The sequence below is a fragment of the Pseudomonas sp. BN102 genome (genome assembly GCF_029871245.1).
In the GTDB taxonomy this organism is placed as follows: Bacteria; Pseudomonadota; Gammaproteobacteria; order Pseudomonadales; family Pseudomonadaceae; genus Metapseudomonas.
Genome location: NZ_SSON01000080.1, coordinates 1 through 57,671, shown reverse-complemented (window position 1 = coordinate 57,671; position 57,671 = coordinate 1). Strand labels below are relative to the sequence as shown.

Genomic DNA, 57,671 nt, shown 5'->3' with positions numbered 1-57,671 from the left:
GCCAGCGGTTCGTCGGCGCTGTACCTGGCCAACCAGGCTATCAGCAGCGGCATGGTGGACATCGTCCTGGCCTTCGGCTTCGAGCAGATGATCCCCGGTGCCATCAACAGCGCCTTCGCCGACCGTCCCAGCCCGCTGGAGCTATTCCTGGAGCAGTGCAACGAAGCGATTCCCGGCGCCGTCGAGATTCCCGCCGCCCTGCGCATTTTCGGCAGCGCCGGCGTCGAGCACATGAAGCGTTTCGGCACCCCGCTGGAAACTTTCGCCAAGATCCGCGCCAAGGCCAGCCGCCATGCGGCGAACAACCCGAAGGCCGTGTTCCGCAAAGTGGTCACCACCGAGGAAGTGATGGCCGACCAGGTGGTCTGGCCTGAGGTCATGACCCGGCTGATGGCCTGCCCGCCCACCTGCGGCGCCGCCGCCGTGGTGCTGTGCAGCGAGGCCTATGCGCAGAAGCACGGCCTGGATCGCAGCGTGTCTATTGCCGGCCAGGCACTGACCACCGATGGCGCGGAAACCTTCAAGTCCGGCGACATGCGTGATGTGGCGGGCTTCTCCATGTCCCGCGCGGCCGCTCGCCAGGTTTACGAAATGGCCGGCATTGGTGCCGATGAAGTGGACGTGGTCGAACTGCACGACTGCTTCGCCCAGAATGAACTGCTGACCTACGAATCCCTGGGCCTGTGCCCGGAGGGCGGCGCACAGAAGTTCGTCGACGACGGCGACAACACCTACGGTGGCCGCTATGTGGTCAACCCGTCCGGTGGCCTGCTGTCCAAGGGACATCCCATCGGCGCCACGGGCCTGGCCCAGTGCACCGAGCTGGTCCAGCAGCTGCGCGGCCAGGCCGAGCAGCGCCAGGTAGAGGGCGCGCGCATCGCCCTGCAGCACAACATCGGTATCGGTGGCGCCTGCGTGGTGACCATGTACCGCAAGGACTGACAGGGGAAACCTGATGGATTTTCAACCTGACGCCAGCCTCGCGGTTTTCCGCGAGGAGGTCCGGCAGTTCATTCGGGAGGTCCCGGATGAGCTGAAAGGCCAGCAGCGCTGCACCCGCTCGCCGCGCGAGCAGATCATGCGCTGGCAGAAACTGCTCAACGAACGTGGCTGGGGCGCGCCCTACTGGGCGAAGGAACACGGCGGCACCGGCTGGTCGGTGCCGCAGATCCTGGTGTTCGACGACGAGTGCAGCGCGGCTGGTACGCCGACCCAGGACGCCTTCGTGCACAAGATGCTCGGGCCGGTCCTCAACGCCTTCGCCACGCCGGAACAGAAGGCCGAGCATCTGCCGGCCGTCTTCAACGGCGAGCGCCTGTGGTGCCAGGGCTTCTCCGAGCCGGGCGCCGGTTCCGACCTGGCCTCCCTGCGCACCCGTGCCGTGCGTGACGGCGACCACTATGTGGTGAACGGCCAGAAGACCTGGACCAGCTACGCCCACCATGCCGACTGGATCTTCCTGCTGGCGCGCACCGACACCGAAGTGAAGAAGCAGGCCGGTATCAGCTTCCTGCTGGTGGACATGAAGACGCCCGGCGTCACCGTGCGCCCGATCCGCAGCATCGACGACGCCCACCACCTGAACGAAACCTTCTTCGACAACGTGCGGGTGCCGGTGAAGAACCTGATCGGCGTCGAAGGGCAGGGCTGGAGCATCACCAAGTTCCTGCTCAACAACGAGCACGCCACCACCGCCGACCTGCCCGAGCTCAAGCGTTACATGCGCGAGCTGCGGCTGATCGCCGCCACGTTGCACGTGGGCGACCAACTGCTCTGCGAGCGTCCGGAGTTCGCCTTGAAGCTGGCGCGGCTGGATGCCGAGCTGCAGGCCATGGAAATGCTGGTGCAGCGCGTGGCGCGCCTGGAACAGCAGCACAACCCGGCCTCCCACGGTCTCGGTTCGATGCTGAAGGTCCGCGCTACGGAGCTGCAGCAACGCATCACCGAGACGCAGATCGAGGCCCTGGGGGACTACGGCGCCATCGCCTATCCGCATCCACACGAGGCGGACCCGGAGCAGCCATATCCGCTGCAACGGCTGGCGCGCGGCATTTCGAACGACATGTTCCTGCGCCGGGCTTCCACCATCTACGGCGGAACCAGCGAAGTGCAGCGCGGCATCATCGCCAAGTTGCTGTTCCAACTCTGATAGCAGGACACCGGCATGGATTTCGAACTCACTTCGGAACAGCAGCTGTTACAGGACAGCGTGCGCCGCTACATCGACAAGGCTTACAGCTTCGAGGCGCGCAATGCCTTGCTGAAGGCCGGGAAGAACGGCAGCGCCGACAACTGGGGCCTGTTCGCCGCCAACGGTTGGCTGATGGCCGCGCTGCCCGAGGAACACGGCGGACTCGGCGGCTCGTCGCTGGAAACCGCGATCATCGCCCAGGAGCTGGGCCGCGGCCTGGTGCTGGAACCTTACCTGGGCTGCGCGGTACTGGCCGCCCAGACCCTGGCGGCTGCCGGCAGCGCCGAACAGCAGGCGCGCTGGCTGCCACAACTGGCGGACGGCACTTGCCGCATTGCCCTGGCCTACAGCGAGCCCGGTTCGCGTGGCATGTCCGAGCCGGTGACGCTGCGCGCCGAACGCAGTGGCGATGGTTTCATTCTGCATGGCCTCAAGAGTCTGGTGCTGGGCGCACCCGATGCCCAGGCTTTCATCGTGTCCGCACGGATCTCCGGTATGGCGGGCGTCAGCCTGCTGCTGGTGGACGCCGACGCTGCGGGATTGGAGCGCCAGGCGCTGCCGCTGCATGACGGTACCTGGGTGGAAGAACTCAATTTCGATGGCGTCGAGGTGACGGCGGACCGTTTGTTGGGCGAAGCGGGGCAAGGCTTGCCGGCGCTGCGTGAAGGCCTGGCCCACGGTATCGTTGCGATTTGTGCCGAACTGATCGGCGGCATGGAAAAGACCCTCGAAGTCACTGCCGGCTACCTCAAGGTCCGCAAGCAGTTCGGTGTGCCCATCGGTTCGTTCCAGGCCCTGCAGCACCGCATGGCCGACATGGCCGCAGAGCTGGAACTGGCCCGTTCGATGCTGCATGTGGCGTTGGCGTCCATGACCAACGACGACGAGCCGACCCGGCGCAAGACCCTGTCCGGCGCCAAGATGCTGATCGGTCGCGCGGCGAAGTTCGTCTGTGGCCAGGGCATCCAGTTGCACGGCGGTATCGGCATGACCGAGGAATACCTGGTAGGGCACTACTACAAGCGTGCCGTGGTCGCCGACCTGTTGCTGGGCAGCAGTGACAGCCACGAAGCGGCCTGTGCCACCGCCCTGCAGGCTGAGCTGCGCGCCTGACCAAGCCATTTCGACCATCTGGAGAACACAATGAAAAGCTACGAAACACTGGCCGAACTTCAGGGCCTGGTGGGTGAAGTCGTGGGCACCAGCGACTGGGTGACCATCGACCAGAACCGTATCAACACCTTCGCCGAAGCCACCGGCGATCACCAGTGGATCCACGTCGACCCCGAGCGCGCCGCCAAGGGCCCCTTCGGCAAGCCGATCGCCCATGGCTTCCTGACCCTCAGCCTGCTGCCGGCCTTCATGACCAATGCCTTCGAGCTGCGCAACGTGAAGATGGGCGTGAACTACGGTCTGAACAAGGTGCGCTTCGTCCAGCCGGTACCGGTAGATAGCCGCCTGCGCGGGCACTTCAAGGTGCAATCCTGGGAGCCGCTGGAAGGCAATGGCGCGCAGATCACCTACGAGATGACCGTGGAGATCGAAGGTGCGGCCAAGCCGGCCTGCGTGGCCGAGACCATCCTTCGGGTATTCGCCTGAACCGCATCACCACCCTCTGAGGGAGACAGGGCGCAACCCCGTTTCCCCTGTCTGGAAACGCCACGCCGTGCCTTCGGACACCGCGTGGCGCTTTTGCATTCTGTGCCTTGCTCCTGGCGTATCCGACCGGCCGTCCATCCCCCCCCTCCGCGCGCCAATAAGGGGGGGGCGAGGGGAGGGGGAGGTTGGTTAAAAAAACGCTGCCAGGAAGAAAAACACCTCCCGCAATAACCCCTTGCCTTGAGGCCCCGGGGGCAATTCCAGGGGGTGCCCCTGGACCTGTACGGCAAGTCCGCATTGACCTGAGGCGGGCCGACGACACACCTGCGTCGACCGTCGTTCCAACTGGTAACGGCCTGTTCCTCAAGAGGCGTGGCACGCTTTACGAGACGTTCAAAACCACAATCTCAGAGGGTGGAGACATGACTAGACTGACAAGAACCCTGATCGCAGCCAGCCTGCTGGCCGCGCATGCAGGCGTGCTCCATGCAGCAGTGACAGCGGAAGAAGCCAAGCAACTGGGTACTTCCCTGACCCCGGTCGGTGCCGAAATGGCCGGCAACGCCGACGGAACCATTCCTGCGTACACAGGAGGCCTGAACACAGCGCCGCCCGGATTCGACAAGAGCAAGGGCATTCGCCCGGACCCCTTCGCCAGTGAGAAGCCGCAGTTCTCGATCGATGCCAGCAACGTCGATACCTACGGCGAAAAACTCACCGAAGGCACCAAGGCACTGCTCAAGAAACTGCCCGGCTACCGCCTCGACGTCTATCCGACACACCGCACCGTGGGCTATCCGCAGTTCGTGCTGGACAACACGCTGAAGAACGCCACCAGCGCGACCTTGACCAACAACGACGAGACCCTCCAGGGCGCCCATGCCGGCGTTCCGTTCCCGATTCCCAAGCGCGGTATCGAGGTGATGTTCAACCATCTGGCGCGCTACCAGGGCCTGTCCTGGGTCGCACCCAAGTACGGTGCCTACAACGTCGACGCGGCAGGCAAGCTGGTGACCTCCACCCAGGGTCGATGGACCTACGAGATGCCGTACTACGACGCCTCCAAGAGCGGCGATGACATCCTGCTCACCCGTGCCCGCGCCAACTACACCGGTCCCGCGCGTCGTGCCGGTGAAGCGGTGATGACCTTCGACTACACCGCTACCGAGCGGGGACGCAAGGCCTACCAGTACCTGCCCGGCCAACGCCGCGTGCGCCTGGCCCCGGACCTGGCCTACGACACCCCGAACGCCAGCACCTCGGGCATGTCCACCATCGACGACATCAACCTGTTCAACGGCCGGATGGACCGCTTCGAGTGGAAGCTCGTAGGCAAGAAGGAGATGTACGTTCCGTACAACACTTACCGCTTCACCTACGCCGAGAATCCCGAAGAGGTGTTCGGTCCCAAGTTCATCAATCCGGATCTGGTGCGCTGGGAGCGGCACCGCGTCTGGGTGGTCGAGGCGACGCTCAAGCCAGGTATGCGTCACGTCTACTCCAAGCGCACCTACTACATCGACGAAGACAGCTGGACCGCCCTGGCGGTGGACCAGTACGACGGTCGCGGTCAGCTGTGGCGGCCTGGATTCAGCTACCTCACGCAGATGTATGACGTGGGCGGCACCAACAGCACCGCCGGTCACTACGACCTGATTGCCGGGACCTATTACATCAACGTCTGGCCGGGTAAAGCCGGTGTGGTGGTGGCGGACAAGCTGACATCTGACAAAGGCTGGACCTCCGATAGCCTGGCGGGGGCCGGTATTCGTTAACTCCGGACGGGGAGTGTTGGGCGGAACCGAGCTGGTCGGTTCCGCCTTTTTTTGTTTGGGGTGGAAGGTGAGCGGAGGTCGTAGCTTGAGTAAGCAGTTGGTTGCTAACTTTCAGACCGCGAGTGGTTCCAGCATTGATTGTCCCTAGCAGGCGCGAGTCACCCCTCTCCCGCTAGCGGGAGAGGGGTGACTCGCGCCTGCAATGGCCAAACCATCCTGAAACCCCCAGAAAAAAGCCCCGGCATCGAACCGGGGCTTCACCACAGCCAGGCGTCGATCAGGACACCCGTCGCGCCTGATCCTTCCAATAGCGCTCCCGCACCTGCCGACGCAATACCTTACCCACGGCGCTCACCGGTAACGCATCGACGAACGTTACCGACTTAGGCGCCTTGAACCGGCCCAGGCGTTCCTTGACCCATTCGATCAGTTCCTCCTCCGCGATCACCACGCCGGGCTTCAGCACCACCTCGGCATGCACGGCCTCGCCCCATTTGTCATGGGGCACGCCGACCACGGCGGACATGGATACGGCCGGATGGGCGTTGAGGGTCGCTTCCACTTCCACCGCATAGACATTGAAGCCGCCGGTGATGATCACGTCCTTCTTGCGGTCGACGATGAACAGGTAGCCGGCCTCATCCAGGTAGCCCAGGTCGCCGGACTTCCAGAAGCCGTTGTGGAACTCGGCGGCGGTGCCTTCCGGGTTGTTGTGGTAGCCGGAGATCGTGCCGCGTCCACGCAGCCAGATCTCGCCGGTGGTCCCGCGCGGGACCGGTTTGCCATTGTCGTCCACGACCGCCAGCTCGATGCCGATGGTAGGGCGCCCGGCGGAGGCCAGGCGGCCGGTCTGGATGGCGGTCAGGTGATCGGCCTTGGTCAGGGTGCAGACCGCCTGGGCGCATTCGGTGGAACCGTAGAGCTGGAAGAAGATGTTGCCGAAGCGTTGCTGGGCCTGCTCCAGCTTGGCCGGGCTCATGGGCGCGGCGCCGTAGTAGAGGGTTTGCAGGCTGGACAGGTCGTACTGGGTGGCTTCCGGAAGTTCCACCAGCCAGCCCACCAGGGTCGGCACCATCAGCGCGGTGGTGATGCGTTCCGCCTCAACGTTGCGGCACCAGGCCCTGAGGTCGGCGGCGTTCTGGGTGACGGTGCAGCCGCCACGGAACAGGGTTGGCAGCAGCGAGAGGCCCGAACCGTGGCTGATGGGTGCGATGTGCAGGTAACGGGTCCGCTCATTGAAAGCCTGGCCCTGCTCGCTGTCGGCGTACATGGAGTCCCGCGCCGCCAGCCAGTTGTCGATGGTGTAGCGGGCGCATTTGCTGCGGCCGGTGGTCCCCCCGGTGAAGCGGTAGATCAGCACATCCTGGTGCGCATCCGATTCGACATCGGGCTCTTCCTCCGAGACCCCTTCGAGCAGGTCCCAGAAGTAGCGGGCATAGGCATGCCGCGCGGGCGGAACGTCCATGCCTACCACCCGCGTTCCGCGCTGGCGCAGCATTTCGCCGTAGCGGTCCAGGAGCTCGGTCTCGATAAAGACCACCTTGGGCCGGATGAACTCCACCTGCCAGCGGTGTTCTTCGAGGGAGTCGCGGATATTGGTGTGGGCGATGGCCGCTTCGCCCTTGAACGCGGTCCAGGCATGCAGCAGCGACAGGTTGTCGTTCTCCAGGATGCACAGGGCTGTATCGCCTCGTTGCAGGTCCAGACGGCTGCGCATCATGTTGACGATGCGGTTGGTCAACCGGTGCAGTTCATCGAAGCCGTAGCGCCGGTTGCGCTCGATGTTCACCAGGGCTTCCTGGTCGGCGAAGCGCAGGGCGGTCTGGCCCATGACGCGGGAGAAGTTCATCTTCATCGAGGTCTCCGTTTGTTGTTCTGGTTGGTGGAAATCGCATTCTAGGAGTGCCCCTGGGCTGCAACCCCTCCCGTCTGGGGAGGGGAGCGCGCGGAACGGATGACCTCTTGCACGCCCACTCCTAAGTGGGGGGGACTGTCTCCGGTGATCCCTCTAAGGTGCATTTCCCACCTTTCCGAACAATTCGCGAGGCGTCCCATGCGCACCCTGGCGTTCAACACGACCAAATCCATCCTCATCGAATGCGGTGCTTCGCGCCGCATCGCGGCCCCTGTGCGAAGCATGGGCTGCCAATCGGTACTCATCGTCACCGACCCTGGTGTCCTGAAAGCGGGCCTGCTGGACTCTGTGCTGCCCGAACTGGAGCGCGACGGCCTTCGGGTGGCGGTGTTTTCCGATGTCCAGGCCGATCCGCCTGAATCGGTGATCCTCGCAGCGGTGGAGGCGGCCAAGGCCAGCTCGGCGGACTGCGTGATCGGCTTCGGCGGCGGCAGCTCCCTGGATGCCGCCAAGCTGACCGCCTTGCTTGCCCGCAGCGGTGAATCCCTGGCCGGGTCCTATGGCATCAACGTGGCCAAGGGGCCGCGCCTGCCGCTGATCCTGGTGCCGACCACGGCAGGCACGGGGTCCGAGGTCACGGCGGTGTCGGTGGTGACCACTGGCGCTGGCGAGAAGAATGTGGTGATTTCGCCGCTGCTCCTGCCGGACCTGGCCGTGCTTGATGCCGAACTGACCCTCGGCCTGCCGGCAGCCGTCACCGCCGCCACCGGTATCGATGCGATGGTGCATGCCATCGAGTCCTATACCAGCCGGCACCTGAAGAACCCAATCTCCGATTGCCTGGCCCGCGAGGCCCTGCGCCTACTCGCGACCAACCTGCATGAGGCCTGCCGCAACGGTGCCAACCTGGAGGCGCGGGAAAACATGTTGCTGGGAGCCTGCCTCGCCGGCATGGCATTCGCCAATGCGCCCGTGGCGGCGGTCCATGCGTTGGCCTATCCGCTGGGCGCGCGCTTCCACATTCCCCATGGGCTGTCGAATTCCCTGGTGCTGGAGCCGGTGGTCCGCTTCAACCTGGAAGTGGCCGCGCCGCTATATGCGGAGCTGGCGGATATCGTTCTGCCCGGTCTCGGCGGCGATGCGTCGGCGAAGGCCAATGCCCTGGCCGACTACCTGGGTGGCGTGGCCGGCGAGCTGAGCTTGCCCACGCGCCTGCGGGAACTGGGCATCGGCCAGACCGATATCGAAGACCTGACCCGCGATGCCACCCGACAGACCCGCCTGCTCGGCAACAACCCTCGGGAGCTGGGCATCGATGACATCCGCGCCATCTACGAGAAGGTCCTATGAGTCACGCACGTCCTACCCGCAGCCAGTTTTCCCACTTCACCAGCATGCCCAGCCGTTGGGGCGACCATGACTCCTATGGGCACGTCAACAATGTGGTCTACCACTCCTACTACGAGTCCGCCGTCAGCCTTTTCCTGGTGGAGCAGGGGACGCTGGACATCGCCAGCAGCCCGGTCATCGGTCTGATCGTCGAGAACAGCTGCACCTACTTCTCGTCGATCAGCTTCCCGGACCGCATCACCATCGGCATGCGCATCGCGAAACTGGGCAACAGCAGCGCCCGCTACGAGCTGGCGCTGTTCCGCAACGATGAGCAGGAAGCCTCCGCGGCGGGCTACATTGTCTACGTCTATGTCGACCGCGCCACCAACCAGTCGACGGCCATTCCCGAACACGTGCGAGCTGCGTTGCTCACGTTGGTGGATTAGTTCGGATCGGTCCCGTGGCGTCCTGCCATACACGCCTACGTGCCTGGTGATACAACCCTCTCCCCTGACCCCTCTCCCGCAGGCGGGAGAGGGGTGACGCTCGGCCCCGCCTCGACGCAATCCTGCCCGTTTCTGTAGGAGCGAATTTATTCGCGAAATGGCTATGCACGGAGCCGGCCTGAACCTTCCCTCACCCCCAGCCCCTCTCCCAGAGGGCGAGGGGTGACTCGCGCCGGCGAGGTCAGAACAAACCTGATGCCACCAGCGGCCTGAAATTTGGAACGGAGGCGCGTATCAGCGCGCCTTCTTCTGTCCCTGCAGGAAATCCTGCACCAGGTTCGAGCGGTCGAAAGACTTGGCGGTCTGCACCGGCGGATACTCGGCCAGGGTCTTCAGGTGCGCGCCGATCAGCTCGCCCATAGGTCCTGAAATCCACGACGACTTCTGGATCATGTGGCCGTAGGAGTCCTTGCTGTCGTAGCTCTCGAACGGGTCGCTGCGCAGGTTGAACATCAGCGGCGCGAAGCGTGGCACGATCTGCGCGTAGTAATCCTCCTTGGTGGAGAAGTGCAATTTCCACGGGCCCATGCGCACGGCGGTCAGCTTGCTTTCGATGTAGTACAGAAGGCTGTTGCGCTTGCTCTCCGGCGACTTGCCGGTCCAGTAGTCGCGGTTGTCGATGCCGTCGATGTACTGCTTCTTTTCCTGCTTCATGCGTTCGACGACGTCCGGCACGCCGGCTGCGGCCGCAAGGCTGGTGAACATGTCCTGGTGCGCCTGGATGCCGTTGAGAATCTGCCCCGGCTTCACCACGCCTGGCCAGCGCAGCATCGACGGCACGCGCACGCCGCCTTCGTAGGTGGTCATCTTCTCGCCACGGAAAGGCGTCGTCGCGCCATGGGGCCAGGAGGAATGCTCAGGACCGTTGTCGGTGGAGTACCAGACGATGGTGTTGTCCTCCAGACCGTTCTCCTTGAGGAAGGCAAGCACCTGGCCGATGTCGTGGTCGTGCTGCAGCATGCCACTGCCCTGCGTGTCGTCCTCGTGGGTGTACTTCGCGGCGGCGTGGCGCCACGTGTCGTTGAGGTGGGTGTACAAGTGCATGCGGCTGGTGTTGAGCCAGACGAAGAAGGGCTTGTCTTCCTTGTGCGCCTTGCGCATGAAATCCAGCGCCATGGGAATCACTTCGGCGCCGTCGAAGTCTTCCATGCGTTGGGTCGTCAGCGGCCCGGTGTCTTCGATCGTCTGCTTGCCGACCGGTCCGAAGCGCGGGTCCATCGTCGGGTCGTCCCTGTCGCTGGCGAAGGTATGCAGCACGCCTCTGGTCTGGAACTTCTTCGCGAACGTTTCCGGGCCGCCAGGGTAAGCGTTGGCGAAGTTCTGGTAGTCGACGTACTCGCGCTGTTCCTCGGTGTTGAGGTGGTACAGGTTGCCGAAGAACTCGTCGAACCCATGCACGGTCGGCAGGTTGGCGTTGTTGTCTCCCAGGTGGTTCTTGCCGAATTGACCGGTGCGGTATCCGACAGATTTCAGCACTTCGGCGAGGCTCGGCGAGGCGGCCTGCAGGCCGAGCTTGTCGCCCGGCAGGCCCACCGTGGTCATGCCCGAGCGGATCGGGTATTGGCCGGTGATGAAGGCCGCGCGGCCTGCAGTGCAGGACGGCTGGCCGTAGTGGTCCGTGAAACGGATGCCCTGCATGCCGATGCTGTCGATGCTGGGCGTGGTGTAACCCATGGTGCCCATGCCGTAGGCGCTGACGTTCTGCCAGCCGATGTCGTCGCCCCAGATCACCAGGATGTTGGGTTTTTCCGTCCTGGCCTGCACCAGGGGCGCGGCGAGCAACGTACAGGCTAGGCCCGCAAGTGCCAGGCGCTTGATGCGTTGGATCATGAATTCATCTCCTCTAGGTTGAGCCTGATGACCGGTGCAAGTGCTTCAGCCGCGTAGCGCCGCGACCAGCCCTGCGCGCAGTTCGGGGTAGTCGGCGTAGGGATCGGGTGGGTTGCGCTGCTCGACCATGGCCTCGAAGCGCTCGCGTACCGATCCCATCGCCTGGGGATGCGAATAGATGTAGAAGCGCCACTGGCGGATCGCCTCGAAGGTCAGTTCGGCGATTTGTTCGGCACTGATCCTGGCGGAGCCGGTGGCCTTCTGGTTCTGGGCCAGAGCCATCGTCTGCGAGCGCGTCGGGACAGAGGAATTGGCAAGTTCACCTGGTCGATTCCGTGCGGACTGGCTGATACCGGTCGGCACAAAGTAGGGGCACAGTACCGAGCAATGCACCTGCTCGGAAACCAGCGCGAGATCGTGGTAGAGCGTTTCGCTGACTGACACCACGGCGTGCTTGGACAGGTTGTATGCGCCCAGGGTCGGTGCGTTCAGCAACCCGGCCATCGAGGCGGTGTTGATGATGTGCCCCTCGTAGTCCGGGTCGGCCGAGGCGGCTTCGAGCATGATCGGCGTGAAGATGCGCACGCCGTGGACCACGCTGCGCACATTCACGCCCAGCACCCAGTCCCAGTCCTTCTCGCTGTTTTCCCACACCAGCCCGCCGGCGAGCACGCCGGCGTTGTTGAACAGCAGATGCACGGCGCCGAACTCGGCCAGCGCCGCATTGGCCAGGGCCTGCACCTGCCCGGCCTGGGAGACGTCGGTACGCAGGCCGATCACCGCAGCGCCGCGGGCACGCAGATCGGCCACGGCGGCCTCGAGCGCCTCGGCCTGGATGTCGGCCAGAACCAGCTTCATGCCGAGCGCGGCGCCTCTCTCGGCAAATGCCTTGCCGAAACCCGAGGCCGCACCGGTGATCACCGCCACGCGATTCTGAAAGTCCTTCATGACGCCACCGCGATGCGTTCCAGGGCGTGGCGCAGTTCAGCCGGCAGCGGCAGCGGGCGGCGTGTCTCCCGGTCGACGTAGACGTGCAGGAAGTGACCCTGGGCGGATGCCACCTCGTTGTCGTTGGCGAACAGGCCGACTTCGTAGCGCACGCTGGAATTGCCCAGATGCGCCACGCGCAAGCCTGCGCGCACGATGTCGGGGAAGGCGATGGACGAGAAGTAGCTGCAGCCGGTTTCCACCACCAGGCCGACCGTAGGGCTCTCGGCGAAATCCAGCACCTTCTGCTCCAGCAGCCAGGCGTTGACTACTGTGTCGAACCAGCTGTAGTAGACGACGTTGTTGACGTGGGCGTAGACGTCGTTGTCCATCCAGCGCGTGGTGATGTCACGGAAGTAGCGATAGGCACTGCGGCTTTCTGCAAGGGGTTTGCTCATGGCTCAGCCCTCCACCTTCATGCGGCGCACGCGGATGTCCGCCTGCTCCTTGTGTCCGGACATGTGCTCGTAGCCGCACAGGCGCGAGCAGTATTCGCCCACCAGCACGCTCGCCTCATCGGTCAGCACGCGCTGGTAGGTGTGGGTCTTGATGAACTTGCCGACCCACAGCCCGCCCGTGTAACGACCCGCGCCCATGGTGGGCAACGTGTGGTTGGTGCCGATCACCTTGTCGCCATAGCTGACGTTGGTGCGATGGCCGAGGAACAGGGCGCCGTAGCAGGTCATGCGGTCGTGGTACCAGCTCGGGTCTTTCGTCATCACCTGCACATGCTCGGAGCACAGGCGCTCGGCCACTTCCAGAGCTTCTTCGTCGGTGTCGCACAGGTGGATTTCGCCGAAGTCGCGCCAGGCGGCGCTGGCGACCGGAGCGGTGTCCAGACGGGCGAGCACGCGCTTGATGGCGGCCGGAAGTTCCTCGGCAATCTTCTGGCTGGTGGTCACGCAGTAGGCGGGGGAGGTGGGGCCGTGCTCGGCCTGGCCCAGCAGATCGACGGCCACCAGCTCGGCGTCCACCGTGTCGTCGCAGATCACCATCGTCTCGGTGGGGCCGGCGAACAGGTCAATGCCGACGCGGCCGAAGAGCTGCCGCTTGGCTTCGGCCACGTAGGCGTTGCCAGGGCCGACGATCATGTCCACGCCCTTGATGCTCTCGGTGCCGATGGCCATCGCCGCCACCGCCTGGACGCCGCCGAGGCAGTAGATTTCATCGGCGCCCGCGAGGTGCATGGCGGCCACGATCTCGGGGCAGGGCTTGCCTTCGAAGGGCGGCGCACTGGCGATCACGCGTTTGACGCCGGCCACCTTGGCGGTGAGCACGCTCATGTGCGCGCTGGCGATCAGCGGATACTTGCCTCCGGGGATGTAGCAGCCCACCGAATTGGCCGGAATATTGCGATGGCCGAGCACCACGCCCGGCAGCGTCTCCACCTCGACGTCGTGCATGGAGTCTTTCTGGATCTGGGCGAAACGGCGGATCTGCGCCTGGGCGAAGCGGATGTCGTCTAGCGTCTGTTGCGGCAGGCTGGCGATGCAGGCGTCGATCTGCTCCTGGCTGAGGCGGAAGCATTCCGGTGCCCACTGGTCGAACTTCGCTGAGTACTCGCGCACCGCGGCATCACCGCGTTGTTCGATGTCGGCGAGGATGCCTTCGACGGTAGCGCGCACCTGCGCCTGGTTGCTGGCCTTGGCCTGGGCCGACTGGCCTTTCTTGAGTTGTTGGATCATGGGCTACTTCCTATGGACTCCAGGGGATGCCGCCTCAGGCGGCTTGAAGAATGGGTTCCTTCGGCCGGGCGGCCGCGAGCACGATGAATGCAGCCAGCAGGTACAGGCTCATCACGAAGTACAGGCTGTAGGCGGTGCCGCCACTGCTAGCTTGGAGCGCACTGGTGACCGGGGGGCTGATCGCACCACCGAGGTTGCCGATGCTGCTGACCAGGGCGATGCCGACCGCCACCGATGCGCGGGGCAGGTATTCGGAGGTCAACGCGAAGAACACCGGCGGCACCGAGGCAATGCCCAGCATGGCCAGGCATAGTCCGGCCAGCGAGACGCCGAGCTGCCCCTGGCCCAGGGCGATGATCGCCAGGCCACTGGCGGCCGTCAGTGCGCCGGCGGTGAAATGCCAGCGGCGTTCGCGGCGGCGATCCGAGCTGCGGCTGAGCAGGATCACCCCGGCTGCCGCGAACAGCTGTGGCAGGGTGGCGTAGAGGCCGATTTCCAGTACGTCGGAGACGCCCCAACCCCTGATCAGGGTCGGTGTCCAGAACGCGATCGTGTAGGTGCCCGCGACCATCAGCACATACACCAGTGACAACACCCAGACCTTGGAATCGCTCAGCAGGTCGCGCAGCGAACCATGACTGGCCTTGGTCGCCGATTGGTCCTCTGCGTCGAACTGCTGGCGCAGCCGGAGTTTTTCCTCGGCGCTTAGCCAGCCCGCCTGCTCGGGCCGGTCGACCAGCACGAACCAGGCCAGCAGGCCCAGCAGCGGTGCAGGCAGCCCCTGTACCAGGAACAGCCACTGCCAGCCGTGCCAGCCATTGAGGCCGTCGAAGTACTTCATGATGGCGCCCGACAGCGGCCCGGCAATCAGGCAGGCGAAGATGGCGCCGAGCAGGAACACGGCGATCATCCGCGCACGCCGCGCTGGCGAGTACCAGTAGGTCAGGTAGAACAGGGCACCGGGGGTAAACCCGGCCTCGAATACGCCGAGCAGGAAGCGCAGCACGTAGAACTGCGTTGGCGTCTGCACGAACATCATCGCCATGGCGACGATGCCCCAGCAGACCATGATGCGCAGCAGCGTATTGCGCACGCCGATCTTCTCCAGCATCAGGTTGCTCGGCACTTCGAATAGCAGGTAGCCGATGAAGAAGATGCCCGCACCCAGGGCATAGACGGCATCGCTGAAGGCCAGCGTCTCTTTCATCTGCAACTGCGCGTAGCCCACGTTGATGCGATCGAGGAAGGCCACCACGTAGGCCGTGAGCAGCAGCGGCATAATGCGCCAGCTGATCTTTCGATACATGGCGCGTTCATTCGTGGACTCTGTAGGTGTCATGCCTGTCTCCTGGTTGTCGTTGTTGTTGTGATTGGCGTGCAGGGCTTGGTCTAGGACGTGGAGCGCAGCACCAGTCGTCCTGGCAGTTCGCGCAGCGCCCCGGCGACGCTGCCGCCCGGGCGGCCTTCGTCGAGCAGCCGGATCGCGCAATCGATCATTTCGTTCAGCGGCTGGCGCACGGTGGTCAGGTCATTCTCCGGGTAGGCGGCGGCGCGGATATCGTCGAAGCCGATCACGGCCACGTCCTCGGGCACGCGCAGGGTGGTGTTCATGCGCAAGTGGCTGAGCACGCCGAGGGCCATCAGGTCGTTGGCGCAGAACACCGCATCAATGGCGGGTTGGCCTGCTGCGAACAGCCGCGCCGCCGCGTCACGTGCGCCTTCGTAGCTGTATCCACCCAGCTCACAGGCGACCAAGCGCTGGCCGTGCGCGGCCAGGCCGCGTTCGAAGCCGAGCAGGCGATCAGCGGTGGTAGAAACGCTCGGGTCGCCGGATACGAAGGCGCAGGCGCGGCGCTTCGTGCTCATCAGGTAATCGGCCACCGCCGCTCCCATGCGCTGGTTGTCGCAGCACACCGACCAGACTGTGGGGTCGTCGACGCGGCGGTTCATGAACACCAGCGGTACACCTTGGCGTCCACACAGGTCCGACATGTGCGATGACAGCCGCGCGGCGGTCACCACGATGGCGTCGACCTGATACTGCAGCAGCTGCGGCATCAGCTCGTCCGCGTCGCCACCCGGCGGTACCACGAAGAGCAGCAGTTGCCGGCCGCTTTGCCGCAGCCGCAGGGAGAACTCTTCCAGCGCGGCGGGGTAGAAGGGGTTGGTCATGTCGCCCATCACCAGCGCCACGATGCCGGTGCGCCGCCGGTTCAGCGACCGCGCGATGGCGTTGGGCCGGTAGCCCGCTTCGTCGGCCATGGCGAGGATGCGCTGGCGCACCTCGGCAGAGATGCGTGAATGCGGGTCGAAGGCGCGGGTGACCGTGGACGTGGCCACGCCGATACGTTTCGCCAGGTCCCTGGCCGTGATGCGCCCGCCTGCTGGAACAGCATGCTGGACGGGGGGCTCTGGAGATGAAGTGTTGCGCGCCATCGGGATGCCTCAGCTGTTGTGCAATCGTTTGCACATGTGGGCTGAATGCTGCCTTCGCGGGCTGAAGACAGCCCCTCCCCAATGGAGGGGGGCGCTTGAAATGGACGACGGGATTCAGTCGTAGGATGGGTCACGCTTCATCGACCCACCGGCGAAGCTGGATGGGGCATCGGATGGTGGATGTGAAGAGCGACATCCACCCTACGCGGCCGAGCGGGCTTTTATGTAGGGTGCGCCGCGCACACCGACTGATTCGCCGGTTTTCCCTGGGCCACCTCCAGCCGCCGATCCGGTGCGCATGGCCCACCCTACGGGAGCATCGCGAATGAATTCGCTTCTACAAAAGCGGGCAGGACTGCGTCCTGCTTGGCGAATGAATTCGCCCCTACAGGGGATGTGTGTCCAGGGAGTCACGGAGGTGGGCCGGGAGTCACCCCTCTCCACTTCAGGGAGAGGGGCCGGGGGAAAGGGTGGCCCCCTTACAAACTCCCCACCAATTGCCCGCCATCCACCGCCAGCACCGCACCGGACATATAGGCACCGGCTTCGCTGGCCAGCAGCAGGAAGGGCCCGTCCAGCTCCTCCAGCCGGCCGAGGCGGCGCATGGGCACGGCGTCGCGGATGTAGGCCTGGCCTTTCTCGCTGTCGAAATAACCGTCGGTCATCTCGGTGGTGAAGTAGCCCGGCGCGATGGCATTGACCCGTATCCCGTAGCGCGCCAGTTCCAGCGCCAGGGATTTGGTCAGCTGGACCACTCCGGCCTTGGCCGTGCAGTAGTGGCTGTAGCCGGTGCCGACCCGCAGGCCGAGCATGGAGGCGATGTTAACGATGCTCCCCGGTCGCTCGGCGCGTGCCAGGCGTTGTGCCGCGCATTGAGCGACGCGCCAGACGCCGTCCAGGTTGGTCGCGAGCATGGCGCGCCAGTCTTCTTCGCTGATTTCCAGCACGCGCAGACCGCTGCCGATGCCGGCGTTGTTGAGCACCACATCCACCGGTCCGAAGGCTGTCTCGGCGGCATCGAAGGCGGCTTCGACGCTGGCGCGGTCGGTGACGTCCATGGCCACTGGCAGCGCCTGGCCGCCGTCACGCCGGATGGTGTCGGCCAGCTGTTGCAGACGCTCCACGCGACGCGCCGCGAGGACCACGCGGGCGCCGGCTTGGCCGGCGACGCGGGCCAGGTGGGCGCCAATACCACTGGAGGCGCCGGTGACCAGCACGGTGCGGCTGGCCAGGGAGAAGGGGGCGAAGACACTCATCAGAACACCTCGAACAGGCCAGCGGCACCCATGCCGCCGCCTACACACATGGTTACCACGACGTACTTCACGCCGCGACGCTTGCCCTCCAGCAGGGCGTGGCCGACCATCCGTGCGCCGCTCATGCCGTAGGGGTGGCCGATGGCGATGGCGCCGCCATTGACGTTGTAACGCGCGTTGTCGATGCCCAGCTTGTCGCGGCAATAGATCGCCTGGCAGGCGAAGGCTTCGTTGAGTTCCCACAGGCCGATGTCGTCGACCTTCAGGCCGTGCTGCTTGAGCAGACGGGGCACGGCCATCACCGGGCCGATGCCCATTTCTTCCGGCGCAAGGCCCACCACCGCCATGCCGCGATAGGCACCCAGCGGTTCCAGGTTGCGCTGCTCGGCCAGGCGACCGTCCATCAGCACGCAGGCGCTGGCGCCGTCGGACAGCTGGCTGGCGTTGCCGGCGGTGATGCAGCCGCCGGCGATCACCGGCTTGAGCCGGGCAAGGTCGTCGAGTGCGGTCTGCGGACGGTTGCCTTCGTCCTGGGCGAGGGTCACTTCTTCGAAGCTGATGGCGCCGCTGGCCTTGTCGACGATCTGGCGGGTGACCGTGACCGGGACGATCTCGCCCTCGAACAGGCCGGCGCCCTGGGCCGCCGCGGTGCGCTGCTGGGATTGCAGGGAGTAGGCGTCCTGGGCCTCGCGGCTGATGCCGTAGCGCTCGGCCACCAGTTCGGCGGTCTGCAGCATCGGCATGTAGGCGTGGGGCACATGGTTGATGACCTGGGTGTCGTGGTACTCGCCCACCCATTCCATGTGGCGGTTCTGCACCAGGCTGATGTGCTCCTGGCCGGCGCCGATGGTCAAGGCCATGCCGTCTACCACGATCTGCTTGGCGGCGGTGGCGATGGCCATCAGGCCCGAGGCGCACTGGCGGTCGAGGGTCTGGCCACCGACGGTAATCGGCAGGCCTGTGGCCAGCACGCTCATGCGGCCGAGGTTCCAGCCGGCGGTGCCGGCCGGCATGCTGGTGCCCATCACCAGATCTTCGATTTCTGCTGCATCGATACCCGCGCGCTCGACGGCGGCGCGAATGGCGAAGGCGGACAGGGTCGGGGCGGTGGTCGCGTTGAAGGCACCGCGAAACGCCTTGCCGATGGGCGTGCGTGCGGTGGAGAGGATGACGGCTTCTTTCATGGTCTTGTCCTATAGGAGGTATCTGCAGGCACCGCTGAGACCGGTGCCTGCCAGGTGCAATCAGATGCGTTCGATGCGGGTCTTGCCGGCGGCCACCAGGCGCTCCAATAGCGGCGCCGGCTGGAACCACATCTCACCGTATTCGCCGAGGGACTGGCGGTACTGGTCGATGCCGGCCAGCACCCTGTCCAGGCCGAGCTGCTCCGCGTAGTGCATCGGGCCGCCGAGGTGGGCCGGGAAGCCGTAGCCGTTGATCCATACGAGGTCGATGTCGCTGGCGCGCAGGGCGATGCCTTCGTCCAGCAGCTGGATGCCCTCGTTGATCAGCATGAACAGGCAACGGTCGTGGATTTCCTGCGCGCTGATGGGACGACGCGAGACGTGCAGCTCGCCGGCCAGGCGTTCGGCCAGCGCCACGACCTCGTAGTCGTCCTGGCGATTGCGCCCTTCGTAGGCATAGAAGCCGCGACCGGTCTTCTGGCCGTAGCGGCCCTGGGCATAGAGCTCGTCGCCGAGGCGGCAGTAGCTCTCGTCATGGGCGAAGGCGGCGCGGTTGGAGTCGCGCACCAGGAAGTTCACGTCGACGCCGGCCAGGTCGAGCATGCTGAACACGCCCATGTTCAGGTCGAGTCCGGTGAGCACTCCGTCCACCTGCGCTGGGGTCGCGCCTTCCAGTACCAGGCGATGGGCTTCGCGGGCGTAGGGTTCGAGCATGCGGTTGCCGATGAAGCCGAAGCAGACGCCGGATACCACCGGCATCTTGCCAATGGTGCGGCCCATCTTCAGGGTGGTGGCCAGCACGTCCGCTGCGGTTTCGCGCCCACGCACTACTTCCAGCAGACGCATGACGTTGGCTGGGCTGAAGAAGTGCAGACCGATCACATCCTGCGGACGGGAAGTCACGGCGGCGATCTGGTCGACGTCCAGCGACGAGGTGTTGGTGGCGAGGATGGCGCCGGGCTTGCACACCCGATCCAGGGTGCGGAAGACCTCCTGCTTGATCTCCATCTTCTCGAACACCGCTTCGATCACCAGGTCGGCGTCAGCCAGGTCGGCATAATCGAGCGTGCCGCCGAGCAGGGCCATGCGTTGCTCCAGCTTGGCCTCGGTCAGCTTGCCGCGCTTGACGCTGATGTCGTAGTTCTTGCGGATCTGCGCCAGGCCGCGATCCAGGGCCTCGCCCTGGCGCTCCAGCAGGGTCACCGGGATGCCGACATTGGCGAAGTTCATGGCGATGCCACCGCCCATGGTACCGGCGCCAATCACCGCGACCTTACGAATCGGGCGGAGCAGGATGTCGCTATCGATGCCCGGAATCCGGCCGGCCTCGCGCTCGGCGAAGAACACATGGCGCAACGCCTGGGACTGGACCGAGGCTTCGGCCTGCTTGAACAGCGCCACTTCGCGGGCCAGGCCTTCTTCCAGCGGCAGCAGACAGGCGGCTTCCACTGCGGACAGCACCAGGCGGGGGGCCAGGCGGCTCTTCCAGCGCGGCTCGTTGTCCTGCCGGAAGCGCGCGAAGAAGTCCTCGGGCAGCCCTTGGGCGGGTGCAGGGAAGGGGGCGGCGGGGCGCGCGGGTGCCTGGCTGGCGACCAGCTCACGGGCATAGGCGCGGGCCTCGTCGAGCAAGGCTTCGGCGCTGGCCGACAGCCTGTCGAGGATGCCCAGGTTGCGAGCGCTTTCGGCACCGACCGGGGCGCCCGAGAGCATCATGTCGAGTGCCGCCTCGGCACCGATCAGGCGCGGCAGGCGCTGGGTGCCACCGGCACCGGGAAGCAGGCCGAGGTTGATTTCCGGCAGCCCGACGCGGGTTGCCGGTTCGCCAATGCGGTAGCCGCAGGCCAGAGCCAGTTCCAGGCCGCCGCCGAGGGCGAGTTTGCCGATGGCGGCCACCAGTGGCTTGTCCAGTTGCGTGAGGCGCAGGAGCAGGGAGGGCAGGTCGGGCGCGGCGAAGGACGCATCACTGCCGAATTCGCTGATGTCGGCACCGGCGCTGAACAGACCGTTGGCGCCATGGAGGACGAGCGCCTTCACCGAAGGATCGTCCGCCGCGCGCTGGCAGGCTTCGAGAACAGCTGCGCGCAGGGGTTGGCCAACGGCATTGACCGGAGGACGGGCGAGGCCGATCAGGGCCAGGTTGTCTTCAACCTGATAGGTAACCAGGGCGTTCATGGTGGCTCCTTGTAGAGGGTTGGAAGTCGGCAGGCGGGTCAGAACCACGCGTCCTGCATGTCAAAGCTGCTGCGGTTGCCGGATGCCAGCAGGCGCGCCTGGGCCTCGATGGTTGCCAGCTCCCAGTCGATGAAGTACTGGGCCGCTTGCAGCTTGCCGAGGTAGAAGTCAGCCTCGCTGCCCGTCGCGCCGGCGTCGAGGGCACGGCTCGCGACCAGCGCCATGCGCAGCCACAGCCAGCCCACCAGCACGCGGCCGAACAGGTCGAGATAGGTGGTGGCGTTGGCCAGGCCGAGATTGGCGTCGGCGGCCACCTGGTCGAGCAGGCTTTCGGTGACTTCCTGCAGGTGGTCCAGGGCGCCGGCCAGCACGAAGGCGAGCGGGGCGCAGCGGCCGTCGTGCCCGGCCTCCTTCAGGGTGCCGCGCACGCGCGACAGGAACATGCGATAGCCGGCGCCGCCGTTCTGTTGCAGCTTGCGACCGAGCAGATCGATACCGTGGATGCCTTCGGTGCCTTCGTGGATGGGGTTCAGGCGGTTGTCCCGGTAGTACTGCTCCAGCGGGTACTCGCGGATGTAACCCGAACCGCCTAGCACCTGGATGCCGATGTCCGAGGCCATCACGCAGTACCTGGACGGGTAGGACTTGACCATGGGAATCAGCAGGTCCAGCAATTCCCCGGCTTCGCGCCGCTGGGTGTCTTCGGGTGCAGTGTGGGCATCCTCGAACAGGCTGCTCGCGTACAGGCACAGCGCGAGGCTGCCTTCGGCGTAGACCTTCTGCTGCAGCAGCATGCGGCGCACGTCGGCGTGCTCGACGATACGCACCTGCGGCGCCAGCGGGTCCTTGGCGCCCGGCAGGCGGCCCTGCGGCCTTTCGCGGGCGTAGTCCAGGGCGTGAATGAAGCTCTGGTAGGCCAGCGCTGAGGCGCCGAGGGCCACGCCGATGCGCGCCTCGTTCATCATCTGGAACATGTACGACAGGCCCTTGTTGGCCTCGCCCACCAGATAGCCGACGGCACCGTCCTTCTCACCGAAGCTGAGCACGGTGGAGGTGGTATTGCGGTAGCCGTGCTTGTGCAGCAGGCCGGCCAGGGCGACGTCGTTGCGCGCGCCCAGGCTGCCGTCCTGGTTGACCAGGAACTTCGGCACGAGGAACAGGGAAATGCCACGGGTGCCTGCCGGCGCACCTTCTATGCGGGCCAGCACCATGTGCACGATGTTGTCGGTCAGCGAGTGGTCGCCGCCGGAGATGAACATCTTCTGGCCGTGAATGCGGTAGCTGCCATCGGCGGCCGGGCGGGCGCTGGTGCGCAAGTCACCCAGGGCCGAACCCTGGCCGGGCTCGGTCAGGGCCATGGTGCCGCTGAAACGACCATCGAGCATCGGCGGCAGGAAGCGTTCGCGCAGCACATCGCCGGCAAAGCTCTTGACCAAGTTGGCGGCGCCGATGGTCAGGAACGAATAGGCCACCGTGGCGATGTTGGCGGCGTTGAAGTAGGCCATGCTGGCCCGCAGGATGACCTCCGGCAGCTGCAGGCCACCGTCCTCGACATCGTGATGGGCGGCGAGGAAACCGGCCTGGGCGAAGGCGTCCCAGGCGATCTTGGTTTCCGGGATGAGCGTCACCGTTTCCCCGTCGAAGGTCGGCTCATTGGCGTCGCCCTTCTGATTGTGCGGGGCAAAGTATTCGGCGGCGACACCGCGCGCGGTTTCCAACGTGGCGTCGAATACGGCGCGATCATGATCCGCATAGCGGGGGCGCTGCAGCAGGGCTTTGGTATCGAGCAGCTCATAGAGCTGGAAGCTCAGTTCGCGTTCGTTCAGGAGCGAATCGGTCATCTCGTTCTCTTGTACTTTCTGGCCGACGGGCGGCCGGGGGAGTGGGCTTTGCCAGTAAATCGAAATGCCGGCGAGGTCGCCCCCACCCTTATGGAGTGGGAGCGGACGAGGCCCAAGGGTGCGCGGACGATTCGCCTGCGCCTACCCGCTTCGAGGGGGCGGGGCGGGCGCAGGCCGTCCTAATGTGGCGCGAAGGGCATCCGGCCGGTCGGATGCCGCACAGCCAATCGCATCCAGGGGTATATCCATGATTCCGCGCACCCTCTTCGATCATGAGCATGAAGAGTTCCGTAGTACCGTCCGCCGTTTCCTGGCGGAGGAGTGCACGCCGTTCCATGAGCAGTGGGAGGAAGATCACCTCGTCCCCCGCGAAATCTGGAAGCGCGCTGGCGAGCTGGGCATGCTCAACGCCACCACGCCGGAGGCCTATGGTGGCCTGGGCCTGGACCGGCGCTTCTCGATGATCGCGGTGGAAGAGGTGGCCCGCGCTGGTTTGTCCGGATTGAACGGTTTCAACGTGCACGACATCTGTGCCGGCTACCTGATCAACTTCGGCACCGAAGCGCAGAAACACGAGTGGCTGCTGAAAATGGCCAATGGCGAAGCCATCGCCGCTGTGGCCATGACCGAGCCCGACACCGGTTCCGACCTGCAGGCGGTCAAGACCCGCGCGGTACTGGAGGGAGACGAGTACGTCATCAACGGCGCCAAGACCTTCATCTCCAACGGCACCAACAGCGACATCATCGTTGTGGTCGCCAAGACCGGGAACAGCGGCAAGGGCTCGCGCGATATCTCGCTGATCCTGGTGGAGGCGGACCGCGCCGGTGTCAGCAAATCCAAACCGCTGCGCAAGGTTGGCCTGCACGCCCAGGACACCACCATGGTGTTCTTCGAGGACGTCCGCGTGCCCAAGGCCAACATCCTCGGCGGCGAGCCCGGCCAGGGCTTCTACCAACTGATGAAGGAGCTGGCCTGGGAGCGCCTGAGCATAGGCATCCTGGCCATCGCGGCGAGCCAGGCGGTTCTGGAACAGACCGTCGACTACACCCGCGAGCGCAAGGTATTCGGCAAACCGATCATCGAGTTCCAGAATTCGTACTTCAAGCTGGCCGACCTCAAGACCGAGATCGTCCTCGGGCAGACCTATGTCGACCGCTGCATGGAGTTGCTGCAGGGCCACGAACTGACCCCGGAAGCGGCAGCCGCGGCCAAGCTCTGGTGCACCGAGCTGTACTCGAAGGTTGTCGACCAGTGCGTTCAGCTGCACGGCGGCAACGGCTACATGCTGGAATATCCGGTCGCCCGGCATTACCTGGACAGCCGAGTCAACCGTATCTACGGCGGCGCCAACGACATCATGCGCGAGCTGGTTGCCCGCACCCTCTGATCCGCTCCGGCGTTCCCGCCCCGGCACCGCCGTCCTACCCCCTCGGTTCGAGGGGGCGGCCCCCTCGCTTTCCCCGCCACCATCTGTTGCAGGAACGGTCGCCCAAATGCCCGGAAACAAGGCGGCTACTGACCTGAGGCTAAGCTTCAGGTAAAAACCGGCTTACCACCTGGCCGTACCCACTTTGATTCCAACCCGCGCATGCCCGTCCGCTGCGTTTTGGTAGGCCATTTGCGAATCGGAGACCCGGTCTGGACATGCACACAGACAAACTGCTCGTATCGACGAAGTTCGCGCCACCACGTATCGGCACCCAGACCATCCAGCGCCAGCGTCTGCTGGAGGAGCTGCAGCGGATGGCGCAATGCCGCGTCGGCCTGGTCACCGGCAGCCCGGGCTTCGGCAAGACCACGCTGCTGGCGCAGTGGCGGCAGGAGATGATGCGTTCCGGGGCGGACGTGGCCTGGCTGTCGCTGAGCACCGACGACAAGCATCTGGCGATTTTCTTCGCTTACCTGCGCGGCGCCTTGCAGCGCCTGGGGATTCCGCTGGACAGCGGCATTCCCCCGGAAGGCACGCGGCCGGAATTCATCGATGACGTGGTGGCGGCCATTGTCGAGGGCGCCGCCAGCATCAACAAAGAGCTGTTTCTGGTCATAGACGACTACCAGCATGTGGTGGACCCGCGCTCCCACCAGCTCGTACAGAAGCTGCTGGACCACAGCCCCGACAACCTGCATTTCGTGATTTCGTCCCGTGTCGGTCCGCCGCTCAGCTTCAGCCGTCTGCGCCTTAGTGGCCAGTTGGTGGAGCTCGATTGCGCCGCACTGCCATTCGATCTGGCGGAAACCCACGCCTTCCTCGAACAAGGCCTGGCCGCGCTGAAACTCAGCCCGGAGGAGTTGCACCAGATCCACCAGCTCACCAGTGGCTGGCCGGCTACCTTGCAACTGGTGGTCATCCTGCTGCGCAGCGACCCCGCGGCGCGGGACACCCTGCGGGAATTGGGCTGGCGTTCCGACGACCTGCAGAGCTACCTGGCCGAGAACGTCATGGCGCATCTGCCCGCCGACCTGGCGTCATTCATGGAGGACGTGAGCATCCTGCGGCGCTTCAATGCCTCATTGGCGGAAGCGGTGACTGGATGTGCATCGGCGCAGGCCATGCTCAAGCGGCTGGATGAGGAGAACCTGCTGATCTTCCGCGTTGAAGCCGATGACCGCCAACCCTGGTATCGCTTCCATGCGCTGTTCGGCGACTTCCTCGCGACACGGCTGCAACGTCGCGATCGCGAGACCCAGGACCAACTGCACCGTCGCGCCGCGCGCTGGTTCGCCGAGCGCAAGCTGCTGGCCGAGGCGGTGCGCCATGCGACCCAGGCGGGCGACCTGGACGTTGCCGCGCAATTGGTCGAAGGGGCGGCCCCTGCCACCTGGAGCCTCGATCAGTTGAGCCCGCTACTGCGCCTGTTGGACCAGTTGCCGCAGGACATCCTGTTTTCCCGGCCGCGGCTGTTCTTCCTCGGCTGCCTGGCCTACGCACTGACCGCCCGCCCGGCGAAGGCCGAAGCCTGGATGGAGCAATTCAAGCGCAGTGGCGCGGCCCAGCAGGCCGACGAGGCTTATCGCCTTCCGCTGGTGCAGGCGGCGATCGAGGTCCAGCGTGATCGCAGCGAGCCGATCATCGGCCTACTGGAAACCTTCCACGCCTTGCCAGACGACTACACCGTGACCCGCTACGGCGCTCCGGCACTGCTGGCCATTGCGTATGCGGCGGCGGGAAGGCACGAAGATGCGCTGCGCTGCCTGGACGAAAATCCCATTCCCGAAGCCGAGCGGGATGCGGAAATGGCTCTGGTGGCTGAAGGCGCGAGAACCACCTGTTATCTGCAGGAAGGCCGCATCCGCGAGGCGGAGCGCGTCGGTTCGGCGCAACTGGCCCGCTCGGTGGCCGTCCACGGTCACAGGTCCGCCAGCGCTTACCTGGGGGCGGCGACCTTGGCCGAGGTCTATCGCGAACTGGATCGGATCGACGAGGCGAGGGAAATCCTCGCCAATCGCAGTGGCCTGCTCCAGTGGACCATGCCCGACACCATGCTGCACGCCACCATCTGCCGCGCACGCCTGGACCTGCTACAGGATTCCGCTGCGGTGGCCATGGCCTTCCTCGAACGCCAGGAGCGCCACTTCCGCAGCATCGGTCAGGACCGCGCGCTGGCGCATTGCCTCACCGAGCAGTCGCGCATCGCCCTGCTGGAGAATGACCGTACATACGCCGCCGAGCGGGTCGCCAAGCTGGAGCCGTTGGCGCTGCAATACCGGGATGCCCACGGTTTTCAGGCGGAGGTCCCGGCGCTGGCTGCGCTGGCTCGTGGGCGCCTGCTGCTGGCCACCAATTACCCTGACAAGGCCCTGGCGGACCTGGAAACCCTGCGCGAATACGCCACCCGTTTCCGTCGCGGCCAATTGCTCGTCACTGGCCAGTTGCTGATGGCCATCGCCCGCTCCGACCTGCTGCAACCGGAGCGGTCCGAAGAACACCTGCTCGAAGCGCTGACGCTGGGCAGCCAGCTGGGACTGGTGCGCACCTTCCTCGATGAAGGCGAGGTCCTGCGCAAGTTACTGGCAAGGTTGGCGAGCAAGCCGCTCGCCGATGAGCAGGGCGCTTATCTGACACAGCTGCTGGAACGCTTCGGGCCGGGCAACGTGGGACGCGCCAGCGAATCGTCGTCGAACAGCGCGCCATCGATGCTCACGCCGCGTGAGGTGGCGATCCTGGAGCTGATCAGTCAGGCGATGTCGAACAAGCGTGTGGCGCTGACTTTGAACATTTCACTGGAAACAGTGAAGTGGAACCTGAAGAACATCTACGTGAAGCTGGGCGTCTCCAGCCGCTATGACGCGGTGTCCTGGGCGCGTAAGCACGGGCTGATCGAATAAACGCACGCCGCAGTCCTGCCGTAGGGTGGGTGACGCTCTTTTCATCCGCCATCGGTGTCCAGTCGAGCCTTCGATGGTGGGCCGGTGAAGCGTGGTCCACCCTACGTCTGACGCGAAATCGCCAGCAGGGCGGAGGCATGGTGCGTTGCGTGGACGCGCCATGCGCTCCGTCCGCTGGCAATTCGCCGGACGAGCATAAGCCCGGCGGTCGCTTCGCAAACCACCCCATGCGAGGGGGCGACTCGGAGCCGGCGGGCTGCTGACTGGTAGGAGCGAGCTTGCTCGCGAACAGCCCGAGCACGATCCTTCGCGAGCAAGAACTCGGCGTCCCCCTGCTCCTACACAAACGCCGACTTCGTCTTACTTGAACAGCCCAGCGTTCGCAGCAAGCACTTCATCAGCCGCACTGGGCATCAAAGTGGCCGCCCGGAGCACCGGCTACGCCGATGGCACCGATGACCGCATCACCAGCCTTGACCGGTACACCGCCGCCCAGCAGCAGGAAGCCGGGGATGTAGGTCAGGTTGGCGGCGGCCGGGTTTTTCTGGGCGTTTTCCATGATGGCCAGGGTCGGCGCCTTGGCCGAGGCGGAAGTGAAGGCCTTGGCGTGGCTGGCTTCGATGGTGTGCGGGCCGGCGTTGTCGGCCCGGGCGAAGGCCTTCAGCAGGCCGGCGCAGTCCACCACCGAAGCGCTGACGTTGTAGCCCTTGGCCTGGCAGGCGGCGACCGTGGCACTGGCCAGCTTCTGCGCGTCGGCAGTGGAGATGTTGCTTTCGCTGAGATGTCGAGGTGCAACCAGTCTGGCCAGAACGCTTCCGCCGCGGTATGCGCCCGACTACCTGCGCCGCTCCGTAGTTCTCCGGAGAGGGGCGGTGGACACCTTCGCTCCCGCATCGCTGCCGCTCCGAAATGGTGGAAGTGAAGAGCGACTTCCACCCTACGAGACCGGATACGACGGCTCTCCCTGTAGGGGCGAATTCATTCGCCAAGGGCAACATCGTTGCCCCCAGCAAATTCGGAGGGCGAACCTGCGGTTCGCTTAGCGATTGAAATCGCCCCCACAGGCCCCCGTATCCCCCCCTCCCTGAGGGGGCTGACCCCAAATACCTCCTCCTATGATCGATCCAGAGCCGCCCGAAGGGGTGGTGGAACGATTGATCCGAGGAGAACCACCGATGATTCCGCGTACCCTGTTTGACCACGAGCACGAGGAGTTTCGCAGCACCGTGCGACGCTTCCTGGCGGAGGAGTGCGCTCCCCATCTGGAGCAGTGGGAAGAGGATCATCGGGTACCCCGTGAAATCTGGAAGCGCGCCGGCGAGCTGGGCATGCTCAATGCAACCACCCCGGAAGCCTATGGCGGCCTGGGCCTGGACCGTCGTTTCTCGATGGTCGCAACCGAAGAGATCTACCGCGCAGGCCAGGCATCCGGCCTGATCGGTTTCGGCGTGCACGACATCGTCGCCGGCTACCTGGTGAACTTCGGCAACGAAGCGCAGAAGCAGGCCTGGCTGCCGAAGATGGCGGCGGGTGAGGCCATAGGCGCTGTGGCCATGACCGAGCCGGACACCGGTTCCGACCTGCAGGCGGTCAAGACCCGCGCGGTGCTGGACGGCGACGAGTACGTCATCAACGGCGCCAAGACCTTCATTTCCAATGGCACCAACTGCGACATAGTCGTGGTCGTCGCCAAGACCGGCAATTCCGGCAAGGGCGCCCAGGACATCTCGCTGATCCTGGTGGAAGCCGACCGTGCCGGCTTCAGCAAATCCAAGCCGCTGCGCAAGGTCGGCCTGCACGCCCAGGACACCACCATGCTGTTCTTCGAGGACGTCCGCGTGCCCCGCGAGAACCTGCTGGGCGGAGTGGAAGGGAAGGGCTTCATCCAACTGATGAAGGAGCTTGCCTGGGAACGTCTGTCCATCGCCATCAGCAGCGTCGCCGGCGCCCAGGCGGTACTGGAAAGCACTCTGGAATACACCAGGGGCCGCACCGTTTTCGGCAAGCCGATCTTCGCCTTCCAGAACACCCGCTTCAAATTGGCCGACCTGAAGATGCAGCTGGCGGTGTCGCAGAACTACGTCGACCGCTGCATGGAACAGTGCCTGGCGCGGACTCTCAGCCCCGAGGCGGCGGCCTCCGCCAAGCTGTGGTGTTCCGACCTCTACACCAAAGTGGTGGACGAGTGCGTCCAGCTGCACGGCGGCAACGGCTACATGCTCGAGTACCCGGTTGCCCGTCACTACCTCGACCACCGCGTGCTGCGCATCGCCGGCGGCGCCAACGACATCATGAAGGATCTGGTCGGGCGCACGCTCTGATCCGGGTCGCAGAGGAATACGCAATGGAATATCTGATCCCCCGTACCCTGTTCAGCTCCGAGCACGAAGAATTCCGCCGCGCCTGCCGCCGGTTCATGGAGGAAAAGGTCGCGCCCTTCCATGCCCAGTGGGAGAAGGACAAGTGCGTCCCCCGCGAGGTCTGGCGCAAGGCCGGCGAGCTGGGAATGCTGTTGCCCTCCATGCCCGAGGAGTACGGCGGCCCCGGCGCCGACCGGCTGTTCGACATGATCTTCGCCGAGGAATTCATGCGCGTAGGCGCCACCGGCCTGATCGGCTTCGGCGTTCACGGTCTTGTGGCGTTCTACATCCTCAACTACGGCACCGAGGCGCAGAAACAGGCCTGGCTGCCACGAATGATCGCCGGCGAGGTGGTGGGCGCCATCGCCATGACCGAGCCCAACACCGGCTCCGACCTGCAGGCGGTCAAGACCCGCGCCGTGCGCGAGGGCGACGAGTTCGTCCTCAACGGTTCCAAGACCTTCATTTCCAACGGCGCGTCCTGCGACCTGGCGCTTGTGGTGTGCAAGACCGGCAACAGCGGGAGTGCCAAAGACATCTCACTGGTCATCGTGGAGAAGGAGCGCGAGGGCTTCGCCCGTTCCCAGCCATTGGAAAAGATCGGCCTGCACGCTCAGGACACCAGCATGCTGTTCTTCGACGACTGCCGCGTGCCAACCGAGAACGTCCTCGGCGGCGTGGAAGGGCAGGGCTTCTACCAGCTCATGCACGACCTGGCCTGGGAACGCATCATCGGCGCCGTGGGCTTCCAGGCCCAGGCCGAGGCGGCCCTCGATCACACAATCGAGTACACCCGCACGCGCATGGTCTTCGGCAAGCCGGTGCTGGATTTCCAGAACTCGCGCTTCACCCTGGCGCAACTGAAGACCGAAGTGCAGATCGGCCGCTCCTGGATCGACAGCTGCATGGAGTTGCTGCTGCGCGGCGAGCTGAGCGCCGAAACGGCGGCGGTGGCCAAGTACTGGACCGCCGAGCTGAGCAGCCGGGTGGTCGATGCTTGCCTGCAATTGCACGGCGGCAACGGCTACATGACCGAGTACCCCATCGCCCGGCTCTACCTCGATACCCGGGGCAACCGCATCTGGGGCGGCACCAACGAAATCATGAAGGAAATCATCGCCCGCACCCTGTGAGGCGAGCCTGAGCCAACCTGCGCTCGCAATCCGCATTCGCGCCGGTTCGTCCAGTCGGACGGCCGGGCTCCGGTGCTCTGCGTCGCGATAACAACCATCTCTTCAGGAGAGGAGCCCTAACGTGTCTCAAGAAATTCGCTTCGACGGCAAAGTCGCCATCGTTACCGGCGCCGGCAACGGCCTCGGCCGTGCCCACGCGCTGCTGCTGGGTTCCCGTGGTGCCAAGGTCGTGGCCAATGACCTGGGTGTGACCACCGCTGGCCTGGGCAGCTCGTCCGCCGCGGCCGACGCCGTGGTCGCCGAGATCCGCGCCCTGGGCGGCGAGGCGGTGGCCGACTACAACTCGGTGACCGAGGGCGAGAAGATCGTCGCCACTGCCCTGGAGGCATTCGGCACCGTCGACATCCTGATCAACAACGCCGGCATCCTGCGCGACACCTCGTTCCACAAGATGACCGAAGAGCAATGGGACCTGATTCAGGACGTGCATGTGAAGGGCGCCTTCCGCCTGACCCACGCCGTCTGGCCGATCATGCGCGACAAGGGCTACGGCCGCATCGTGATGACCGCCTCCGGCGCCGGCATCTTCGGCAACTTCGGCCAGTGCAACTACGCCACGGCCAAGTCCGGCCTGATCGGCTTCACCAACGCGCTGGCCATCGAAGGCGCGAGCAAGAACATCCGCGTCAACACCATCGCCCCGATCGCGGCCTCGCGCATGGTGATCGCCAGCGGCATCTTCCCCGAAGAGCTGCATGACAAGCTGAAGGTGGAAGACGTCGCCCCGCTGGTGGGCTGGCTGTGCAGCGAGGAGTGCCAGGACACCGGCGGCCTGTTCGAGGTCGGTGGCGGCTTCCACGCCAAGTACCGTTGGGAGCGTTCCTACGGCCGTTTCCTGCACACCGACTCGCTGAGCCCGGAACTGGTGCGCGAGAACTGGGAGCGCATCACCCGTTTCGACGACAAGAGCGTGCACCACGCCAATGGCGGCGAAGGCTTCAAGGAGCTGTTCGAGCGCATGGCTGGCAACGCCATCGGCGGTAACCAGTACGTCGACATGGAAGTGGCCGCCAACGCCGTCGCCACCCTGGAAACCGAGTACACCCAGACTGACGCCGCGCTCTACGCGCTGGCCGTGGGCGCCGCCAAGGACCCGCTGGATCGTACCGAGCTGCTCTATATCAATGAGTTCAAGGGTGAAGAGTTCCGCGTACTGCCGACCATGGCGGTGCTGCCGGCGACCCAGGTATTCCTCAAGGCGATCCTGGCCGGCAAGCCGACCCTCGAGGGTCTGGAGCTGCCGTTCGCCAAGGGCCTGCATGGCGAGCAATACACCGAGATGTACCGCCCGATGCCACCGAAGGCCAAGCTCAAGCACACCATGCGCCTGAAAGAAGCGCTGGACAAAGGCAAGAGCTCGGTCAGCGTGCTGGAAATCCACACCACCGACGAGAACGGCACCCCGCTGTACTACAACGAGTTCACCAGCTTCTACACCGGCACTCCGGGCGCTGGCCTGAAGCGCGTGCCGAGCGTGGCGGCCGCTCCACTGCCCGAGCGCGCGCCGGACGCGGTGATCGCCGAGCAGACCGAGGTCAACCAGGCCCTGCTGTACCGCCTGTGCGGTGACTGGAACCCGATGCACGTCGATCCGGACTACGCCGCCAAGGCCGGTTACGAGAAGCCGTTCTTGCACGGTCTGTGCACCTTCGGCTATGCCGGTCGCCATGTGATCAAGGCGTTCTGCAACAACGACTCGCGCCTGTTCAAGAGCATCCGCGTGCGATTCGCAGCCATCGTGATGCCGGGCGATACCCTGGAAACCCGTATGTGGCGCGAGTCGCCGACTCGCGTTGTGTTCGAGACCCGCGCCGTTGAGCGTGACGTAGTCGTGCTCAAGGGCGGCTCGGTCGAGATATTCGAGCAAGTGCCGGCCTAAATCTTTGGCGACCTGCTGCTTCCGAGTCCCGGAAGCAGCAGCTTTCTATTTCAGGAGAGCACGATGCAACGTTGCGTCAATGTGATTGGCGTAGGCATGTCCCCCTTCGGCCCGGCTTCGCTGAGCGTCAATCCGACCGCGCTGGTCGGCGAGACGATACGGCAGGTGCTGGCGGACGCAGGACTGTCCGCGCGGGACATCGAAACCGTCTTCGCCGCCTCGGGACTGATGGATGGCGGGACCCTGCAACGGGCTCTCGAACAGACAGGGCTGGGGCGTGTGCCGCTCCAGCATTTGCCGAAAGGCGAAGAGGGCATCGGCGTGCTGTTCTACCAGGCCTGCCAGGCCATCGAACTGGGCCTTGCCGAATGCGTGCTGGTACTGGGCGTACAGGGTACGCCGGCACCGCTACCGGATCTCGGCGCCGTCTTCGAGCGCCTCGGTGCGGCGGCGCGGGCGTACATGACGCGCTACCAGACGCGACGGGAAACCTTTGCCATGGTGGCGGTCAAGGCACGCCAGCATGCCGCGCTCAACCCCCTGGCGGTGTTCAGCCATCCGCTGACCCTCGACGAGGTGCTTGAAGCCAGCGTCATCGCCGAGCCACTGACCCATCCCCAGTTCGCCTGGCCTTCTTCCGGCGTTGCCGCGGTGCTGCTGTGTTCTGCCGACTTCGCCCGCCGTCACGGCAGCGGTCAGGCAGTGCAGGTCATCGCCCAGGCATGCGTTTCGCCGGTCCAAGTGACCGCCTTCGATTCGGCCTCGGTGTTCCCCTGTGCGGGCTATGAGGTCAACGTTGTCGCTGCACGGGAACTCTATGAGCAGGCGGGCAGGGGACCGCAGGAAGTGGGGGTGTGCGAAGTTCACGACAGCAGTACCCTCAGCGAATTGCTGCTGTATGAGGCGCTCGGTTTCTGCCCCGAGGGAAGCGCCGAGAAGCTGGTGGAGGATGGCGACAACACCTATGGTGGCAACCTGGTGGTCAACCCCTCCGGGGGGCTGCTCTCGCTGGGCCAGGCACCGGCGGTGAGCGGACTGGCGCAATGCATCGAGCTGGTGCACCACTTGCGCGGCAATGCCGGCCGGCGCCAGGTCGCTGATGCCCGCATCGCCCTGCAGCACCAGACTGGGCCGGACGGCACGGTGGTGACCACCCTCTATCAGCGCGAGTGAGTCGACGCGGCGCTGCTTTCGCCGCCGACAGAACAATTTCAATGGGTGGTACACCACCCTTCAGACGCAGGACATGCCATGAACAAGAACAATGAGCACCCTACGCTGTTGCACCGCTTCCTCCACTGGGAGAGCAGCACGCCTGATGCCATCTACCTGACCCAGCCCCTGCCGGACGGCAGCGTGGTGGACTACAGCTGGCGTGAGGTCGGCGACCAGGCCCGGCGCATGGCGGCCTACCTCGCTTCCCTTGACCTGCCGCCGCGATCCGCCATCGGCATTTTCGGCAAGAACACCGCCCACTGGATCATCGCCGACCTGGCGATCTGGATGGCTGGGCATATCAGCGTGCCGCTGTATTCGACCGCCAACGCCGACACCGTGCAGTACGTGCTGGAACACGCCGAAGTGCGGCTGTTGTTCGTCGGCCGACTGGATGGCGATGCCGCGGGCTGGAACGCCATCCGTGCCGGGGTGCCCGCCGACCTGCCGCTGATCGACCTGCCGATGTCGGCATGTGGCGAGGGCGAGCCCTGGGAGCGCATCGTCGCTGCCTTCGCGCCGCAGCAGCAGGTGGTCCTGCCGGAGCCGGGCGAGCTGGCCACCATCATCTACACCTCTGGCAGCACCGGTAATCCCAAGGGCGTCATGCACAGCTTCGGCAGCATGTACAACGCGCCGGCGGTGACCGGCTGCATGTACGACAAGGGACGGGGGCCGCAATCGAGCGACCGCCTGCTGTCCTACCTGCCACTGGCCCACACCGCCGAACGGGCGGTGGTGGAAGCCGTGTCGCTGTTCAGCGGCTGCCGGGTGTTCTTCAACCTGGGCCTGGAAACCTTCAGCGAAGACCTGCGCCGTGCGCGGCCGACCATCTTCCTGTCCATGCCGCGCTTGTGGGGCAAGTTCTACCAGGGCATCAACGAGCGGATTCCGGCTGCCGCCCAGGCCGCCGCCTTCGCCGATCCGGTGGAGGGCGAGCTGATGAAGGCGCAGATTCTTTCCGCCCTCGGCCTCGACCAGGTGCACACCGGCCTGTCCGGCTCGGCACCGCTGCCGGTCAAGGTCATGGAGTGGTACCGCCAGCTGGGCCTGGAATTGCTGGAGGGCTACGGCATGTCGGAGAACTTCGGCACCTCGCATTTCAGCCTGCCGGGGCAGGTGCGCGTGGGCTATGTCGGCGCCGCGATCCCGGGTGTCGAATGCCGCATCGACGACAACAGTGAGATCCTGGTGAAGAGCCCCGCGCAGATGCTGGGTTACTACAAGCAGGCCGATCTGACCGCCGAGAGCTACACCGCCGATGGCCTGTTCCGCACCGGCGACCGTGGCGAGCTCGACGAGCAAGGGCGCCTGCGCATCACCGGCCGGGTGAAGGAGCTGTTCAAGACTGCCAAAGGCAAGTACGTCGCCCCCGTGCCCATCGAGGCCAAGCTCGGCAACCATTCGCGCGTCGAGGCCTCTTGCGTGACCGGCGTCGGCCTGCCGCAGCCCCTGGCACTGCTCAACGTGTCACCGGACACCCGTGCCACCCTGGCCAGCGCCGAGGGTCGTGATGCGGTGGCCACCGAGCTGGGGGTATTCCTCGCCGAGGTGAATGCTCAGTTCGAGCCCCACGAGCAGCTGGCGTGCCTGGTGGTGGTGCGTGAGCCCTGGAGCATCGCCAACGGCCTGCTGACGCCGACCCTGAAGATTCGTCGCAACCTGATCGAGGACCGCTACCAAGAGATGGTGGAGGTCTGGGCTGAGAGCGGCTGCAAGGTGATCTTCGAGTAAGGTCCGGACAACGAAAAAGGCCGATCCGGATTCCGAATCGGCCTTTTTTGCGTTTGCAGAAATGGCAGGGATGCGTAGCCCGGATGGAGTCCGGGCTACCTACCGAATCCTACGATCGCCGAGCAGCCCGCTTCTTCGCCACGGGTTTTTCGGCGGCCTCGGCCAGCGCCTGCATTTCCTCGTACGAGTCCTTCAGGCATTGCGCGAGAAAGTCCGGGTCCGGCACTACGTTGGGCGAGCTGGTCAACGAGACGAACATCTTTCCGCAGTAGCTGGTGGGGTTCCAGATCAGCGAGAGACCATCTACCAGCGGCCCGACGCCGCACCAGTAGACCAGCTTGGCGCCGAGCATGTAGAGCGGCACGTTGGGGCCGGGAACATTGGTCACCATGCAGTTGTGCAGGATTACCGGGCCCTTGCCGCCGACGCCCATCAGGGTGGCCAGGCGGCCGGCGAGGCCGAGGGTAGCGGGTGGCGCGAATTTCTGCAGGTTGGTCAGGTCCTCGGCACCGATTCCGTCCTGGATCGCCTTGGACTCCGACGTGGCCGTAAACACCGCTTCCAGGCGTTGGAGCGGGTCGTCGATATCGGTGCGCAAGGGGAAGGTGACCATCGAGATGGTATTGCCGCTGGCGGCGGCTTCCCCGCCCTGGCGGGTATTGACCGGAGCCAGGGTCACCAGTGACTTTTCCGGCAATTCATCGTTCGCTTCCAGGTAGCGGCGCATCGCTCCGCCGATGATGGCCAGCACGGCATCGTTGACCGTCGCCCCCGGTACCAGAGCCTTGATCTGCTTCACCGTTGCGAGGTCGAGGGTGACCGAGTTCCAGACCCGGCCGGCGGTGACATTGGTGTTGAAGCGCGTGCGTGGCGCGCCACCTCCGGGCGTCAGCACCGAACGGGCCACCGAGCGCAGGCCGGCGACCGCCAGCTTGGGCAGCACCCGCGCCAGCGGCCGGGCCATCCGCGCCGAGGCGGAGATGTTGTCGGTGAGCATGCGGCTGACCGTGTCCAGCGGTCCCCAGAGCGGCCGGCGCGGGCTTGCCGTCGGCCTGTCGGGAACCACAGCGACGGGTCTGCCCTGGGCGCCGGCGATGTCGTGCAGGGCCCAGGTCAGCTCCGCAGCGGCGGTGCCATCCATGGCGGCGTGGTGGGACTTGGTGAGGATGGCGAAGCTTCCCTTGGGAATGCCCTCGATGTTGTCCAGACCTTCGATGACGTACATCTCCCAGGGCGCGCGGGCCAGGTCCACCGAGCGGGCATGGATGCGCGAAACGAGAATGCAGAACTGCCGCCAGTCGCCAGGTTTGGGCAGGGCGAAGTGGCGGACGTGGAAGTCGATGTCGAACAGGTCGTCTTCCACCCAGTACGGATAGCCCAGCCCATAGGGGACCTGGACGATCTTGCGGCGGAACACCGGCGAAACGTCGAGGCGGTCGGATATGTGACGGACGATCTCGCGGAACCCGAGGCGCTGTCCTTCCACGGTGGACTGGTCATAGATGTAGATCATGGTGCAGTGAGAGGCCGCGTGGGGCCTGTCGACTTTCAGGAACAGCGCGTCTTGCCCGCTGAGTTTGCTCATCGTTCGGGTACCCGCTAGGTGGTGGTAGAGGTGGGATCAATCGACCTGGCAAGCGAGGGCTTCACCGCGCTGCTTCCAGGTAGCCATGTTCCTCGTTCTCAGGTGCAACCCGTCCCCCTTCGTTCGGGGGGAGGCCCGCGCCGGGCGTGTCTTTAAGCTGTCGCCACCGTAGGACACCCCGGTACCGGTCGGCGGGGTGATAGGCTGGAATTTGCCGGGAGGATCCGCGTGTTGAACGAAGAACGGTATGAAGGCGAGAGGGTGGCGGACCGTTCGCGCAGCCCCTGGTGGGAACGACTGCCGGAGGATTTCTGGCTGCACGCGGACGGGACGGCTCTGGATTCGGTGCATCCGCTGAAAGTCCATGGCACTGCAGCGATCGAGCGCGTGATGCGCACGTCGCTGTCTGCCACGGTGGCCGCCGCCATGTTGGCATCGTTGAAAGGCAGCGGGCGCATGCAGGAAGAGTTCGACGCGCTGCGCTTCTACGAACCGCTGGCGCGGGCGGGAGACGCCTCGCAGGTGTTCCTGCCGCCGTCTGGCGGCATCGCCGTTGACGCGCAAGAACTGCAGGGCAACGACGGAATCCGGCGTTTCCAGCTGAGCTTCGCCAGTCCCTTCCAGCCGTTGAACCCATACGCGCGTCCGCGCTTCGCCGCCATGCAACGCAACACCCGCGCCCATGCCCAGCACTGGTGCCATGGCGACCGGCCCCGGCCGACACTGATCGTTATCCATGGTTTCGCCGCGGACCCGCATTGGCTTAATGCCCACGCGCTGTCGCTGGCCGATTTCTACCAGCGCGGCTACGACATCCTGCTGTTCACCTACCCGCATCATGGCCGGCGCGCCGAGCGGGGTACCTGGTTCAGTGGCCAGGGGTTGTTCGGCAGCGGCCTCGTTTCCTTCAACGAGGCGCCTTTGCATGCGATCCACGACCTGCGCGTGTTCATCGATTACCTGCAGGGCCGCGGCGTCGAGCAAATCGGCGTGGCGGGCATCTCCCTGGGTGGCTATACCGCGGCGCTGCTGGCGTCTGTCGACGAGCGCCTGGCGTACTGCATTCCGATCGTGCCGGCGGTCAGCCCGATCGACGTGTTCCTCGAATGGCAACCGACCGGGCTGCTGCTGTCACGATTGATGCGCAGTCAGGGGGTGGGGGTCGCTGAGATGCGCGGCCTGCTGGCGGTGCACAATCCGCTCACCTACGCCTCGCCCCTGGACGGCCGGCGCATGCTGATCATCGGTGGTGCCGGTGACCGGGTGACCATGCCGCGCCACCTGCGCCTGTTGCAGCGGCACTGGCCGGGCAGCGCGCTGCACTGGTTCCCCGGCAATCACATCCTGCACCTCGGCCGCAGGGAGTACCTGGAGCGCATGGGCGAGTTGATGGATCGGTATTCCGGGGTGTAGTGCAGGACTGGTGACGCAAGCCTCCTGTTCGCGAGGGCAGGGGGCTTTTCTTTGTCTCCCGTGTTGGGCCTCAGGCGCTGGGATTGTTCGCGAGCAGAGCTCGCTCCTACGGGTGGCACGGGCTCAGGCTTGATTAGGCCTCACCAGCGAGAGTCACCCCTCTCCTCTTCAGGGAGAGGGGCAGGGGCGGGCCGCGTTCGGAAGAGGGCTTTTGGGTTTCGCTGCGCTCTACGCCAACCTACGGAATCTTGGCGCGGAATGAAAAACGCCCCGCAATTGCGGGGCGTTGTTGTTGCTTCAAGAGGTCAGCGAATACCAGCGTTGCGCAGGGCGGCGGGAGTGAACTCGGACATCTTGGTGCGTTGGCCATACTGCGGCGCGAGCTTCGATTCGTTGCTCATGGCGGCGACTATGTAGCGGCCGGCGATCAGGTCGTAGAAGCCCTGGGCCGCGGGGGCGTTCAGACCTTTCTCGTAGTGGGTGTAGGTGTAGTTCTCACCCACTCGCCAGAGCTGGCCGCGACCGTCGTATTGGTCGACTTCGGACAGCACCCAGGTGTCCTCGTCGAAGTACATGTCGCGCTTGGCGTAGATATGCCGTTCGCCCGCTTTCAGGGTGGCCTGCACGTGCCACACGCGGTGCAGCTCGTAGCGGGTCAGGTCCTGGTTGATGTGGCCGGGTTTGACGATATCGGCGTACTTCAGGCTCGGGGACTGCAGCTTGTAGTTGTTGTAGGGGATGTAGATCTCCTTCTTGCCGATCAGCTTCCAGTCATAGCGGTCCGGCGCGCCGTTCATCATGTCGGCGTTGTCGGAGGTGCGCATGCCGTCGGCGGCCAGGCCGGGGGCGTCGTAGGCGAGCTGGGGCGCGCGACGTACGCGGCGTTGGCCAGCGTTGTAAGTCCAGGCCTTGCGCGGGTCCTTCACCTGATCGATGGTCTCGTGGGCCATGGACACGGTACCGGCCAGGCGTGCCGGCGCGTTGACCGCGAAGATGTAGTAGTAGAGGACGTTCTTCGCTTCCTCCGCGTTCACGCCGTCCATGAACTGCGGGAAGCTGTTCTGGTCCTCGGTCTCGACGATGGTGTACGCGCCATCGACCTGGGGCACCGCCTGGACCGCCCAGCGGTGGATGTTGTCGCCGCGATAGCGGGTCACGTGGTTCCAGTAGACCTCGACGCCATTCTTCGGAATCGGGAAGGCGTAGTAGCGCGAGTCGGAGAAATTGCTCAGGCCGTTGCCATCGCTGACCAGTTGCACGCCGGTGGCGCTCTTCTTCGCTGCGTCATAGATGTTCGACGGTGCCCAGGCGGTGCGGTGGGTCGGGTACACCGGGATCTTGTAGGTGTCGGCGTAGCGCTTGAACATCGCCAGCTGGCCGGGGGTCAGCTTGTCCTTGTACTGCTCGGCGTTGGCTGCGGTGATGGTGAACAAGGGCTTCTCGTCCTTGAACGGATCACCGAGGAAGCCCTTGGCGTCCACCGGTGCGGCGCCTGGCTTGAGGCCGCCTTCCCAGCTCGGGATGCTGCCGTCGGCGTTGCCTTCCTTCTGCGCACCCAGCGGGGTCAGGGTGGTGCCCAGCTGGGTCGCTTCCTGCTCGGAAACGGCGGCCATGACACTGGTGGCCAGCAGCGACAGCACCAGGGTGCCGGTTTTGATGATCATGCTTGCTTTCATGGAAATACCCTCTGCCGGTTTCGGCTTAGAAGTTCACGCCGAAGCTGAGCGAGACGAAGTCACGGTCAGTGCTGGTGTTGAAGTTGCCACCGAAGAAGTCGGTGTAACTGAGGCTCGCGGTGTAGGTGTTCAGGTAGTCGGCATCGAGCCCGACGCTGACGGCCTTGGCGCCTTCTTCGAAGTTCGGCCCCCAGCCGTCCACGTCATGGGACCAGGCCAGGTTGGGAGAGAGGTTGATGCCGGCGATAACGTTCGGGTAATCGAGCTTGGCGCGAACGCGATAGCCCCAGGAGTCCGTGGTGTAGAAGCCGTGGCTGTTGCATTCCTTCTGGGGGTTGGTCGAGGTGGCGCAAACAGTGGTGTTCTGGGTGCCGGGGAACTGACCCGCGCCATAGACCGGGCTGCGGCCGAAGCGGATGTCGGTGCCGTCGGCGTCGCCCAGGCCGTTGATGCGGTTGTAGCCGACTTCGCCCACCAGGGTCAGGCGACTGGCGCCCATGACCTGGTCGAAGAACTGGGTGGCCGTCACCTGCGCCTGCATGACCGGCATGCGTTTGTAGCCAGGCAGGTCGCCGCCGAGAGCCCGCGCCGTTTCGCCGCTCGTGAAGACCGGGGAGGTCTGGGTGCGGAAGTCGGTGTCGGTGGACTGGATCGCAGCCAGGTTGAGGTCGGCGGTGTTGATCTGCAGCGGCATGTTCGGCCGGTAGCTCAGCTCGCCACCCACGGAGGTCGCGCCCACGGTGGTCTGGAAGCTCAGGCCGTAGAGGCGGATGTCTTCCGGATAGTCCACGAAGTAGCGTGCGGCACGAACCCGGTTGAACTGGTTCTGCACAGCGGCGACCTGGCGGGCCGCGGCGGGCAGGGCGCCGATTTGTGCCGCTGTGATCGGCGCGACGGTGGTCTGCTTGAAGCTCAGGTAGGGGTTGCGGCTGTGGTAGTTCATTGCATAGAAGCCGAACTCGGTGTCGTTCAGCTCCGGCACGAACCAGCGCAGGGCAACGCCGTACTGGCCGCTGTCGCGCGGGTCGTTGTCTTCCAGGCGCGGCATGTAGACGTCGTCCACCACTGCGTTGGTGAGGATCTGCGCGGCAGTCGCGGTGTTGTTGGCGACGCCGGGGGCGAGGTCCGGACCGGCGAACACCAGGCGGTCGGTGCAACCCTGGGGCAGGGGATCGGAACCGAAGAAGGTACCGCAGTTGTCGACCACCGAGTTGTCCCACTCCAGCTGGTAGAAGGCTTCGGCGGTGAGGTTCTCGGTCAGGCCCTGGGAGATGTAGAACATGTTCACCGGGATCAGGCCTTCCTTCACCTCGGCACCCGGACGGCGCAGGGCGGCGACGTCGATGGGGTTGATGCTGTTGATGCTGTTGCCGACGAAGGTGCTTTCGCCCCAGCTCACCACCTGCTTGCCCAGGCGCACGTTGCCGGCCAGATCGCCCAGGTTGTAGTTGTGGTAGACGAAGGCATCGAGGAACTCGGCGCCGGAGGCCTTGGCCAGGTCGTCGCGGCCGCTGTCGTCGATGTCGTAGAACAGGCGGTGCTCGTCTTTCAGCTCGAAGTCGTACCAATACTTGCCGCGTACGAAGACGCCACTGTCGCCGTACTTCAGCTCCAGGTCATGCACGCCCTTGAAGATCTTCGAGAAGGTTTCGCCCTTCTTGAAGTTCTTGCGGTTGTCGTCGGCGGTCCGGGTAGCCGACTTGCCGCGCAGCCCCTGGGTGTTGGCGGAGTTGATGAACATCGGGTCCGGTCCGCGCACCGCCCAGCTGGCGCCGACGGAAATGGAGGAGTCGAACTGGCCTTCGATCTCGCCCAGCTGGAAGCTGACCGCATTGGCGTTGGCGCAGGTGCCGACGGCTACTGCGACCGCCAGCAACCGGGGAGTGAAGGTCGCCAGGCTGCGGGTGGAACCACTGGCCGGCGACCGCTGATTCAATGAGGTTGTATGTCTTGCCTGTGTCACGTGTTGGTTCCTCTATGGAGTCTTTCTTGTTGTTATTCAGGACCGCAAGCACACGCTATCCCCGGCGTCCCCCACCCATCCCCCTCCAGTAGGGGGGGATTTTTCCCTCCCGTCGTACCCCTCGCCATCCCCCCTTGGCCGGACAGGCCCGCGCCCCCTCCATGAGGGGGGGCGTGGCTGTTCGTCGCCGCGCAACCATCGATCCAAGGAGTGCTGCCATTGCCGTCGAAGACAGGCACGCAGCCCGGACCTTGTCACCTGACCTTGGAGAAAGTGATGTCGCAGAAAGTCTATGTCGCCGGTGTCGGCATGATTCCGTTTGCCAAGCCTGGCCAGAGCGGTACCTATATCGAGATGGGTGCGCAAGCCATCCGCCTGGCGCTGCAGGATGCCGGCCTGGACTACGGCAAGGTCCAGCAGGCCTATGCCGGGTACGTCTATGGCGACTCCACCAGCGGCCAGTCGGCCCTCTATGAAGTCGGCCTCTCCGGCATCCCGGTGATCAACGTCAACAACAACTGCGGCAGCGGTTCCAGCGCGCTGTACCTGGCTCGCCAGGCGGTGGAGAGCGGCGCGGTGGATTGCGCCCTGGCCTTCGGCTTCGAGCAGATGCAGCCGGGAGCGCTGAAGTCCCACTGGCTGGATCGCCCGATCACCTACGGCAAGGGCCACGAAGTGGCCGATGCGATCTTCCCCCAGGGCCGCGAAATGCCTGACGCCCTCAAGTTCTTCGGCGGCGCCGGCCTCGAGCACATGCAGAAGTACGGCACGAAGATGGAAACCTTTGCTGCGATTCGCGCCAAGGCCAGCCGCCATGCCGCCAACAACCCGCTGTCGGTGTTCAAGAAGGTGGTGACCACCGAGGACGTGATGAACGACCAGGTGATCTTCCCCGGCGTGATGACCCGCCTGATGGCCTGCCCGCCCACTTGCGGCGGTGCGGCGGCCATTGTGGTCTCCGAGCGTTTCGCCAAACAGCATGGCCTGCGCACCGATGTCAGCATCCTGGCCCAGGCGCTGGTGACCGATAAGCCAGAAGCCTTCGATCCGCCGTCGCTGATCAGCATCGTCGGCGTCGGCATGACCCGCCAGGCCTCCACCGAGGTCTACGAAAAGGCCGGCGTCGGTCCGGAAGACATCCGCGTCTGCGAACTGCACGACTGCTTCGCCCACAACGAACTGCTGACCTACGAAGGCCTGGGCTTCTGCCCGGAAGGCGGCGCCGAGAAGTTCGTGATGGATGGCGACAACACCTATGGCGGCCAGGTGGTGATCAACCCGTCCGGCGGCCTGCTCTCCAAGGGCCACCCGCTGGGCGCCACCGGCCTTGCCCAGTGCTATGAGCTGACCCATCAGCTGCGCGGCACCGCCGGAGCCCGCCAGGTGGAAGGCCTGCAGCACGCCCTGCAGCACAACCTGGGCCTGGGCGGCGCCGGCATCGTGACCCTCTTCGGTCGCGGCTGAAGACAGTGCGCGCTCCTCGCGGGCGCGCGTTTCAACTCACTCGAGGACTCCATGACATGGCAGACACGAGTCTGATCGGCCGTTCCCTGGGAGCGACCACCGCCGAGGTGGAAAAGGGCCGTCTGCGCTTCTTCGCCAAGGCCATTGGCGAGACCAATCCGGTCTACGTCGACGAAGCCGCCGCCTGGGCCGCCGGGCACCGCTCGTTGCCGGTGCCGCCGAGCTTTCTGATGTGCCTGGAAGCCGAAGGGCGCGACACCGACCACATTGTCGAAGACATCTTCGGCTTCGATCTCGGACGCATCCTGCATGCCGAGCAGGGCTTCACCTATCACGGCATGGCCTATGCGGGCGACGTGCTGACCTTCGATACGCGGGTGGTGGATGTCTACCAGAAGAAGGGTGGTGCCCTGACCTTCGTGGTCCAGGAGACCCGCGTCACCAACCAGGACGGCCGGCACATCGCCGATATCCGTTCCTCCCTCGTGCAGCGTTGAGGATTGTCCAATGAGCCTTCCCCGATTCGACGAGCTGCAGGTCGGCCATGAGCTGCCGCCGCTGACGCTGCCTGCGGTCAACCGCACCACGCTGGCCTTGTACGCCGGCGCCTCCGGTGACCACAACCAGGTGCATATCGATCTCGACTTCGCCCGCAAGGCGCGCCAGCCCGATGTGTTCGCCCACGGCATGCTCTCGGTGGCCTACCTCGGCCGCCTGCTCACCGGCTGGGTGCCACAGGCGCAGGTCCGCAGCCTGTCGGTGCGCTTCACCGGCATCACCCAGCTTGGCCATGTCCCTACCTGCAGCGGCAAGGTCATCGAGAAGTTCGAAGCCGATGGCGAGCCGCGCGTGCGCCTGGCGATCCGCTGCGGCAACCAGTACGGCGAAGAAAAACTGATCGGCGAAGCCGTCGTGGCACTCGCCTGAACCCCATAAAACAAGGAACAACCCATGAAAAAGCTCGAAGGCAAAGTCGCCCTGGTCACCGGCTCCGGCCGTGGCATCGGCCGCAGCGTCGCCCTGAAACTGGCTGCCGACGGCGCCCGCGTGGTGGTCAATGACCTGGACGCCGGCCCGGCCGAGGAAGTGGTTGCGGAGATTCGCGCCGCCGGCGGCGAAGCCGTCGCCTGTGTCGGCAGCGTCACTGCTGTCGATTTCGCCGACCGCTTCGTCAAGACTGCGGTGGACAGCTACGGCGGCATCGACATCATCGTCAACAACGCTGGCTACACCTGGGACAACGTGATCCAGAAGATGAGCGACGAGCAGTGGTACGCCATCATCGACTGCCACATCACCGCGCCGTTCCGCATCCTGCGCGCCGCCCAGCCGATCATCAGTGCCATGGCCAAGAAAGAGGCCGCCGAGGGCCGCGTGGTCAATCGCAAGGTGGTCAACATCGCCTCGACTTCTGCAGGCGGCAACCCGGGCCAGGTCAACTACTCCACGGCCAAGGCCGGCGTGCTGGGCATGACCAAGTGCCTGGCCAAGGAGTGGGGCCGCATGAAGGTCAACGTCAACGCCGTGGCCTTCGGCCATATCGAGACCCGCCAGACCCAGCCGGTGGAAGGCGACCCGAGCTACATCAACATCGAAGGTCGTGAGATCAAGGTGGGCATCAGCCCGGCCATCGTCGAGCAGTCGAAGACCATGATCCCGCTGGGCCGACCGGGCAACACCGAGGAGGCGGCAGGCGCGGTCTACCTGTTCTGCATCCCCGAGTCCGACTACGTCTCCGGCCAGGTGCTGGTCTGCGGTGGCGGCATCGGCAACGTCTGATGCGACTGACGGGGCGCGTGAGCGCCCCTTCTTTCAAGGGGCGCTGTATGGAAGAAAACACTGTCAGCCGTCGTCTGCTGCACACTCGCCAGGTGACCTGCACCGGTTACGAACGTGACGACGGGCTGTTCGAGATCGAGGGACGGTTGCTGGATACCAAGGGGGTCGACACCGAGTTCCCCTATGGAGTCATTCCCGCCAACGGCGTGCTGCACCAGATGCTTATCCGCATGACCGTCGACCGCAAGCTGGTGATCCAGCGGATCGAAGCCGTTTCCGAACAGGCACCCACTCCCGTGTGCGGCCAGATCAACCAGGCCTATGCCGCGTTGGTGGGGATCAGTATCGGCCCGGGGTTCAAGAAGCGCGTGGCCGAACGGGTCGGCGGCATGAAGGGCTGCACGCACCTCACCGAACTGCTCGGTCCCATGGCTACGACCGCGATCCAGACCCTGGCGCCTGTGGTACAGAAGCGCCTGCGCGAGCGCGCCGCCCGCGACCCCGACTTCGAGATGCCCACCCACTGGGCCATCGGTACATGCCACGCCTACCGCCCGGAAGGCGATGCCGCACTCCGCGTTCGTGAATGGCGACCCACCGATAGCCGATCCAAGGGCTGATAGGGCAGGGCGCTGTCGCCTTGCCGCTTCGCTACAAGGAGTTCCTCGTGAACCAGAACACAGTCAGGCGGACCCTCGTGGTCGCTCTCCTCGGGTTCCTCACCCATATCAATGCATCCAGCGCAGACGCCCTGACGCCGGCCGAAGCGCGCGCTATCGCCAAGGAAGCCTACGTCTACGGTTTCCCCCTGGTGGACAACTACCGCGTGCAGTACACCTACTTCCAGGACCGCGAGCATCCCGAGTTCAAGGCGCCCTGGAACACGCTGCACAACACCGCGCGCATCTACACGCCGGACGACAAGGCCTATCCGACGCCAAACGCCGACACGCCGTACTCCCAACTTGGCGCGGACCTGCGCCGCGAACCGCTGGTACTGACGATGCCTGCGGTGGAGAAGGGACGCTATTACTCGGCGCAGTTCGTCGATGCCTATACCCATAATTTCGGTTACGTCGGCAGTCGTACTACCTGCCCGTCGAAAGCCAGGTGGTCGTCCGCCCCAACCGAGACACCCTGTATTCCTCGGCGGTGTTCGATCTGGATGCGGGGCCGGTCACGGTCACGCTGCCGGATGCTGGGCAACGCTACTTCTCAATGATCGCCATCGACGAAAACCAGTACACCCAGGGGCTGATCTTCGCGCCCGGCCGCCACAGCTTTACCCGCGAGTCGGTCGGCACGCGCTATGTGCTGCTGGGTGTACGGACGCGGCTCGACCCGACTTCGGCCAGCGACTTGCAGCAAGGCCGTGAACCGCAGGACCGCATCCAGGTTGAACAACGGAACGGTCCGGGGCGCTTCGAGATACCGTCGTGGAACCAGTCCAGTCTGAAGAAGGTGCGGGGTGCGCTGCAGACGCTGGCGGCGACCATCCCGGATTCACGGGGTATGTTCGGCACGTCCGACAAGGTCGACCCGGTCCGTCATCTGATCGGCAGCGCGTCGGCCCGGGGTGGCAATCCTGAGCAGGACGCCTTCTACGAGAACGTGACACCGGCACGCAATGATGGGGCGACCGTATACCGGATGGTGGTCCGGGACGTTCCGTTCGATGCTTTCTGGTCCATCAGTGTGTACAACGCTGCCGGTAACTTCGAGCGCAACCCGCAGGACGCCTATACCCTCAACGACCTGACGGCTAAGCGTGGCAGCGATGGCAGCATCGTTGTGCAGTTCGGTGGCTGCGACGGCGTGGTCGCCAACTGCCTGCCGATCACGCCTGGCTGGAACTACATGGTGCGACTGTACAAGCCGCATGCGGAAATCCTCGACGGCAGCTGGCGTTTCCCCGAGGCCACGCTGGCCAACTGAGAGCTGATCGTCCAGATCACGGTTCTGGGACAACACGGGCTTCTTCCTGATCGGAAGAAGCCCGTTTTTGTTTAAACCTGGGAGGCCACGTCCATGGGGAAGTGACCGGCGCGTTGGGCTGCGCGGAGCTCAGCCACAACCTACAGGAGCTGTGTTCTGCCTGGCTTCGTGTAGGAGCGAGCTCGGATCGTTCGCGGGCAAACCCACTCCTACAAATAAAAAAGGCCGTCACGAGGACGGCCAAAGCTCCGTACCGGCGGTCGACACTCGCCGGCCCCTTGCAGCCGCCCACCTGGGGGCGGGCGGCGGAATCTCAGAACAAGGTTTCATCCATTTCCAGGACTGCATCGCCGCCCTGGATAACGATGCGTGAAAGCCCCTCGGCACGCGGCAGCAGGTGTTCGGCGTAGAAACGGGCCGTCTGCAGCTTGCTGCGATAGAAGTCCTGTTCGGCGGTTCCCGCCTTGAGTTGCTCATGGGCGGCAAGCGCGGAGCGCGCCATCTGCCAACCACCGGCCACGGTGCCGAACAGATCCAGGAACGGCACCGCGCCGGCCAGGACCCGTGGGGTCTGCCCATTGAAGTTCGCCACGATGAATTCCACTGCCGCGTTCAGCGCGACCACGGCGGCAGCCAGGGCACTGGCGATGTCCTGCAGCTGCGGGTCATCTGCCCAGACAAGACGCTCCATGACGTAGCGCATCCGCTTGGTCACCAGCCCGATGGCCTTGCCGCCATCGCGGGCGATCTTGCGGCCGACGAGGTCGGACGCCTGGATACCGGTGGTGCCTTCGTAGATGGTGGTGATGCGTGCGTCCCGCAGATGCCGGGCGGCGCCGGTTTCCTCGATGAAGCCCATGCCGCCATGGATCTGCACGCCCAGGGAGGCGATATCCACCGCGTTCTCGGTACCGCAGCCCTTGACCACTGGGATCATCAAGTCGACGAAGGCTTGCCATTCCTCTCGGCGTGCAGGATCAGGGTGACGTTCGGCGCAGTCCATTGCGGCGGCGACTTCGCAGGCGATGGCGCGCATTGCTTCGGTGCGGGCTTTCATCGACAGCAGCATGCGGCGTACGTCCGGATGGCGAATGATCGCCACCTTGTCGCGACTCTTCGCGCCGGCCTCGGTGCCTTGAACGCGCTCACGGGCGTAGGCGAGTGCACGCTGGTAGGCACGCTCGGACAGGCCGATACCTTCGATACCGACGGAGAAGCGCGCGGCGTTCATCATGATGAACATGTATTCCAGCCCGCGATTCTCTTCGCCCACCAGCCAGCCCAGCGCGCCTTCGTTGTCACCGAAGGCCAGTACGGCGGTGGGGCTGCCGTGGATGCCCAGCTTGTGTTCGATGGAGGCGCAGCGCACGTCGTTGCGCGCACCCAGGCTGCCATCGGGGTTCACCAGGAACTTCGGGACCACGAACAGCGAAATGCCTTTCACACCCTCCGGTGCGCCCGGAACGCGGGCCAGCACCAGGTGCACGATGTTGTCGGTCAGGTCGTGCTCGCCATAGGTGATGAAGATCTTCTGGCCGAACAAGCGGTACGTGCCGTCGCCCTGTGGCTCGGCGCGGCTGCGCACTGCGGCGAGGTCCGAACCGGCCTGGGGTTCGGTCAGGTTCATGGTGCCGGTCCATTCGCCGCTGATCATTTTCGGCAGGTAGGTTTCCTTCAGATAGGAAGACCCGCAGAGCTCGATAGCCTCGATGGCGCCCCGGGTGAGCATGGGGCACAGGCCGAAGGAGACGTTGGCGCCGTTCCACATCTCTTCCACCAACGCCGAAATCAGTCGCGGCAAGCCCTGGCCGCCAAACTCCGGGTGGCAGGAGAGGGCGTTCCAGCCGCCTTCGACGAATTGCCCATAGGCCTCGTGCCAGCCTTTTGCGGTGGTCACTTCGCCTTCGTGCCAGCGCGCACCCTCACGGTCGCCGATGACGTTCAGGGGCGAGAGCACGCCCTGGGCGAACTTGCCGGCCTCACCGAGGATGGCATCGACGAGATCGGCACCCAGCTCTTCGCAGCCGGGCAGTTCACTCACTTGTTCCAGGTATCCCAGCTCGTTCAGGACGAACTGCATGTCGCGCAAGGGCGCGCTGTATTCACTCATGGCTGAAACCTCGAGGGCGTGTCAGTAGCTGTGGAAGCCGCGGCCGCTCTTGCGACCGAGGTGGCCGGCGGCGACCAGGTCCTTGAGCAGGCGGGCAGGGCGGTACTTGGGATCGCCGAAGCCGTCGTGCAGGACCTGCATGATGGCGAGCAGGGTGTCGAGGCCAATCATGTCGGCCAGGGCCAGCGGTCCGATGGGGTGGTTGCAGCCCAACTGCATGCCGGTGTCGATGTCGCGGGCGCTGGCCAGGCCCTCCTGGAGCACGAAGACGGCTTCGTTGATCATCGGGATCAGGATGCGGTTGACGACGAATCCCGGAGCGTTGTCGGCGTTGATGGGTGTCTTGCCGACCGCCTTGGCGAAGGACTCCACTGCGGCGTGGGTCTGCCTGGAGGTCTGCAAGCCGCGAATCAGCTCCAGCAGTTGCATGGCCGGTACGGGATTGAAGAAGTGCACGCCGATGAAGCGCTCGGGGCGGTCAAGCACGGCGGCCAGCTGGGTGATGGAAATGGAGGAGGTGTTGGTGGCGATCACCGCATCCGTCGGCACCACTGCTTCGATCTGGCGCAGGATGCGCAGCTTGAGTTCAAGGTTTTCGGTGGCGGCTTCGATCACCAGATCGGCGTCGGCCAGGTTGCTGTAGCCAGTGGTGGCCTGCACCCGTGCCAGTGTCGCTTCGCGCTCGCTCTCGCAGATCCTCGCTTTGCGAACCTGGCGTTGCAGGCCCTCGTTCACGGCGGCCACGCCTCGGGCCAGGGCCGGTTCGGTGACATCGATCAGGATGACGCTCAGGCCAGCAGAGGCACAGACCTGGGCAATGCCGCTGCCCATGGTGCCGGCACCAATCACACCGATTCTGTTAAGGCTCATGAAAAACTCCGAAGGGCAATATCAACGATTCAGAGTTCAACAGAATGCAGTTTCAGATGGCCCACCCCGGAGGGGGGGAGGTTTTAGATTGACGGTTGTACTGCCTTGAGTTGTTTGTTCTAAGGAGAAAAACCCATTGATGCTGCGACCGACGTGGAAATCACGAATTATCCAAGGTGAGGCCGCGTTTCGGCCGACTTACGGTCAAAACGCGGTACGCCATGGCGGAGTGTCGTACGTCACCTATCTTGAGATTTTGCATCACAAGAGAATCAATGAGTTACGCATCTAGCGTGAGATTTTTTAAGGCGAAAAACGTCAGCTACGACGAGATTTTCATTGCGAAAATCATCTACGTGGAGATTTTCCTAGCAACCGCCATTTAGACGAGCGCGGACACCCGTGGCCTGCTCTAAATGCGTGCTTAGCGTGGTCTCGGATTGACAAGTTGTCAATGCATGAGAAACGGAAAGAGGTAGCGTGACGTGGCCCGGCCGTGGGGCAGGGTCAGTTTGTAGAGATGCTGTTGCGCCCGGCAGCCGCTCGCTGATAGGTGACGGAAGCGTCGGCAAACTATTGAGCTCTAGACCGTGCTGCGTAGGGTATTCTTTCACCGCCTTTGGATCGGGGTAGTGAGATGAGTAAAGTCACGGAAATGGCATTTCATGGCCAGTGGGATGCGTTGCTGGACGTCCTCAGGAATCGTCCTGAACTGGTCAATGAAGTCAGCGAAGGGAAGGGATACGCACCGCTGCATCAGGCCGCTTGGCATGGCGCCAGCCTGCCGGTGGTAGGTGAACTGCTGGCACTGGGAGCTGACCCTCATCTGAGGACGCTGAAGCAGCAAACCGCACAAGACATTGCTATCGACAAGCATCCTGACCATGAAGCTCTTGCTTTCATCCTCACCCCGGTTCACCGCTCACTGTCCCAGCTGATGCGCATGGTGGTCGCAGAGCAACCTTCGCTGTTTACCAGCTATGACGGCAACCAGATCGTATGTGATCGGCTCATTGAGCTGTTCAGTCTAGAAATTGCACCACCAGATGCCGAAACGTTGCCTGAGCGGATTGGGAATGCAATTCGTGCATTGACGGGGCTGCCGTTATCCTCGCAACAGGAGCTCCGCTTTGATATCGCCAGCTTCGAGTTCACGACTAATGCCTGCTTCTGGAAAGAGCGTTTCATCCCTGCACTTCAGATAGCCCAGCAGCGCTTCGGATCAGCGCCTTTCGGTAAGTCTTGGGCAGTCGTGGCTGACCTATTTGATCCCGCTCCATCTCAATGGGGACTCAGGGGAGATCTCTTTCTCTGGCTGGAGATGCGCCGTTCACTCTGTCACGTAGGCTTGCCCGAGACACCCGAGGCCCTATCGGACATCGTTCATGCAGCTCATGAAACCCTCGCCGGGGCACGCTTGTCGCCTGAGGCTGAGACCTGGGTACCTCATCTCGCTCGTGGCGGGATGAGCAGTGGCATGGTGTCTGGAGAATTCTGGTGCCGGCAGTGGATTCCCGTACTGCGGAAACGACTCCAGTGGCCACATGAAAGTTGGCGGTTTCCAGCGCGCAGTTAAACGTCAGTTCGGGGAAGTGTGTGAATTGCACCCGGAGTTCCCCGTTTTTGCGCGTTGGCAGGGACATTAGAATCATGTCGAGCCAATTCATGGGTGATAGGGATATAAGGAATGAACGACGGAAACACGCCTCAAAGCTACGGCATCGTAGAGCATAAGCACCGGTATTCAGCATGGGCGGCAAGCCGTGCGGCAAGCACGAAAACTTGTCGTTTTGATGTCTGCACGGGCAAGCGCATCATCGAGACCATTGGGCTTCCGGCTCTGTTGGCCGATCCCGAATTGCTCCCAAATGAAAGGGATATCGATGCTGTACACCGTCAGTGGTGCGCGAATGCCATCAAATCAGCCACTGAGCATGGCCTATGCGGCTTCGGACACGGCGTCGCCGCTAAGCTAATCAATGTGTACCTGAAGGGCGCCTTTGTGTGCGGTGGCTATGAAGATCACGAAAACGTCAGGATGCTCCATCCGCCCATTGATAGCCTTCTGCTTGATGAGCTTTATACCCGTAACGTCGGAGGCCTACGAACCACCTGGGCCACGGCGCGCAAACTGAGATGGTCGAAGCTCGACGCTGAACAGTACCAAGCGGTCATTCGCGGCATTAGGCTGGCAATGGACGGTAAGCCGCTATGGCAGGTCGAGGCGCACTGGCGCGGCTATCAGTAGATCCCAATCGCCCCATGCCGCCGTGCTCTGATTAAGACGGCATGGGGACTCAAGCTGACAGGGGCCTTTTACGGGATCTTGGCGAGGTTGACGCCATGCTTATTGTTGAGGAGGCAAGTTCATCCCCACGCCTATGATTTTTCCTCTCCGTCCGCCTCCGGCCGTTGCGTCGTCAGAACCAACGCAGCACCTTTTGTGAGTCCGCTGACGGAAACCGAGCCTTTGGGTGACCAGGATGGGGTGCCCAACGGGTTCACGTAGATCCTCATCTCAGTCTCGAAGCCCTCCTCCAGCCCTGAGACTATGACGAGATAGAACTTCGCTTTGCATTCTCGCGCTCGACGAAACTCGGCCTCGGTGAGCGTTATCTCTGATGGTGCTTCGCGAGCGAAGGATTTCATCTCGACAAATGTCGACCAGTTAACCGCGCCATCTGCTCCAACACCCCGATGGGCTTGGAGATCCTCCAAAGGGAAGTCCTCCCTGTCGAAAGCGGCTTGGACATAGGCCCAGGCACGCTCCTGGAGTTGTGCAGAGTTGTAATGGCAATAGGAGGTTGCTGGAGCCGGCGTATTGCTTTGACGATTCGGGCCGGGCGGTTGATTTACCAAGGGCTTTTCGTTCTTCGTCTGCTTGCCCTTTTTCAGGAGCTCAGCACCATCCACCACAGTGGAGTAGAAGCTGAATTCAGGCGGCAACTCGCCGCCGCCGAGTCGGCGCGGGCGATGACCCTGGCGCAGCAACTCACCCCGCCGGCGCGTACCCGGCGCACCAGCGTCAAGCCCGCAAAGTCAGCCAAGCCGGCGAAACGGCCGAGAAAACCGGCAGCCCCGGGTTAGTGACCGGGGCTTTGTCCACCGCCCGTTGACGGGTAGCCATTCACTGCGACGGTCGAGGCAAGACCGTCGCTATCCGACCCAGGCTGTGTGAAAACGCCGGTCTCGCCTAGAGTTGCTGAAGCAACGTCAGCGGGGGCGGCGTATGAAGCGATTCATCGAGGAAGCGAGCCGCACACAGGTCAGCTTGCTGCCTGAATGCCTGGATGACTTCGTTGCCGAAGACAATCCGATCCGTGTAGTGGAAACCTTCGTCGAGCAACTTGACCTGGCAACCTTGGAATTCGATGGTGTGGCACCGGCTGTAACCGGGCGACCGTCCTATCACCCCGCCGTGCTGCTGAAGATCTACATCTACGGTTACCTCAATCGCATCCAATCCAGCCGCCGCCTGGAGCGCGAATGCCAGCGCAACCTTGAACTGATGTGGCTGACTGGACGGCTGGCGCCGGACTTCAAAACCATCGCCGATTTCCGCCGTGACAACGGCAAGGCCATCCGCAATGTCTGTCGCCAGTTCGTCGTGCTGTGCCGCCAACTGGAGCTGTTCTCACAGTCGCTCGTGGCCATCGACGGCAGCAAGTTCAAAGCCGTCAACAACCGTGATCGCAACTTCACTCCGGGCAAGCTCCGCGCCCGCATGGAGCAGATCGAGAAAAGCATCGAGCGCTATCTGGCGGCGATGGATACCGCCGACCGGACGCAATCTGATGTCGCCGAAGCCAAGGCCAGCCGCCTGCAGGACAAGCTCGAAAAGCTCAAGCAGCAGATGCAGGCACTCAAGGAAATGGAGCAGCAGTTGCGTGAAGCACCGGACGGGCAGATCTCCCTGACCGATCCGGATGCGCGCTCCATGGCCACCAGTGGCTGAGGCACCGGCGTGGTCGGCTACAACGTGCAGACGGCCGTCGATAACCAACATCACCTCATCGTCGCCCACGAGGTCACCAATGTCGGCCATGATCGCTCGGCACTGGCGATGATGGCCGAGCAGGCGCGCAGCGCCATCGGGGTTGAAGGCCTGACCGTCGTCGCCGACCGTGGTTATTTCAAGGGCGAAGAAATCCTCGCCTGCGACCAATCTGGCATTACCACCTATGTCCCCAAGCCGCTGACATCCAATAGCAAGGCGGACGGGCGCTTCGGCAAGCAGGATTTTGTGTATGTGCCGGAGAAGAATGAGTACCGCTGTCCTGCGGGGCAAAGCCTGATTTATCGCTACACGAATCTTGAGGCCGGCTTGACGACACATGCGTACTGGAGCTCGAACTGCAAGCAATGTGCACTCCGATCGCAGTGCACCAATGAGCCATTCAGGCGAGTTCGACGCTGGGAGCACGAAGACGTCATCGATGCCATGCAGCGTCGCCTCGATCATCAGCCAGAGATGATGGGCATCCGCCGCCAGACCGTCGAGCACCCGTTTGGCACGCTCAAGCACTGGATGGGCTCGACGCACTTCCTGACCAAAACGCTACCCCGAGTGAGCACGGAGATGAGCCTGCATGTGCTCGCTTACAACCTCAAACGGTTGATGAGCATCTTGGGCATCCGCGAAGCGGTGGCGGCCTTGCAGTCCTGAGGAGGCCTTTTCCACGTTCCTTGCCGTCTCCCTATGCCATCGGAGACCTCAGAGACCCACTACCGCAAGCAGAACGCTATGTCGGCCCATATCCCATCTCAGCCCTTGCCATAGACCAGAAGCGATGCAGAACCCCGAGTTTTGCTCTTTTCACACAGCCTGGACCCGAAGCTGTCGGTGGGAACTGGCAGAAACCGGCCAAAAGCAGACTGAATCGCCGCCGCTTCCCTAGACACTCTCCAAGCGCTGGAAATAGCGTTCTCAGAATTTACTGGCGATAACTGCGTTGCGCAGTTGTGTCGGCGATTGGAGCCACACAAGCAGGGTCAGCTATACGCGCCTTTACCAGGATCAGGAGCGCTTCGGCGGTGCGTGCCGGTTGTCGCGACGGTACTAGCATGTGTCACCTGCATCGCGGTTTTTACTCCGGCGCCTAAACTTGTCTGTTGGGACGGGTTGGGTGAGCACGCATTCAGCCGCAGTGACTGGTTTGTAACGATCCTGCTGTCGCGGGGCGCTATTTCTGCCGCGAGCCCCATGCCTCAACCACCGCCAAGGCTCAGCGCGACAGGCTGTTCACCGCAGTAGTGGGGCCGTTCACGATACAGTCGGAGCGCGATCATGCTGAACCTGTCGCTGCAACTTCACCCCCTGGCGTATCGCACGACGCACTTGTGGCTGATCATTATTGGTCTGGCGGCACTTCTCGGGGCTTTGTATAGCGGCCCCGTCCCTGCTGCCGATGCGATCAAACGCTCAGAATCGCCGCAAGCGGAGACGCTCACCGTCGATCTGGCAGAGATCCAGAAGCCGTGGACGGGGGATCTTGAGGCGATGAAAGAACGGAGGATTATTCGGGTCCTCACGATCTATAGCAAAACCTTTTACTTCGTGAACAAGGGTGCCCAGCGCGGCGCAACCTACGAGTGGTTCCGTCTATTCGAGCAGGAACTGAACAAGAAGATGGCCTCTGCAAAGTCGGGGGCCAAAAAACATCTGAAGGTTCAAGTGGTCTTCGTCCCGGTTAGTAGGGATGAGCTACTCCCCGCACTAATTGCCGGTAGGGGCGACATAGCCGCTTCCAACCTCACCATTACTCCCGGAAGACGGGAGTTAGTGGACTTCTCCGCGCCCGCTTACACCGATGTCAGCGAAGTGATTCTGTCCGGCCCGGCCTCACCCCAGGTAGCCGGCCTCGACGATCTGGCCGGCAAGGAGGTCTTTGTTCGCAAGTCCTCCAGTTACTACGAGAGTCTGGTTGCGCTGAACAAGCGCTATGCCGCAGAGAATCGGCCCCCGGTGAATATCAAGTTGGCCCCGGAGGAGTTGGAGGACGAGGACCTGGTCGAGATGCTAAACGCGGGACTGGTTCCGCTCATCGTCATGGACAAGCACAAGGCGGACCTCTGGAAGCAGGTCTTTCCCGCGGTTACGGTCCATGAAGGGGTTGCCATACGCACGGGGGGAGAGATTGCCTGGGCGATACGGAAGGGGAGCCCGCAACTCAAAACGGCTGTTGATGACTTCGTCACTCGTCACCGCAAAGGAACTGCAACGGGAAATATGATTCTGACGCGCTATCTGAAGAGCGCGAAATATATCAAGAACGCTGCATCCCAGGCGGAGCGGAAGAAGTTCCTCGATTTGACTCAATTCTTCAAGCAATACGGTGACAAGTACAGTGTGGACTGGCTGCTGATGGCGGCTCAGGGGTACCAGGAGTCGCGGCTTGACCAGTCCGTTCGAAGCCCCGTGGGAGCCATCGGCGTGATGCAGGTCATGCCGGCTACAGGCAAGGAGCTAAAGGTTGGCGATATCAGGCGAACCCAGTCGAATATCGAGGCTGGGGTCAAGTACATGCGGGTGATGATCGACAGGTACTACGGTGACGAACCGATGACCGAACTGGATAAGGTCCTGTTTACCTTCGCGTCGTACAACGCCGGACCGGCCAGAGTTGCGCGGCTGCGCGAGGAAGCCGCCAAGCGCAGGCTGGATCCCAACATCTGGTTCCATAACGTCGAGTATGTCGCAGCCGAGCGAATCGGCGCGGAGACGGTGACTTACGTCAGCAATATCTACAAGTACTACATCGCCTATCGGTTGATCCTGGAAGCACAGGAGGCGAAGCAGCGAGCCACGGAACAGGTCACGGCTCAGCCTGAGTAGGACTGCTGTGTAGTTCGCGTGCAGCAAGAGAAATTGTGGGTGCGGGCATTGACATGCGGGGCCGGCGAGAGCCCGGTGATGCTCCGGTATGTTCGACTGGTTCGAAGCGCGATCCGGCGAAGCGACCCAGGGCCGCCGGTGCAGGCCGCGCCACGGCGTTGAGGTTCAGCCTAGCGAGGAGGGAAGACGATGAGAACATTGCGAATGGGCACGCTGGTATTGGCGGCATGCGTGACCCTGGCGACGGCATCGGGCATTGCCCGCGCCGACGAGGTGCCCATGATCACCGGCGAGCAATGGATGCAGTCGTCGGAGCAGCTCAAGAAGGCCTATCTCGTCGGCATCGCCAACGCCTACCAGGTGGAGGCGGCCTACCATGGGTCGAAACCGCTGTCCGATGAGCAGAGCCTGATTCCGCGTTTCGGCAGGGGCTTGAAGGGCCACACGCTCGACACCGTGCGTGAAGGGCTCAACCAGTGGTACGCGGCCAATCCCGACCGCGTGAAACGGCCCGTCATCGAGACCATCTGGTTCGAGATGGTCGTGCCCGGTCTGCAGCAGAACAAGTAGCGGAGGTGAACATGAAGCGGTCCCTATTGTTTGCCGCAGTCCTCACTGCAGCGGGCGTGATCGGCTGCACCTCGATGACACCCCAGCAGCAGGGGACGATGAGCGGCGCGGC

43 protein-coding genes and 2 pseudogenes (1 of these 45 running past the window's edge) are annotated in these 57,671 nt (G+C 64.1%); 27 read left to right on the top strand and 18 right to left on the bottom strand.

Features of this window, described 5'->3' with window-relative positions; translation table 11 throughout:
* The 5 genes from E8F12_RS27910 to E8F12_RS27890 form a co-directional block, all read left to right on the top strand.
* Positions 1-942, top strand: the 3' portion of a protein-coding gene (locus E8F12_RS27910) for a lipid-transfer protein (protein WP_280328460.1). The gene continues 246 nt to the left of window position 1, outside the view; 942 of the gene's 1,188 nt are visible here — the last part of the coding sequence; the start codon falls outside the window, past its left edge; its stop codon occupies positions 940-942.
* 13 nt (positions 943-955) lie between these two features.
* A complete protein-coding gene (locus E8F12_RS27905) occupies positions 956-2,149 on the top strand; it encodes an acyl-CoA dehydrogenase family protein (protein ID WP_280328459.1) in 1,194 nt (397 codons plus the stop codon).
* A gap of 15 nt (positions 2,150-2,164) precedes the next feature.
* Complete coding sequence (locus E8F12_RS27900) at positions 2,165-3,304, top strand: acyl-CoA dehydrogenase family protein (protein WP_280328458.1); 1,140 nt, start codon at positions 2,165-2,167, stop codon at positions 3,302-3,304.
* A gap of 30 nt (positions 3,305-3,334) precedes the next feature.
* On the top strand, positions 3,335-3,790 hold the full coding sequence (locus E8F12_RS27895) for a MaoC family dehydratase (RefSeq protein WP_280328457.1): 456 nt from the start codon (positions 3,335-3,337) through the stop codon (positions 3,788-3,790).
* Between the two features lie 422 nt (positions 3,791-4,212).
* Positions 4,213-5,565: a DUF1329 domain-containing protein gene (locus tag E8F12_RS27890; RefSeq protein ID WP_280328456.1), complete on the top strand. Its 1,353-nt coding sequence runs from the start codon at positions 4,213-4,215 to the stop codon at positions 5,563-5,565.
* 277 nt (positions 5,566-5,842) lie between these two features.
* Here E8F12_RS27890 and E8F12_RS27885 read toward each other — a convergent pair whose 3' ends face one another.
* Complete coding sequence (locus tag E8F12_RS27885) at positions 5,843-7,420, bottom strand: AMP-binding protein (protein WP_280328455.1); 1,578 nt, start codon at positions 7,418-7,420, stop codon at positions 5,843-5,845.
* 198 nt (positions 7,421-7,618) lie between these two features.
* On the opposite strand from E8F12_RS27885, the gene E8F12_RS27880 reads away from it, so the two are divergent.
* Complete coding sequence (locus E8F12_RS27880; RefSeq protein WP_280328454.1) at positions 7,619-8,770, top strand: iron-containing alcohol dehydrogenase; 1,152 nt, start codon at positions 7,619-7,621, stop codon at positions 8,768-8,770.
* Positions 8,767-9,198, top strand: coding sequence for a thioesterase family protein (locus E8F12_RS27875; RefSeq protein WP_280328453.1), 432 nt, complete (start codon positions 8,767-8,769; stop codon positions 9,196-9,198). Before E8F12_RS27880 ends, E8F12_RS27875 begins: the two co-directional genes overlap by 4 nt.
* A gap of 294 nt (positions 9,199-9,492) precedes the next feature.
* On the opposite strand, the gene E8F12_RS27870 is transcribed toward E8F12_RS27875, so the two are convergent.
* The 10 genes from E8F12_RS27870 to E8F12_RS27825 all read right to left on the bottom strand — a co-directional run bounded on the left by E8F12_RS27870 (position 9,493) and on the right by E8F12_RS27825 (position 22,649).
* Positions 9,493-11,088: an arylsulfatase gene (locus tag E8F12_RS27870; RefSeq protein WP_280328452.1), complete on the bottom strand. Its 1,596-nt coding sequence runs from the start codon at positions 11,086-11,088 to the stop codon at positions 9,493-9,495.
* Positions 11,089-11,133: 45 nt separating this feature from the next.
* Positions 11,134-12,036, bottom strand: a complete 903-nt coding sequence (locus tag E8F12_RS27865) for an SDR family oxidoreductase (RefSeq protein ID WP_280328451.1) — start codon at positions 12,034-12,036, stop codon at positions 11,134-11,136.
* Entirely contained in the window at positions 12,033-12,473 is a 441-nt protein-coding gene (locus E8F12_RS27860; protein ID WP_280328450.1) for a thioesterase family protein, read from the bottom strand. Before E8F12_RS27860 ends, E8F12_RS27865 begins: the two co-directional genes overlap by 4 nt.
* Positions 12,474-12,476: 3 nt before the next feature.
* Positions 12,477-13,760, bottom strand: coding sequence for a histidinol dehydrogenase (hisD, locus tag E8F12_RS27855; RefSeq protein ID WP_280328449.1), 1,284 nt, complete (start codon positions 13,758-13,760; stop codon positions 12,477-12,479).
* Positions 13,761-13,794: 34 nt separating this feature from the next.
* A complete protein-coding gene (locus tag E8F12_RS27850; protein WP_280328448.1) occupies positions 13,795-15,066 on the bottom strand; it encodes an MFS transporter in 1,272 nt (423 codons plus the stop codon).
* A gap of 83 nt (positions 15,067-15,149) precedes the next feature.
* A complete protein-coding gene (locus tag E8F12_RS27845; RefSeq protein WP_280328447.1) occupies positions 15,150-16,196 on the bottom strand; it encodes a LacI family DNA-binding transcriptional regulator in 1,047 nt (348 codons plus the stop codon).
* Between the two features lie 479 nt (positions 16,197-16,675).
* Positions 16,676-17,452, bottom strand: a complete 777-nt coding sequence (locus E8F12_RS27840) for an SDR family NAD(P)-dependent oxidoreductase (protein ID WP_280328446.1) — start codon at positions 17,450-17,452, stop codon at positions 16,676-16,678.
* A complete protein-coding gene (locus E8F12_RS27835; RefSeq protein WP_280328445.1) occupies positions 17,452-18,636 on the bottom strand; it encodes an acetyl-CoA C-acyltransferase in 1,185 nt (394 codons plus the stop codon). The genes E8F12_RS27840 and E8F12_RS27835 overlap by 1 nt, the downstream gene beginning before the upstream one ends.
* Positions 18,637-18,696: 60 nt before the next feature.
* Positions 18,697-20,808: a 3-hydroxyacyl-CoA dehydrogenase NAD-binding domain-containing protein gene (locus E8F12_RS27830; protein WP_280328444.1), complete on the bottom strand. Its 2,112-nt coding sequence runs from the start codon at positions 20,806-20,808 to the stop codon at positions 18,697-18,699.
* Positions 20,809-20,846: 38 nt separating this feature from the next.
* Positions 20,847-22,649, bottom strand: a complete 1,803-nt coding sequence (locus tag E8F12_RS27825) for an acyl-CoA dehydrogenase (RefSeq protein WP_280328443.1) — start codon at positions 22,647-22,649, stop codon at positions 20,847-20,849.
* Between the two features lie 247 nt (positions 22,650-22,896).
* Between E8F12_RS27825 and E8F12_RS27820 the strand changes: the two genes are divergently transcribed.
* Both E8F12_RS27820 and E8F12_RS27815 read left to right on the top strand, forming a co-directional pair.
* A complete protein-coding gene (locus E8F12_RS27820) occupies positions 22,897-24,039 on the top strand; it encodes an acyl-CoA dehydrogenase family protein (protein ID WP_280328442.1) in 1,143 nt (380 codons plus the stop codon).
* A 257-nt stretch (positions 24,040-24,296) separates the two neighbouring features.
* Positions 24,297-26,978: a LuxR C-terminal-related transcriptional regulator gene (locus E8F12_RS27815; RefSeq protein WP_280328441.1), complete on the top strand. Its 2,682-nt coding sequence runs from the start codon at positions 24,297-24,299 to the stop codon at positions 26,976-26,978.
* Positions 26,979-27,375: 397 nt separating this feature from the next.
* On the opposite strand, the gene E8F12_RS27810 is transcribed toward E8F12_RS27815, so the two are convergent.
* Positions 27,376-27,720 carry a heme-binding protein gene (locus tag E8F12_RS27810; protein WP_280328744.1) on the bottom strand — a complete coding sequence of 115 codons (345 nt, stop codon included), beginning with the start codon at positions 27,718-27,720 and terminating at the stop codon, positions 27,376-27,378.
* A 433-nt stretch (positions 27,721-28,153) separates the two neighbouring features.
* On the opposite strand from E8F12_RS27810, the gene E8F12_RS27805 reads away from it, so the two are divergent.
* The 5 genes from E8F12_RS27805 (at position 28,154) to E8F12_RS27785 (ending at position 35,359) form a co-directional block, all read left to right on the top strand.
* A complete protein-coding gene (locus E8F12_RS27805; RefSeq protein WP_280328440.1) occupies positions 28,154-29,299 on the top strand; it encodes an acyl-CoA dehydrogenase family protein in 1,146 nt (381 codons plus the stop codon).
* 32 nt (positions 29,300-29,331) lie between these two features.
* Positions 29,332-30,471 (top strand): acyl-CoA dehydrogenase family protein, encoded by a 1,140-nt coding sequence (locus E8F12_RS27800; protein ID WP_280328743.1) that lies wholly within the window; start codon positions 29,332-29,334, stop codon positions 30,469-30,471.
* A 121-nt stretch (positions 30,472-30,592) separates the two neighbouring features.
* Positions 30,593-32,410: an SDR family oxidoreductase gene (locus tag E8F12_RS27795; RefSeq protein WP_280328439.1), complete on the top strand. Its 1,818-nt coding sequence runs from the start codon at positions 30,593-30,595 to the stop codon at positions 32,408-32,410.
* A 63-nt stretch (positions 32,411-32,473) separates the two neighbouring features.
* The gene (locus tag E8F12_RS27790) at positions 32,474-33,583 is read left to right on the top strand and encodes a lipid-transfer protein (protein ID WP_280328438.1); all 1,110 of its coding nucleotides are present in this window, start codon (positions 32,474-32,476) and stop codon (positions 33,581-33,583) included.
* A 78-nt stretch (positions 33,584-33,661) separates the two neighbouring features.
* The gene (locus tag E8F12_RS27785; RefSeq protein ID WP_280328437.1) at positions 33,662-35,359 is read left to right on the top strand and encodes an AMP-binding protein; all 1,698 of its coding nucleotides are present in this window, start codon (positions 33,662-33,664) and stop codon (positions 35,357-35,359) included.
* A gap of 109 nt (positions 35,360-35,468) precedes the next feature.
* Here the strand turns inward: E8F12_RS27785 and E8F12_RS27780 are convergent, their stop codons facing one another.
* Positions 35,469-36,944, bottom strand: a complete 1,476-nt coding sequence (locus E8F12_RS27780) for a wax ester/triacylglycerol synthase family O-acyltransferase (protein WP_280328436.1) — start codon at positions 36,942-36,944, stop codon at positions 35,469-35,471.
* Between the two features lie 228 nt (positions 36,945-37,172).
* On the opposite strand from E8F12_RS27780, the gene E8F12_RS27775 reads away from it, so the two are divergent.
* Positions 37,173-38,357: an alpha/beta hydrolase family protein gene (locus E8F12_RS27775; protein ID WP_280328435.1), complete on the top strand. Its 1,185-nt coding sequence runs from the start codon at positions 37,173-37,175 to the stop codon at positions 38,355-38,357.
* 305 nt (positions 38,358-38,662) lie between these two features.
* Here the strand turns inward: E8F12_RS27775 and E8F12_RS27770 are convergent, their stop codons facing one another.
* Positions 38,663-40,033: a DUF1329 domain-containing protein gene (locus E8F12_RS27770; protein ID WP_280328434.1), complete on the bottom strand. Its 1,371-nt coding sequence runs from the start codon at positions 40,031-40,033 to the stop codon at positions 38,663-38,665.
* Between the two features lie 25 nt (positions 40,034-40,058).
* A complete protein-coding gene (locus tag E8F12_RS27765; RefSeq protein ID WP_280328742.1) occupies positions 40,059-41,930 on the bottom strand; it encodes a DUF1302 domain-containing protein in 1,872 nt (623 codons plus the stop codon).
* Positions 41,931-42,272: 342 nt separating this feature from the next.
* On the opposite strand from E8F12_RS27765, the gene E8F12_RS27760 reads away from it, so the two are divergent.
* The 7 genes and pseudogenes from E8F12_RS27760 (at position 42,273) to E8F12_RS27730 (ending at position 47,174) form a co-directional block, all read left to right on the top strand.
* Positions 42,273-43,460, top strand: coding sequence for a lipid-transfer protein (locus tag E8F12_RS27760; protein ID WP_280328433.1), 1,188 nt, complete (start codon positions 42,273-42,275; stop codon positions 43,458-43,460).
* A gap of 56 nt (positions 43,461-43,516) precedes the next feature.
* The gene (locus E8F12_RS27755) at positions 43,517-43,957 is read left to right on the top strand and encodes a MaoC family dehydratase N-terminal domain-containing protein (RefSeq protein WP_280328432.1); all 441 of its coding nucleotides are present in this window, start codon (positions 43,517-43,519) and stop codon (positions 43,955-43,957) included.
* A 10-nt stretch (positions 43,958-43,967) separates the two neighbouring features.
* Positions 43,968-44,387, top strand: coding sequence for a MaoC family dehydratase (locus E8F12_RS27750; protein WP_280328431.1), 420 nt, complete (start codon positions 43,968-43,970; stop codon positions 44,385-44,387).
* Positions 44,388-44,411: 24 nt separating this feature from the next.
* The gene (locus tag E8F12_RS27745) at positions 44,412-45,239 is read left to right on the top strand and encodes an SDR family NAD(P)-dependent oxidoreductase (RefSeq protein WP_280328430.1); all 828 of its coding nucleotides are present in this window, start codon (positions 44,412-44,414) and stop codon (positions 45,237-45,239) included.
* 47 nt (positions 45,240-45,286) lie between these two features.
* Positions 45,287-45,859: a DUF2889 domain-containing protein gene (locus tag E8F12_RS27740; protein WP_280328429.1), complete on the top strand. Its 573-nt coding sequence runs from the start codon at positions 45,287-45,289 to the stop codon at positions 45,857-45,859.
* Positions 45,860-45,906: 47 nt separating this feature from the next.
* Positions 45,907-46,293 (top strand): annotated as a pseudogene (locus E8F12_RS29955) (DUF1254 domain-containing protein); the annotation flags it as partial.
* A 38-nt stretch (positions 46,294-46,331) separates the two neighbouring features.
* The gene (locus tag E8F12_RS27730; protein ID WP_280328741.1) at positions 46,332-47,174 is read left to right on the top strand and encodes a DUF1254 domain-containing protein; all 843 of its coding nucleotides are present in this window, start codon (positions 46,332-46,334) and stop codon (positions 47,172-47,174) included.
* 313 nt (positions 47,175-47,487) lie between these two features.
* Here the strand turns inward: E8F12_RS27730 and E8F12_RS27725 are convergent, their stop codons facing one another.
* Both E8F12_RS27725 and E8F12_RS27720 read right to left on the bottom strand, forming a co-directional pair.
* A complete protein-coding gene (locus E8F12_RS27725) occupies positions 47,488-49,284 on the bottom strand; it encodes an acyl-CoA dehydrogenase C-terminal domain-containing protein (protein WP_280328428.1) in 1,797 nt (598 codons plus the stop codon).
* Between the two features lie 21 nt (positions 49,285-49,305).
* Positions 49,306-50,154, bottom strand: coding sequence for a 3-hydroxybutyryl-CoA dehydrogenase (locus E8F12_RS27720; protein ID WP_280328427.1), 849 nt, complete (start codon positions 50,152-50,154; stop codon positions 49,306-49,308).
* A gap of 637 nt (positions 50,155-50,791) precedes the next feature.
* On the opposite strand from E8F12_RS27720, the gene E8F12_RS27715 reads away from it, so the two are divergent.
* Both E8F12_RS27715 and E8F12_RS27710 read left to right on the top strand, forming a co-directional pair.
* The gene (locus E8F12_RS27715) at positions 50,792-51,730 is read left to right on the top strand and encodes an ankyrin repeat domain-containing protein (protein ID WP_280328426.1); all 939 of its coding nucleotides are present in this window, start codon (positions 50,792-50,794) and stop codon (positions 51,728-51,730) included.
* Positions 51,731-51,841: 111 nt separating this feature from the next.
* Positions 51,842-52,402 carry a hypothetical protein gene (locus E8F12_RS27710; protein WP_280328425.1) on the top strand — a complete coding sequence of 187 codons (561 nt, stop codon included), beginning with the start codon at positions 51,842-51,844 and terminating at the stop codon, positions 52,400-52,402.
* Between the two features lie 131 nt (positions 52,403-52,533).
* On the opposite strand, the gene E8F12_RS27705 is transcribed toward E8F12_RS27710, so the two are convergent.
* Positions 52,534-53,145, bottom strand: a complete 612-nt coding sequence (locus E8F12_RS27705; RefSeq protein WP_280328424.1) for a DUF3883 domain-containing protein — start codon at positions 53,143-53,145, stop codon at positions 52,534-52,536.
* A 238-nt stretch (positions 53,146-53,383) separates the two neighbouring features.
* Here E8F12_RS27705 and E8F12_RS27700 point away from each other — a divergent pair.
* From E8F12_RS27700 to E8F12_RS27690, 3 genes and pseudogenes are all read left to right on the top strand, one after another.
* A pseudogene (locus tag E8F12_RS27700) lies at positions 53,384-54,820 on the top strand (IS1182 family transposase).
* A gap of 621 nt (positions 54,821-55,441) precedes the next feature.
* Complete coding sequence (locus E8F12_RS27695) at positions 55,442-56,989, top strand: lytic transglycosylase F (RefSeq protein ID WP_280328423.1); 1,548 nt, start codon at positions 55,442-55,444, stop codon at positions 56,987-56,989.
* A 189-nt stretch (positions 56,990-57,178) separates the two neighbouring features.
* Complete coding sequence (locus E8F12_RS27690) at positions 57,179-57,559, top strand: hypothetical protein (protein WP_280323907.1); 381 nt, start codon at positions 57,179-57,181, stop codon at positions 57,557-57,559.
* The last annotated feature ends 112 nt before the right edge of the window (positions 57,560-57,671 follow it).

Bases quoted from the DNA above. Each gene is read 5' to 3' on its own strand.
- E8F12_RS27905 (WP_280328459.1), top strand. From the start codon at position 956: ATGGATTTTCAACCTGACGCCAGCCTCGCGGTTTTCCGCGAGGAGGTC.
- E8F12_RS27900 (WP_280328458.1), top strand. From the start codon at position 2,165: ATGGATTTCGAACTCACTTCGGAACAGCAGCTGTTACAGGACAGCGTG.
- E8F12_RS27895 (WP_280328457.1), top strand. From the start codon at position 3,335: ATGAAAAGCTACGAAACACTGGCCGAACTTCAGGGCCTGGTGGGTGAA.
- E8F12_RS27890 (WP_280328456.1), top strand. From the start codon at position 4,213: ATGACTAGACTGACAAGAACCCTGATCGCAGCCAGCCTGCTGGCCGCG.
- E8F12_RS27885 (WP_280328455.1), bottom strand. From the start codon at position 7,420: ATGAAGATGAACTTCTCCCGCGTCATGGGCCAGACCGCCCTGCGCTTC.
- E8F12_RS27880 (WP_280328454.1), top strand. From the start codon at position 7,619: ATGCGCACCCTGGCGTTCAACACGACCAAATCCATCCTCATCGAATGC.
- E8F12_RS27875 (WP_280328453.1), top strand. From the start codon at position 8,767: ATGAGTCACGCACGTCCTACCCGCAGCCAGTTTTCCCACTTCACCAGC.
- E8F12_RS27870 (WP_280328452.1), bottom strand. From the start codon at position 11,088: ATGATCCAACGCATCAAGCGCCTGGCACTTGCGGGCCTAGCCTGTACG.
- E8F12_RS27865 (WP_280328451.1), bottom strand. From the start codon at position 12,036: ATGAAGGACTTTCAGAATCGCGTGGCGGTGATCACCGGTGCGGCCTCG.
- E8F12_RS27860 (WP_280328450.1), bottom strand. From the start codon at position 12,473: ATGAGCAAACCCCTTGCAGAAAGCCGCAGTGCCTATCGCTACTTCCGT.
- hisD (WP_280328449.1), bottom strand. From the start codon at position 13,760: ATGATCCAACAACTCAAGAAAGGCCAGTCGGCCCAGGCCAAGGCCAGC.
- E8F12_RS27850 (WP_280328448.1), bottom strand. From the start codon at position 15,066: ATGTATCGAAAGATCAGCTGGCGCATTATGCCGCTGCTGCTCACGGCC.
- E8F12_RS27845 (WP_280328447.1), bottom strand. From the start codon at position 16,196: ATGGCGCGCAACACTTCATCTCCAGAGCCCCCCGTCCAGCATGCTGTT.
- E8F12_RS27840 (WP_280328446.1), bottom strand. From the start codon at position 17,452: ATGAGTGTCTTCGCCCCCTTCTCCCTGGCCAGCCGCACCGTGCTGGTC.
- E8F12_RS27835 (WP_280328445.1), bottom strand. From the start codon at position 18,636: ATGAAAGAAGCCGTCATCCTCTCCACCGCACGCACGCCCATCGGCAAG.
- E8F12_RS27830 (WP_280328444.1), bottom strand. From the start codon at position 20,808: ATGAACGCCCTGGTTACCTATCAGGTTGAAGACAACCTGGCCCTGATC.
- E8F12_RS27825 (WP_280328443.1), bottom strand. From the start codon at position 22,649: ATGACCGATTCGCTCCTGAACGAACGCGAACTGAGCTTCCAGCTCTAT.
- E8F12_RS27820 (WP_280328442.1), top strand. From the start codon at position 22,897: ATGATTCCGCGCACCCTCTTCGATCATGAGCATGAAGAGTTCCGTAGT.
- E8F12_RS27815 (WP_280328441.1), top strand. From the start codon at position 24,297: ATGCACACAGACAAACTGCTCGTATCGACGAAGTTCGCGCCACCACGT.
- E8F12_RS27805 (WP_280328440.1), top strand. From the start codon at position 28,154: ATGATTCCGCGTACCCTGTTTGACCACGAGCACGAGGAGTTTCGCAGC.
- E8F12_RS27790 (WP_280328438.1), top strand. From the start codon at position 32,474: ATGCAACGTTGCGTCAATGTGATTGGCGTAGGCATGTCCCCCTTCGGC.
- E8F12_RS27785 (WP_280328437.1), top strand. From the start codon at position 33,662: ATGAACAAGAACAATGAGCACCCTACGCTGTTGCACCGCTTCCTCCAC.
- E8F12_RS27780 (WP_280328436.1), bottom strand. From the start codon at position 36,944: ATGAGCAAACTCAGCGGGCAAGACGCGCTGTTCCTGAAAGTCGACAGG.
- E8F12_RS27770 (WP_280328434.1), bottom strand. From the start codon at position 40,033: ATGAAAGCAAGCATGATCATCAAAACCGGCACCCTGGTGCTGTCGCTG.
- E8F12_RS27760 (WP_280328433.1), top strand. From the start codon at position 42,273: ATGTCGCAGAAAGTCTATGTCGCCGGTGTCGGCATGATTCCGTTTGCC.
- E8F12_RS27755 (WP_280328432.1), top strand. From the start codon at position 43,517: ATGGCAGACACGAGTCTGATCGGCCGTTCCCTGGGAGCGACCACCGCC.
- E8F12_RS27750 (WP_280328431.1), top strand. From the start codon at position 43,968: ATGAGCCTTCCCCGATTCGACGAGCTGCAGGTCGGCCATGAGCTGCCG.
- E8F12_RS27745 (WP_280328430.1), top strand. From the start codon at position 44,412: ATGAAAAAGCTCGAAGGCAAAGTCGCCCTGGTCACCGGCTCCGGCCGT.
- E8F12_RS27740 (WP_280328429.1), top strand. From the start codon at position 45,287: ATGGAAGAAAACACTGTCAGCCGTCGTCTGCTGCACACTCGCCAGGTG.
- E8F12_RS27725 (WP_280328428.1), bottom strand. From the start codon at position 49,284: ATGAGTGAATACAGCGCGCCCTTGCGCGACATGCAGTTCGTCCTGAAC.
- E8F12_RS27720 (WP_280328427.1), bottom strand. From the start codon at position 50,154: ATGAGCCTTAACAGAATCGGTGTGATTGGTGCCGGCACCATGGGCAGC.
- E8F12_RS27715 (WP_280328426.1), top strand. From the start codon at position 50,792: ATGAGTAAAGTCACGGAAATGGCATTTCATGGCCAGTGGGATGCGTTG.
- E8F12_RS27710 (WP_280328425.1), top strand. From the start codon at position 51,842: ATGAACGACGGAAACACGCCTCAAAGCTACGGCATCGTAGAGCATAAG.
- E8F12_RS27695 (WP_280328423.1), top strand. From the start codon at position 55,442: ATGCTGAACCTGTCGCTGCAACTTCACCCCCTGGCGTATCGCACGACG.
- E8F12_RS27690 (WP_280323907.1), top strand. From the start codon at position 57,179: ATGAGAACATTGCGAATGGGCACGCTGGTATTGGCGGCATGCGTGACC.